Source organism: Bacteroidales bacterium, assembly GCA_022647615.1.
GTDB lineage: Bacteria > Bacteroidota > Bacteroidia > Bacteroidales > UBA932 > Egerieousia.
The window spans coordinates 1268776-1326446 of the sequence record JALCKZ010000001.1 but is presented as its reverse complement, the minus strand read 5'-3'; the positions used below and the strand labels follow the sequence as shown (position 1 = coordinate 1326446).

The window sequence follows — 57671 nt, the reverse complement described above, 5'->3', positions numbered from 1 at the left end:
TGCAGCATCGGTAAGAAACGACCAATACCTAATACCAAATGGTAGAATATGGAAATTCCTTACTTTAGGGTCAGCCAACCAAGCCAACTCAGCCTGATCAAATCCAATAAATTTTTGCTTAAATATCCAACCTGCAGCAAATAAAGAAAGAACAGAAAAGGTGTATACGAATACCCTAAAATTCTTTAAACTAGTCAATTGTATCGGAGTAAGGAATATTAGAATGAAGAAATAAACGGCCATCCAGCGGACAGCAACCATCCACGCATCAACAGATGTAGACTCCATGTTAAATATTTCCAAGACACAATAAATAAGCCATAAAAAGGATAAAAAGGTGGCACCATTTAATCCTCTTTTCCAATTAACTTTCCCAAAAATTGTATTGACAATCATTAAAAAGAACAAAGACCCTAGGGAAATGTCAAATATAATTCCTGGCTTTAATGATGTTAAATATCTCCATGGTGCAACTATTGTGTATCCGAGAATAAAAATTACAAGAGCATAAGACTTTGGAGAGCTAGCAAAAATCAAAAGAAATGCGAATAGAACGGGTACCAATGTTGCAGCAATCACATCATAACCCATCCTATAAAGCACATATGAGATTACAACCGTAAAGAATATAATAGCTGCAATTATAAGAACCCTGAAGGGCATATTATTATGCCCCTTCGTGCTGCTTTGCACTCTATTATAAAAATCTTGTTCTATCGGCATCGCTAGACTTTATGCTGTGCCTCCCAACTGCAAAAATTTATATTTTAATCTACGCCAAAACGTATTTGGAGGTAACATACCAGTGAACATTTCAACAGCCTCCCGTTCAGTATGAGTCAAAACAAGCATTGTCTTTGCCTCTTTTGTCTTCCTTTTGATGTCATTAAATAATACTTGGTCAGAATCACTCCATGTTCTGTCAGCCCTGACAAGGAACATATTAAGATTAGAATGTTTTATGAAAGATTCAGCTATAGAACTCTGCATCAGAACAGGATGAACAATTACGACAATATCAAAATCTGACGAATCGTTTAACAACTTAGCTAAATCCGCAAAATAATATTCTCTGGAATCTGGAACAAAGTCAATGCCTGCGATGTAAGATTTAACTTTAAAACCAATAGTTTCCCAATACGCAGCCAATCTTGAGACCAAAAATCTTTTACCCTCCTTTTCATAATCGCTATAGACATTGATAAACAGTGGGGCAGAGGCATTTGCTCGCTCAGTAACATTATTGAATATATTATTAGCAATATACTGAACCGCAGCATCCTCAGATTGCTTGTTGTAAATTCTGTATCTAACCTTGGACTTCTCAGGCGAATGCCGCTAAGAACAGCTCCACCTAGTAATGCGTTCAGCCTTAAACTTATCCTCGCAAAGACCTATCCATAAGATTTCCAGAATAAGCAGCCACCGCAATGATAAAGAATACAGCCGACACCAAGAAATATGAGCATCAATGACCATCTTGCGCTTAGAAGGTAGCGGTGAAATAGGGAAATCAGGCGGGATTAAGAATCTTTAAAGAAGAGGAACTAACTTGCAGACTCTTCCTGCGCAGCTTTGCATTGTTCAAGCCCACCAGAGTCATGACAGATACACCTGCTCCTCAAACTTAATTTCTCTTTCCTTCCTCTTCAAAGTTGTTCCAATAGGAGAGAAATGTACATAAATTTTGTCAATAAACTTTGACCTATCATCCATCACTTTTAGTTCAGCACCACTACGTGCATGTTGAATTTGCGCCTCAAACCAATCGTTTATAAAATCTGGCGCAGCAACGCCATCTTTTGTATAATTTTTCAGTTGAAGTGTTTTCTTTAACTCCAAAAGATTGTTTTCGGCATTCTTATACTCATCATTTGCTTTTTGCAATTTATTTGCATCTGCCTGACCATTTTGGACATCGGAATACTTCAAATAAGCTATATTCTTCGATTTTTGAATTAAGGTCCTTCATCCTATTAAGGAAACTCTGTATTATGCTTCATGGACTGAGTAAAACTCGCTTCATATTGTTCATCCAATGTTTCCAAGTTCTGCTTTTGAACGCATAATATTGTCCTTAAAACATTCTCATAAGCCATTTGATGTTCCTTATCCAATCGATGTCAAAGCTTTCAGTTTGCTTATCATAATTAACAACTCTATTAGCAACATTATACCTCGTAAGTGCGTCCTCAGAATTAGTTAGATTATTTCTGCGCTATTTCCAAGCTCACTCATGAAAGTATGCAATTACATCGTCATCAACTTCACCAAAACTCAATGACTTGTATTCCTTTAACGAATTCGTCATACAATAAACAGTAGTGTATTATACGCTACACCAGGATCTGAAGAAGAATATTTAAGTCTCCATAATATCACTCGTACCAATTCTATTTAACCTTAACTCTTAGATAGACGCATTATATCCATACAACGAGGATGGTTCCAATTAAACAAGACCATATACATAATTGTCTGGGGATAGCTTTCTCGTAAGCCAAGTAGATCGTTGCATAGAAACCTCTTCAGAAGATCTTATCTATCAGATCTCCTAACCTCTTGAGGAGTTTGAGAATATACATATCTAAAATCTGCGGCAGTTATGTAATTATTGTCCTTATACGGGTTACCATACGTCATATCTTGAATAAACAAGACGCAATGACACTTTCTTTAGGGTGTATCTCGCAGTAAGGATTCCAATTAAATTATCAACAGAATTATTTACCTGCTGATAATCAACAGTGTCGTGTGGTCTCCCCCGATGATACATCACCAATAGAAAACCCTGCTACAAATCCAGTATAGATAGAAGAATTAACCTCATATTCTTTCCTCATGTTTCTTGTTGCAAGCACCCCTATTATAAATGCCAGAAGAGCACCTCCAATTACCCAATACCTTATCTTATAAAGGAATCTTAATATGTTAGGAACCACGTTATTCATATACGTAATGTTTAAATAAAATAGACAAATTTATTTGGTTTTGTTTTTATCCTTGCTAGCCTTTTTTAAAGCGCGTTTCTCTGACTTAGATAAAGGTTTTGAAGACTTTCCCTGAGAAACATTTACAGGATAACTAATGTTTGTAGAATTTGGGGACTGTATGGTTTTATCATCAGCATAAGGAACTTCGTCTGGTACAATCTTAGAATTTGTCGCCAATTCAAGATACTTAACATTGATACTAATTTCCTTTAAGTTTACAGTTAATTCCTGAACAGCTCTATAGTACTGAGACTCAACTTCATATAATGAATATGTTTTCGCCCTTCCGGCAATGAAATCCAATTTTGTATCTTCATAAGACAATTCTGCAAGTTTTGCCCACTGAATCCCATGCGAAACAATTGGCAGAAGGTAAACAAGAGTGTAATAAGATGTACTTATTTTCTCCATTGCATCTGACCAAGCCGCCTGAAAAGAGTATTCTATCTTCTGATACTGGTCTCTTTTTTGCTGAATATTATTGTTATAGTTATAAATGTCAAACAAATTTATTTGCACAGAAGCTCCCAATAAATAGTAACTAGCATTTTGGCTGGAATATGTATCTGCAGTCGGAATATTAGTTTGTTGATAAAATAAATTGGTATTATACTTGCCATAAGAGTATGCAGCGCTTCCACGGACCCACTTCATCCACTCTCTCCTTGCTGCCATAACATCTCGCCACGCAAAATCCATTTCATGTTGACGTAAAACAACAGACGGATTATTTTTCGCCCTTTCAAAAAGCTCATCAAGTGGTGGCAAAATAAAAGGTTTATAATTAGCAATGATAGTCGCAACTGATGAAACTCCCTGATCTTTTATAGCCAATTCCTGCATGACCTGAGAAATTGAGGCACTGTCACTCCCGCTGCTATTAGTCCTAATCGGATTATAGTGCATTATTTCTATGTCCTTTTTAACCCTATCAGTAGTTCTATCCTTTTCTTTCTTTTGATTATTCTGCGCCTGCAGCCCGGCACAAGCAAATGACAGTAATAGCAGTACTGCAAATATCTTTTTTCCCATTTCTTAAGATTTTTCTTTTGATGAATAAATTCAGCTATTTTGTTTCTTTTATTCTTTGACCTTTTATTCTGTAAGCACCTTAAACCGCACTGATGCCCGCAATTATACAATTTTTTCTTTTATAGTAGTTATAATTTGCGCTAAATTGTAACTTAAACATCATCTTTTTGAACAAATGCCGTGAAAGTTTTTAGTATTATCTTCACGTCCATCCAAAATGAGAATGTTTTAGCATATTGTATATCAAGTTGTTTGCGTTCTTCCGGCGACATTTCTCCGCCATTTCCCCTTTTCATCACCTGCCACAGGCCTGTAAGTCCGGCAGGAGCAAAAAATCTATCTACATATTCGTCCGCAGTCAATAGCTCGGCTTCATAAAGAGGAAGAGGACGATTGCCCACAATTGACATGTCTCCTTTCAGAATGTTTATTAATTGAGGAAGTTCATCTATGCTCAGCTTCCTGATGATTTTTCCAACTTTTGTTACACGGGGGTCATTCTCTATTTTAACAAAGGCATGTTCATTCTCCCTGTTTTTCTCTGCGTTGAATTCTTTTTCCGGCACTACGCAGTCATCAGAAACAAGCATATTTGCCATCTTATCGGGATCAAAATCAGAGTCATCTCCAAAAAGCTGATTATCAATAGCTTCTCCCTTTACCTCCTGCTTTGCGCCATATTGATTTGCCTTGTCAAACTCTTTAAGCCTCTTATCAGCATCCATATACATGCTTCTGAATTTATAAAAATCAAAAACATTATAATTGCTTCCAACCCTTTTTGACTTGTATATCACCGCACCATGGTCTTCCAGCCATATTGCAGCAGCTGTTAAAAGCAAAAGCGGAGATAGCACAATAAGAGCTATCAATGAAAATGCAACATCAAAAGTTCTCTTCCAGGTAGGCAATCTAAATGCACGTATATCTTTAACACTTATAGGTTTAACACTTTTAGAAAGCATTACAGCAGCATTTTGAGATATAAGATTTATACTGTCCCTTGCCCTGTCTATATCAACATCAGGAGAAGATGTGTCATTTACTCCTGCCTGCAAATATTCTTGTATCAGTTTGTCTTGTATCTGACTGGTAATAAGAATAATGTAAGCATGGCTAAACTTATCCCTTAAATATTTAATTCTTGGGATATCCAACTTTACAGTTGTCTGCTCATAGAATATGAAGAAAGGCGCATCTGCATGATTTGCGTCTTTTTCATTTTCCGTCCATTCTTTTCTAATATGCTTATCTGCGAGTACATAATTCTCACATACAGCCATTTGCGGGAATGCCTGCTTAAAATGGGCAGAATAATCTCTGCTCTCTCCTATATAAACTATGAAAATCAACCTAGCCAATAATTTTTTTAATTCTAACCTTTATTTCCATTGGATTGAATGGCTTTACGATATAGTCACTTGCGCCATCTTCCAAAAGCTTTATTCTCTCAGCGGTGCTATCCTCAGATGAGAGCATAATAACAGGTATACTCTTAAAAAGATCATTTTTCTTGACGTAGGAAAGAAACTTATCGCCGGTCATCTCCGGCATGCGAATATCACAGATGATAAGGTCTGGTATTGAGCCCTGCTGCAGCCATGCTATAGCCTTTAAAGGGTTATCAAAATATGTAAAATCATAGTCTTTGGATAGGTAGAATGTAATAACCTTTGCAATGGACTCTTTATCATCAATTATCAACACTTTCTTCTTCATCGGAAACTATATTCAAATGTTGCACGCAAATGTACAAAAAATTCTTGAGAATTAACAAATTATAAACAAAAAGGTTTCCCTTTTTGGAAAACCTCAATGTCTTTTGTGGTGCAAATTATAACTAACTGATTATCAGTAAAAATAGTAGCGGGGATAGGACTCGGACCTATGACCTCCGGGTTATGAGCCCGACGAGCTACCAACTGCTCTACCCCGCGGTTTTTTAAAGTGCCGCAAAGGTAATTTTAATTATTTTAAATAGCAAATTAAATCCTCGTAAATTTTGATATGATAAAACAAATTGCTAAATGATAGCCGTTTATCTAAAATCAAAGGATTTTATCAATATCTGAAGCAGGCACAGTTTTTTGTTCTCCCTTTGCAAGGTCCTTTATATTCACAGTGCCATTGACAACTTCTGTCTCGCCAATAATTGCAAAATAAGGGATGCCCTTCTTTGCCGCATAGTCAAATTGTTTCTTTAATTTGCTTTTATCCGGATAGATTTCACAATTTATTCCTTTTGCACGCAGCCTCTTAACAATTGGTATTGAATACTCTACAGAGGTCTCATCCATATTGGAGAATAATATTTTAGTTCCCTCTATTACCTCCTGAGGAAATTTATTAAGGCCTGCAAGCACATCATAAATTCTGTCTGCGCCAAAAGAAATTCCTACGCCTGAAACATCAGGCAATCCAAAAATTCCGGTTAGGTTATCATATCTTCCACCGCCGCAAATGCTTCCTATTTCAAAATCTTTTGCCTTCACTTCAAAGATGGCTCCCGTGTAATAGTTAAGTCCGCGCGCAAGAGACAAGTCCACCTCAACTTGCTGTGTAACACCAGCTTTTGCGATTAAATCAAATAGCTTTTCTAGTTCTGCAACACCCTCCGTACCAATTGCTGAAGGCTCCAAAGTCTTTCTGATTGCAGCAATTTTTTCTACAGTATTGCCTTGCAATGTCAGCACCGGCTCAAGAGCTGCAATACCCTTCTCATCTATGCCGCGCTCTCTCAGCTCATTCTTAACCTCCTCTAGGCCAATCTTATCCATCTTATCTATCGCGACAGTAATATCAACTAATTTGTCTGGAAAACCTATTACTTCCGCAAGGCCGCACAAAATTTTTCTGTTATTTATTTTTATGCAAACATTAATGCCAAACTTATTGAAAACTTCATCTGCAATTTGCACAAGCTCTAATTCATTTAGCAAAGATTTGCTGCCAATCACATCCACATCGCATTGGTAAAACTCTCTGTATCTGCCCTTTTGCGGTCTATCTGCACGCCATACCGGCTGAATTTGATATCTCTTGAATGGGAATGAAATTTCATTTTGATGCTGAACAACATAACGTGCAAAAGGAACAGTCAAATCATATCTCAGTCCCTTCTCGCAAACTTTCAATGAGAGCGCATTGCTGTTTTGCAATTCTGATGACATTACGCCGGCAAATGCCTCTCCGCTGTTTAATACTTTAAACAAAAGCTTGTCTCCCTCATCTCCGTATTTTCCAAGAAGCGTAGAGAGATTTTCCATTGACGGAGTCTCTATTGGTCTGTAACCGAACTTTTTAAAGACACTCTTTACCGTATCAAAAATATAATTTCTTCCCTCCATTTCTGCAGGTGAAAAATCTCTTGTTCCTTTTGGGATGCTGGGTTTTTGTATGTTGTTCATGTCAAAAAAATAAATTCCGTTAAATATAGATTCAGTTAAAAAATAAATTTAAATGAGATAATTATTTGTTTTTAAGATAATTATCAATGGACTTTGCAGCTTTTCTGCCCTCGCCCATAGCAAGGATTACTGTTGCAGCGCCGGTTACAATATCTCCCCCGGCAAAGACACCTTCTCTTTTTGTAGCTCCGGTTTCATCTACAATTATTCTTCCCTTGGAATCTGTTGCAAGTCCAGGTGTTGTAGTGGCAGCGATAGAGTTTGTTCTGGTTCCGAACGCAACAATAACGGCATCTGTATCTATCTTAAACTCAGAGTTCTCTATAGGTATAGGCGAACGTCTTCCGGTTTTATCAGGCTCTCCTAGTTTCATCTGCACGCACATCATTCCTGTCACCCACCCTTTCTCATTGCCAAGCAATTCAACAGGCTCTGAAAGGAATTTAAATTCTATTCCCTCTTCCTTTGCGTGCTGCACCTCCTCTAAACGGGCAGGCAATTCTTTCTCTGATCTCCTGTAAGCTATCGTGACCTTGGCACCAAGACGCAAAGCAGTTCTGGCTGAGTCCATTGCTACATTGCCGCCGCCAACTACGCATACATTCTTTCCTCTGTAAATTGGAGTATCAGATTCCGGGTCAAACGCACGCATTAAATTATTTCTTGTAAGAAATTCATTCGCAGAAAATACTCCGTTAAGGTTTTCTCCGGGCAGTCCCAAAAATCTTGGAAGTCCTGCGCCGGTCCCAACAAATACTGCTTTAAAGTTCTCTTTATCAAATAATTCATCTATGGTAACAGTCCTTCCTACAATTACGTTTGTCTCTATCTTTATGCCTAATTTTCTTACATTCTCCAGTTCTTTTTCAACGACAGATTGTTTTGGAAGTCTGAACTCAGGAATGCCGTAAATCAATACACCTCCAGCCTTATGAAGACTCTCAAAAATTGTAACTGAGTAACCAAGTTTTGCAAGGTCAGTAGCGCATGCAAGTCCGCTTGGTCCGCTTCCAACAATAGCAACCTTTATTCCGTTGGGAGCAGCTTTCTCATTGAATGTCACTCCGTTCTCTCTGCTCCAATCGGCAACAAATCTCTCAAGCTTACCTATCGCAACAGGTTCACCTTTTACTCCAAGAAGGCAAGAGCCTTCGCACTGAGACTCTTGCGGGCATACTCTTCCGCAAATTGCAGGTAAAGAACTGTCCTGAGAAATTATTTTATATGCTTCCGTAATGTTTTTTTGAAGCACCTGATTTATAAATGCGGGAATTTTAATTGACACGGGGCAAGCTGTCATACATCTTGGAACTTTACAGTTCAAACAGCGGGAAGCCTCAAGCACAGCCTCTTGCATATTGTAGCCAAAACAAACTTCTTTAAAATTTGTTGCCCTGATTTTTGGATTTTGTTCCCTCACCGGAACTCTTGGTATCTTATTGCTCATAACTATTCTCCATTTTATTTCTTTGGTCCAATCTCCAGCCCAGCCTCTTTGTTTGCCGCAAGCTCTTGCGGACGATAAATTGTTTGACGCCTCATAGCTTCATCAAAATCAACATCATACGCATTAAATTCAGGTCCGTCCACACAGGCAAATTTTGTCTTTCCGCCAATGCTAACTCTACATGCGCCGCACATACCTGTTCCGTCAACCATCAGAGTATTAAGACTTACCGTAAGAGGCAGCTGATATTTTTTTGCAGAAACAGTTACAAACTTCATCATAATCATAGGGCCAATTGCAACTCCCATGTTGTATTTTTTTCCTCCCGACAGCAATCTCTCCAATATAATGGTAACAACACCCTTCTCACCCTTTGAACCATCATCCGTGCAAACATAAAGATTATCACATACTTGTCTCATCTGCTCCTCCATAATCAGCAAATCTTTATTGCGTGCTCCCAAGATGACATCTACTTTTGCACCTCTCTCATGCAAGTACTTTGCCTGCGGATAAACAGGTGCTGCTCCAACTCCTCCTGCCACAAAAATGTAACTCATTTTCTTAACCTCTTCATCAGATGCATTTACAAATTCGGACGGATTGCCCAGCGGTCCTACGGCATCAGTAAAACACTCTCCCACAGCAAGTTTACAGATTTTATCTGTAGAGACACCTACTATTTGCGTTACTATTGTAACAGTACCTTTTTCTCTATTAAAATCACAAACTGTAAGGGGAATTCTCTCTCCGTTTTCCGACGGTCTGACAATTAAAAATTGTCCCGGCTTAACAGAAGCGGCAATCCTCTCCGCTTTCAATTCCATTAAATAGACGAGCGGCGTAAGTTCCTCTTTTTTAACAATTCTATACATCTCTATTTCAAATCTTTAAATGACTTAAAAGTGTACCCTTTATCCTTTAAGCAGCTGACTATTTCCCTCAGCCTGTTATACAATCTTTGATTTTCCGGACGGGTAGCTTCTATCCCCGGATGAATTAATATTATTGCTCCGTTAAGAGTATTTTTCTTTTCAAATGCATACAACCTATCTATCAGGTATTGAGCTGTTTTATACTCAGGCATAGACGGAATAGTATAATCTGCGGGGGTAGCTGTGCCGGGGGTATAATTAATTGTTTTATAACCCGCTCTTTCCAAAATATTTACAGTCTCATTGTTGTAATACTCATAAGGAGAGAGAAACCATCTGGAATCATTTTGCGCAATTCCAAATTTTGCAAGCTCTGCTGCATTCCTTCTTATGTCTCTGACAATACTATCGCGAGTAACAATAAGAGAATCTCTCTTACCCCAAGGCGCATAAAGCACATGTCCGTCCGAATGGCCGCTCACATAATTTCCAGCCTTAATTATTCTCTGTATAATTTCCTGGTGCTCAGGCATTCTAAGAGAATTGCCAGTAAAGAAAAATGAAGCATGAATTCTCTCTTTCTTCAAAGTCTCCAAAATTTTTTCTCCTCCGTTAAACATGGAGTCAGCAGAAAAAATCAAATAAATATTTCTGGAAGTTGTGTCAATTCTTACAATTGCACCCTCTGAATCTCTAACCAGTTTTGCACCAAGACCTGAACCTTCTCTCTTTTGTTTGTTGCCCTCTTGTTCCAATGATGCAAAGTAATATGTAAGACCTGCAGTACCATCCATTGTAGGCTCATTGGTTGCGTAATCGCCTACGTCATTGTGATATACGGCAGCTCCTTTGTTTAAATCAGGAGTTTGGTCCGGATTTCTCATTCCCATGCCTGCGCGGCTCTTGAAAATTCCGTAATAAACGGGACCATCAACAAGTCCTCCTGGAATTTCTCTATGCTCAACTGTAAAAGCAGAATGAGGCTGAGTAGGATAAACTCCTCCGCGCGGATAACCGATTATCATAGAAGTGCCCCATGGATTACAGCCTAACAGCCAATCTCTTAGAGAGGCTTCCATCTCTACGTAAGTTGTATCTCCTGTTGCTTTCTTATATAGCTCTGCCTGAGTTACGGCAGCAGATACTAAATTATTTGAACACCATAAATATGGGACTCCGTTCATAAAAGGTTCATCTCCCGCACGATTTTTTAAATCCTCCAATCCCTGTCTCATGAACTCTTTGTACTTTGCAGAAACCTCTTTATCTCCCTCAACGGCAAGCAAATAGTGGCCGAGATTTATAAACGGATAATATTGATAATGACGTCCCCTTCCAAGTTCCATCCAAGGTGAAACCGGCTCCAGCTGTCCGTAATAATCGGCCTCTTTTTCTAATGCCGGAATTTTGGAAGATGAAAAAATTGTAGCAGCTGCAAGTTCAACGTCATCTACCCAAGTATCTTCCTCATAAAAATATCTGGAAACATAACATGCTGTCTGAGTATTGCCGGGGAACTCCTTTGCAAAGTTATATGCCTGGTCCGCTTTCTTCTGAATAAGCTTGGAAAATTTAGGGTCAATCTTCTTAAACACCTGTGCTCCAAGCGAGAACGAGGAAGCAAATTTCCCCGCCGTAGAAGCTACTCCGGTAGTTCTATTCTTTCCGTATTTGCCAAGCCCCTGAGGTTTGCCGGTTAAAAAATATACAGGTCTTCCATTTCCGGGTCCCCATCCGTAATCTGCCTTATCATATTGAGGCGGCTTAAAACCGATATGATCTCTATCATCTGCAATTTGATTGAACATAACTTTGTCTTCCGGGTTCATTTTGTTAAGCCAATCAAGCCCCCACTTCGCCTGGTCCAAAATATCCGGAATTCCATTTGCTCCGGGCTTCCCCATTGCATCAAAATTATCCTTGAACACAGACTTATCCTCTATATTATTATAGGCGAACATCATATCATAAGTAGCAGTAGCAGAGGTAGTTTGGTATTGCAGATAATCTGATGCGTCATGCCATCCGCCTCTGACATCAATCTTCTCCCCATTGCGCGTGGGATGGTCAACTATATACGCATCTTTTTGGTGACAAAGAGTATCAACAAAAGGATTGTAACCGCACTGCTGCTGTCTCATGTAGTAAAGAAGAAAATCCGCAAGCCCGTCATAGGCATTTGCATCTATCTTAAAATTAGGAGATTTGACAGCTTTGAAAATTATATAGTATCCTCCCGATAGTTCCAGCTTGGAAAAATCTAATCTATATGCCTCTTTCAGAGCCCATTTAGATGGGTCGCACTTTTTTGCGTGACCAACAAAAACCAATGAGTCTGTAGTTGCGTTAAAAACAAAAAATCTGTTATCCGTGGAATCAGTGCTTTCTGACTTGCAATTTGATAAATCTCCGGCACGCCCAACTTTATTTGCAGAATTATTAATATCGGCAAACTTGACAGCATCAAACTGTGCCTCAGCAAGTCTCACAGAAGCAGGATGTTGCGCTGCATCCGGAACTGCCTTAATGGATGTATCCGCAAGAATATACACAGCAACTTTCTTTGATGCAGGGAGGTAACCTGCGTAGTTAATTCTAATGTATCCTTGCGCAAAAACCTGGCATCCCATGAACAAGGCAAAAATGAATACCAATATTTTCTTCATAATTCTTTTGATTTTTGCAGAATGGCCAAAATCCACACCGCAATCGCAAAAATACTATTCCGCACACTGATTTACAATTTTATTTTCTAATTTTACATTTCATTTCAAAACAAAAAACAACCTTACATGAATAATTTTTGGAAAACTTTTTTAGCCGCGCTTTGCGGAACATTGGCTGCCCTTTTTGTCTGCATGCTTATGTTTTTTGCATTTGTAGGTTCAATTGCCTCACTTGCAGAAAAGACAGAACCTAGTGTCCCATCTTCTGCAATTCTTAAGATAGACTTATCTAAGCCTGTTGGCGAAAGGACTCAGAATGACCCGTTTAAGGGATTCAACCCGGCAGCATTCCAGTTTAATATCTCCAATGAAGGTACACTTGGAGTTTATGATGCCGTACGTGCAATCAAAACGGCAGCAGATGACCCCGCTATAAAACTTATACTAATAACAAACTTGGATACTCCAAATTATGGAGTTGCAAATATGGAAGAAGTTAGGAAAGCGCTGGCAGATTTTCACGACAGCGGAAAGCCCATAATTGCCTACGGCATAAATTGTTCGCAAGGAGGCTATTATCTTGCATCAGTAGCTGATAAAATCTATATAAATAAAGCCGGCACTGCTCAAATTGTAGGTCTTGGAACAAGCATGATGTTTTTCAAAGATTTGCTGGACAAGCTTGGGGTACAGGTAGAGCTTATAAGGCACGGAAAATACAAATCTGCTGCAGAGCAATATGTTAAGAGTGATATAAGTCCGGAAAACAAGGAGCAGAGTCTGGCAATGTTAAACTCTATATGGGGCACGTGGGTAAAGGCTATTTGCAAAAGCAGGAATATTTCACCTGTAACTTTCAATGATGAAGTAAACAATTTAAAGATTTGGGATGCGGAGTCTATGGTTGCCAACAAGCTGGCTGACGGCAGCGTAACAAATACAGAGATGACACAAAAACTTTGTGATTTATTTGGCGTCAAAGAGGATAAAAACTTAAAGTACGTCTCCTTGGCAGATTACGCAGCCGCTAAAGTTAAACCAGATACAAAGTCAAGGAATAAAATTGCAGTTTTATACGCAGAGGGAGAGATTACAATGAGCGGAGCCGATGGAATTACTGCAAAGGATTTATGCCCGGTAATCAAGAAGTTACGCAAAGATTCATCTGTCAAAGCCGTTGTATTCAGGGTCAATTCTCCAGGCGGTGAGGCACAGGCAGCAGAGGTTATCAGAGAGGAGCTGCAGTTGCTAAAGAAAGTTAAGCCGGTTATTTGCAGTTATGGAGAGTACGCTGCAAGCGGCGGCTATTGGATTTCTGCACAGGCAAATAAAATTTTCACTGATGCAACTACTCTTACAGGTTCAATTGGAGTATACTCACTTGTATTCAATTACGGGAAAGGACTTAAGGAGCATTTAAACATTAATACGGTCTCTTTTGGAACGAATGCACACTCAACCATGTCTTCCGGTATTTCTCCTCTAAAACCTGAAGAACAAATATATATGCAGCAGTTTGTGGAGAAAATTTATTCACAGTTTACAAGTATAGCTGCCGATGGCAGAAAACTTCCTGTTGCCTATGTAGATTCAATAGGACAAGGCAGGGTTTGGACAGGAGAGCAGGGAATCCAGAAAAAACTTACAGATTATATCGGAGGCCTGGACGATGCTATTGCTTTTGCAGCAAAATACGCAAAGCTAAGCAGTTACAGAGTTGTTGAATATCCTTCAGTTAAAACAATGGAGGAGAAAATAATGGACAAAATTTCAGGCAGCGAGAGTGATGAGGCTTCTGCAAAAATCCTTACCGATCCTGAGGCTTTGATTAAGAAGGCATATTCCAGCCTTACTAAGTACAAAGGCGTAAAGACCTATGCCAGACTGCCTTACATTTATGAATTCAATTACTAACATTTCTGTGTTAATGTAGTAACCATTGCTGAACAACATTAACATAAATGAAAAAACAGAAAAGCCGGAGAATACTACTCCGGCTTTTTTATTTCATAATTTATTAGAGGTTAAATAATATCAACTATCAGAACTTTTGTTGTTTGAGATGTGACTTTATAATGGTCATCAATCTCAAGGCCTGGCAAACAGATTATTTTGCTGCCTGAAGAAATAATTGGAACTACCCCCTTGAAGAGCGTATCCATCTTCTTGCCGTTGAGATAATCTGCAACATTCTTTGTGCCGTTAAAACCGTAAGGGGAGAATTTATCTCCATCTTTTAGTTTCCTGCAAATTAGCTGATTAGGAATTTTATCCGCATCCAGCAGAAGGCCCTTTTCACTTTGTGAAATGCCAGCATTGTTCTCTGCAATTCTCAAATGGATTGTCTTTCTGCCATATTTGAACTCATAGAAATCTGAGAACTTCTCAAGCTTTCTATCGGGAATATTATCCAGCACGCTCTTATAATAAATCTTTAAATACCCTCTCTCTGCTGCAAGGACATAATCATCTGATTCAAAGATTTTTGTACTGATGCCGTTTTGAGGTTCCTTTACGCTCCCTTCACTTAAAATCAGCCCTGAGTCCAGCTCATCCTTTTTGACAAAACGGCTGTGCTCCTGCTCAATCATAGCCTCCATCAGAACAGAAATATCATCTATCTGCGTAATGTTGAATCCATAATTTTGCAGAATTTCATACATCCAATATTTGTGATATCTCTCTTCTTTCAAGCTCACGATAGGCATTGCCGTTATCATGTACTCCTTTCTAAACCCAAGATAATCAACACCTGACACTCCATCCGCATTTACGCAAAGCTCCTTCATTTTCTTTTGCGCCATCTCGTTCACTATGTCACAAGTCATAGTGAAGTATTTGATATCCCTATTCAAAATCCTTATTACCGCAGGATTTATTTTTTCCAGATGAGGCATCACTTCATTGCGAATTCTATTGCGCGCAAATTCACTCAGCCTGTTTGTTTTATCAGTCCTGTACTTTATTCCATTCTTCTGCGCATATTCCTCTATTTCTGAACGTTGGAAAATCATAAGAGGTCTTATTATGCTATAGCCGAATGTATAATCATGACGGAAAATGTCTCTCTTTTCTCTTATCCCCTGCAATCCTTTAATTCCGGTTCCGCGGACAAGATTTAATAACAAAGTCTCGGCATTATCATTTGCATTATGAGCAACGGCAAGATAATTATACTTATGCTCTGTCATCAGCTTGTAAAACCAATTATAGCGCAAATCCCTGGCTGCCATCTCTATAGAAAGAGAGTGCCTCTTTGCATAATATCTTGTATCAAATTTTTTAACGTAAATTTTAACGCTGTGTTCCTTTGCCCACTTCCTCACAAGTTCCTCATCTGCATCACTATCCTTGCCTCTTAAAGAGAAATTTACGTGAGCAATGGCAAGATTAAAATTTGGATATTCAGGAGAATCTTTAAGGAAAGATAAGTCATAAAGAAGGTTGAGAAGACACATAGAATCTACCCCTCCGCTCACCGCAACAAGTATGCTCTCAGATTCTTGCACGGAAAACGTTTCAAAGTGTTTCCAAAAATCATAGCGGAATTTTTTGTTAAACCGCCACAGACTTTCATCCGCTTTTTTCATAAGGCAGAAGTTTAAGGTTGAGGCAGAAGTTTAAATTCTACACTAGGTGCGTCAAAATCACGCCCTTAGTATGCAAATATACCTATTTTATTTTTTAAATGAGCCAATTGTGTATGAAAAGTTGAGGCTGAAGACCTCTTTGAACTGTACCCTTGGACACTGATATCCATCTTTATTGGCTATTAGAATGTTATCATCATATATCAAGTTTGTCCTCAAAGATGCCTTCAAATACTTGTTAAATGCGTAGTCCAGCTGCACATCCCAGTAAACCTTGATATTCTGCGGTTTGCCCATATAATCAGAGAAAAGGGTAAGCTGCGTTCCAACTTTAAAATCTTTAAGAAGTTCTTTCTGCAAAGTTGCCTTAAGCTGAGCTCCAAGCTCCCACTTTAACATCTTGTCATAATCATTGCCGTACTTTACACGTATCGTGCTGTCTGCGTTGACAATTACAACACTTGCAGTTATTGGAGAGAAGTTCAAAGAAAACACCTTGCCCGCTCCCGGCTTGTAATCCATACCTATACCAAATGTAAGATAAGCCGGCGCAAGAAACTTGGAAACTTTCTTACCAACATTTGAAGAATTATACTCAAAGCCGGGACTGAACTGGGACCTGAAGTTCACATTTGCAGAGAAATATAACTTCTTGTATGCCTGATATCCCCACTTTGTATCTAGAATAATTTTATCATTAGATTTTCTGTAACCAAGATCAAAAGATTTTACAAAGCCATACTCCATTTGCAGTCTGTTCTCCCAATACATCTTGCCTTTCTCATAGTTTGCCATTGCATTGACATAAGCATTCAGGGCAAGCGAACCGGTACCTCCGGCAGCCCAATTGGTAAGAGAAACCTGCGAAAATCCAATCTCATCCAAAACGCCTGTAGTCCAGAATTTTGGAGGAGCAACCGGTTCATAATTTATAACAGGAACAGGATACTTTGCGCCAATAACTCTGCACATTTCCTGCTCCTTGTTAAGGCCGCTTGGAACAAATTTGATTGTGTCTTTCCTCTTGATTGTATCGCCAAAAAAGTCCACCTTAACTCCGCCCGGCTTATCGGTCTTTTTCCCCTTTGTTTTGTTCTGAGCAGATAGGGAGAACGGAATTAGAGCAATGAGCAAAAAAAATAGAAATATGTATCGGCGACCTCTCATTTACTTTTACTTACAGAAACTCCTATTTGTGTTTATCATCTGATGAGTATTTCTCAATATCACTATTAAGCACATCATCAGATTTGTATTCAAATCCAAGACGTTTTCCCGTCTTCATTCTTGCATTGTCTATCTTTTCATTAATCTGCTCAACGCTAGAGACTTTCATAACATCAAACGGAGGGACAAGAAGGTCAAAAGACATTGAATAAAGCATTGCGCTCTCCACAAAATCAGTCAGTTCTTTCCTGTCCAAAGTAACTTTTCCAAAATCTCTGGTTCTTCTGCGCGGTTGTCTTTTTCCCTCTACAAAGAAAGCCTTGTCTTTGTTTACAAATATTCTGGCTATCAGGTATCCAAGATCATCGTCCCTGTCATACTTTATGGAGTCATACAGGAAATTGTAGACATTTATAATTCCGCAATATGAATTAAAAGGAGCCTCCTTTGTATACGGATTATCCCATATTGCATGATTGCGGTCAAACTGGAAAACATCCTGGTGCATGCTGAAAATCAGCACGTCATCTGCAAATCTAAGTTCAGCCTCAAACTTTCCGCGGTCCCTGTAGTTAAGTTTTACCCTCTTGCTTAAAGTTGTCCCCTCTTTCTCCTGTTTCTCATCAAGAACATCATTAAAATCATTGCTAATCTCTCCAAGCAATTCTTTAAGCTGATTGAAAACTTCTAGCACAGAGTCAAATACAGCAGATTTAATATTTGACTTTGTTATTAAATTATTAATTATTTGCTCCCTTGCAGGTAAAGGATTATCCATGTCTATTTCTGTTATTTAATTATAAATATCTAAGTATTAATTCGTTGTAAATTCACTTATCTTTTTGCATGCAGCTCTAATGAGCTCTAATAAGCTCTTGCAAACTCTAGTAAGCTCTTGCAAAAATTACTCTTTGATGGGATGGCTTGCCGCTATAAACGCACTTGCCCTCCTCTTTCATAACATAAGAATCTATCGGGATGCACCTGATAGTTGCCTTAGTTTCCTCCTGAATCTTGGCCTCAGTCTCTTTTGTTCCGTCCCAGTGGCAAAGAAGAAATCCTCCCTTCTCTATCTGAGTCTTAAATTCATCCCAAGTATCCACCTTATAAATTTTACTCTCTCTATAAGCCAGCGCTTTATTGTAAATATTCTGCTGGATTTCATCCATAAGATTTTTAACTCTCTCTACCACACCTTCCGCAGACATGCTCTCCTTTGTAAGAGTGTCTCTGCGCGCGACCTCTACGGTGCCGTTCTCCAAATCCCTAGGACCTATCGCGATCCTTACCGGAACACCCTTTAGCTCCCACTCGGAGAATTTAAAGCCGCTGCGGACATTGTCCCTGTCATCAATTTTTACGCTGATTCCAAGTTTTACAAGTTGCTCTTTTAGTTCATTCATCTTTGCAAGCACCTTCTGCAGCTGCTCCTCATTATTGAAGATTGGAACCATAACTACTTGTATTGGAGCCAATTTAGGAGGCAATACCAATCCGTTGTCATCTCCGTGAGTCATCACAAGCGCACCCATAAGGCGCGTGGAAGAGCCCCAGGATGTGGCCCATACGTACTCCAGCTGCCCCTCTTTATTAGCGTATTTTACGTCAAAAGCCTTTGCAAAATTCTGACCAAGAAAATGGGAAGTACCCGCCTGCAATGCCTTGCCGTCCTGCATCATTGCCTCTATGCACAACGTATCAAGCGCTCCTGCAAATCTCTCGCTCTCAGACTTATGCCCAACGACAACCGGCATAGCCATAATATTTCTTGCAAAATCCGCATATACATGAACCATTTTAGTTGCCTCAGCGATAGCTTCTTCCTTGGTTGCGTGGGCTGTGTGCCCCTCTTGCCACAAGAACTCTGCGGTGCGCAGGAACAGCCTTGTTCTCATCTCCCATCTCACAACATTTGCCCACTGATTAACAAGGATAGGAAGGTCTCTCCATGAGTTTATCCAATTCTTATAAGTGCTCCAAATGATTGTCTCTGAAGTTGGTCTGACAACCAATTCCTCTTCCAGCTTTGCCGTAGGGTCTACAACAACTCCCGGACCGTCAGGATTAGCCATTAGCCTGTGATGAGTTACCACAGCGCACTCTTTTGCAAAGCCGGCCACATGCTCGGCCTCCTTGCTTAAGAAAGATTTTGGAATAAAAAGAGGAAAATACGCGTTCTGGTGCCCTGTATCCTTGAACATCTTGTCCATGTTTGCCTGCATCTTCTCCCAGATGGCGTACCCATACGGTTTTATAACCATACACCCTCTAACTGCTGAATTTTCAGCTAAATCTGCCTTTACAACAAGGTCATTGTACCATTGGGAATAATTCTCGCTTCTAGATGTTATCTGTTTTGCCATGCCTATAATTAAAGTTTGGAATAATTTTTGATATCTTTGTTAATAATAACGGCACAAAAATACAAAATTTATTTAACGCAGGAGGTAATATGAAAAACAATGCTTTACTACTGATGGCAGCCGGAGTTCTTGCCCTGGCTTCGTGCGGAACCGGCAGCTATACTGCAAACAATAACGGCGGCTACAAGAATAGCATATACTATTCTGGTGAGCCTGGTGCTGCAAACCAAACTTACACAACTACTTCTGAGAAATCAGACAATACAAACGTCAGGGATTTGCAGAGCAGAACAAACTATGCTCTGAACAAATCCAAGACTAGAAACATATTTGGCTCCGGAAGCAATGCCAAGACAATTGATACCGTATATGTTGGTGATACCAACGTAGTAAATATCAATTATGATCCTAGCGTTGATTACGCAGTTGTTGACAGCTCGGAGAGTTATGAGGAGCGTCTGAGAAAATTTGACAGCCCTTCATACACAATCAACATTCAATATGATGATCCATGGGATTATAATTACTATAATCCTTTCTGGAGCTACAACTACGGCTGGTACAGGCCTTATGGAATTACTTGGGGCACAGGTTGGTATAACCCTTGGTGGGGAATGTACTATTCATGGACTCCAGGCTGGGGCTGGAACTTTGGCTGGGGCTGGGATCCTTGGTATTATGGATACGGCTGGGGCTGGAATTACGGCTGGGGCTGGGACCCTTGGTACTACGGAGGATACGGCTACGGATATGGCTGGGGCTGGGACAATTGGGGACCAGGACCGGGCAGATGGAATGACCGTTACTATGCTAGAAGAGATGGCACAAATGAATACTACGGCAACAGAAACGGCGGCGGCGGTGGCGTTGGAGCTTACGGAAATAATGCCGGCGGAAACAGGTCAGTTGGAAGCGCTTACAGAAAAGACCCTACGATGGGAGTCATCAGAGGCAATAACGGCGGAGTTATGACAACCGGCAACAGAAACGGTTCTTCTTACAGAGGTGTCGGAACTTACGGCGGCAACAGAAAAGGAAATACTAATGGAAACTTTAACGGTACTAGAAACGGTAACGTAGGAGTTTACGGAGGAAACCGCAGCAACAATGCAAACAACGGTTCATCATACAGAAACGGTACGGTATCAAGCAATGGTGCTGTTTACAATAACAATGCAGTCAATACAGGATACGGCAGGAACGGAGGAAACAGAGGCGTAGGAACTTATGGCGGCAACAGGAGCGGAAACTCTATGTACAGACAACCTCAGCAAAATGCTAATTCCAGGAACGGCGGCTATTCAACTGCTCCTTCTAGAAATATTTTCTCCAGAAGCACTAATGACAATTCCGGCTCTTCATACAGGAGCAATCCGTCAAGCAGCAGGAGCACCTACTCCGGCAGCAGGTCTTCCAGCCCGTCATACTCCAGTCCATCATATTCAGGCGGAGGTTATAGCGGCGGAAGCCACTCTTCAGGTGGTGGCTACAGCGGCGGCGGATATAGCGGCGGCGGTGGCGGAGGCCACTCAGGTGGTTCTTCTACCAGAAGGTAAATCAACAAGTTAACAATTCTTATCCCGACAGGAAACTGTCGGGATTATTATAAAACAAAACTAGAACAAGGTTATATTAATACCATACGCAATGAGAAAAATTTTTAGACTGTTTGTGTGCTCGGCTCTTTGCCTGACAACAGTTAGTGCTTTTGCACAGAATGATTTTACAGCATATACGCTTTCTAAGTGGAATCCGGAGGGAACTGCAAGAAGTGTTTCCATGGGAAATGCATTTACGGCACTTGGCGGAGATCTTGGAGCTATTGGCATAAACCCTGCAGCATCAGGTGTTTACAGATACAATGAGGTTACATTTACCCCTTCATTTACTACAACTTCCATTGAGTCCCATTTTCTTGGAAACCAAACCAAAGAGAGCAAGACAACTTTTGGAATTTCAAATGCGGGCGGTATTGCAAACCTTAATACGGGAAGAAAAAATTATGGTCTTGTAAGCTGGGATTTTGGCTTGGTTTACAATAAGGTTAACAACTTCAACAGCAGCACATCTGCAAGAGGAACAAACAACGGTTCCAGCTATCTTGGAGATGTTGCGGCATATGCAAAGGGAATCAACGGCTACAGCATGGATATAAATGATAGTCAGGACCCTTACAGCAACTACAGTCCTTCTTTATGGCCATCTATTCTTGCATGGAACACGTCGTTGCTGGATACGCTTAGCGGAGCACCTTCCACTTTTGTTCCAACCACAATGAACGGTTCCGCATACGGCGCTACAAATCAATACTATAAAAAGAGGACTTTTGGCAATACATCAGAAACTGATTTAAACTTTGGCTTCAATTTCAGCAACAAGTTCTACATTGGAGTTAACATGGGCATGATGAATGTATGGAACAAGGTGGAAGAGACTTATTCAGAGGATGCTGCAGGCACTTTTACAAGCGGCTTCAACTACTTTGAGCAGTACTACCATCAGACAACATCAGGAAGCGGAATCAATATGAAATTTGGTTTCATATTCACTCCTACCAATTTCTTAAGAATTGGAGCTGCTGTTTCCACTCCTACGTGGTATTACTTGACTGACAAGTACTATTGGAATATGAGTTCCGGATTTACAGGCGGTTACAGCGCAAATCTAGGTTCTCCGCAAGGCTCTTATGACTACAAGGTTACAACTCCTTTCAAATACAACGTCGGAATTGCATTTACGTTCCCTCAGGGAGCATTCTCTTTAGATTATGAAGGAACAGATTATTCCCAGATGAGAATGCATGAGAGAGGCGGCGATAACTCAGGCGCATTCAGAGATATCAATGATAACATGGATAATTACTACAAACATGCAGATGTAATTAGAGCAGGTTTGGAGGTTAACCCTATTGAGAACTTCTCTGTAAGAGCAGGTTTCCAATATGCTAACAGCGGCATAAAAAGCTTGGATATAGACAATTACGTTGGCTCTCTCGGACTAGGTTATAATGACCCGAGCGGATTCTTTGTTGATGTTGCTTATATGCAGAACATGAAGAAGACAACTGCCATTTATGACGCCGGAGACTTGGTTGCCAGCTACATTGGTAATCAGGCATCTGCACCTTTCAAAGCTAATACCTGGAAGCTGCTTATGACATTCGGATATAGATTCTAATTTTTTAACAGATAAGTAATTGCGTTCGGACCCTCGTTAAAGAGCAAGTCCGCAACGGATAAATTTGGGATGAAGCCCTGCTTGGAGGAGAAGACCTGCCAGTAGGGCTTTTCCATTTGCAGCTGTTTAAGAAGAGAGGGCAACTTGCTTTTTGGATGAATAGAGCTGCGGAAATCTGCAATTTTATATGTGACAGATTTTGCAATAACATCTGCAGGACGTTCCTTTTCATAATCAGCAACATAATCTGTCGTGAGCTTAATATTTGCTTTGATACCAGTCATTTGCAGCAAATATTCCAGGAGTTTGCGATTTAAGTCAAAGAGATATTTCTCTTTTCCATCTAAGATTTTGAAAAGGTCATCTTTATAGAATTCAAAGAACGGGGAGTTCATGTACGCAGCTTCTAACGCCTTCTCATGCAGAGGAATCCAGGCTTCATCATAATCTATTTCTATCTCCCTGATTGGAAGTTTGTGCGTAAAATCCGCGCCGCCGCGCCTCACAGGAACATTTAATACCAGCGGACCATTTGCGCTGTAAATATAACAGCGGCTTCTGTATGATTGCTTTTGGAAAATTTCGCAAGCCTCTATAAGAACCTGACTTGCAGATGAATTTGCGATTGCGGCAAAGTATTCCACCGGCGGAAGATACGCCGTGCTGAGAACACAACAGTCATACTCATATAATCCATTGGATTCCATCTAGATGCTAACCAGTAATATAATGCCGGATATTTTATAAAGCCTACTCTTCCGGGGCAAGCTTTGGATCATATTTGATTATGCCTCTCTTGGATGCGGCAATAAAATCTAGAATAGTTCTCTTCTCTTCTGATTCCGGGAAGGTCTCTTCAACTTTTCTGCACGCAGCTGAAACATTCATACCTCCCTGATATATAACCCTGTAGATATCTCTGATTCTCTCTATCTGCTCTATTGTAAAACCTCTTCTCTTAAGACCTACTATGTTAATTCCGCAGAAAGAAAGCGGTCTTTTGCCCGCCATTGCATAAGGAGGAACATCTTTGCCGACCATGGAACCTCCTGATAACATGGAGTGTGCTCCAATCTTGGAGAACTGGTGCGCAGCAGAGGCGCCGCCTATAATAGCCCAATCATCTACATCCGTTTCTCCGGCAAGTCCGACGTAACTAACTAATATAACGTGACTTCCGACCTTGCAATCATGCGCCACATGAACATAAGCCATAAGAAAAGTATTATCCCCTATTGTGGTTTTTAATTTTCCGCTGGCCGCCGTACCGCGGCTTACAGTACAGAACTCCCTTATCATCACATTGTTGCCAATTTCCACATAGGACTCTTCCCCCTGGAATTTCAAATCCTGGGGAAGCGCTCCAATTACCGCCCCGTTGAAAATTTTGCAATTTTTGCCAATCTTAACAAAGTCATTAATAGTAACATACGGGCCTATCCATGTTCCGTCACCAATTTCCACATGTTCTGCTATCATGCAGAAAGGACTGATAACCACATTTTTACCAATTTTGGCATTTGGATGTACAAAAGCGTTCTCCATAAATATTATTTTATTCTCTATAGTTAATTCAGCAAATATGAGCTCTTGCTCAAATCTTTCTATCTGTTCTTAATTACCTGCGCAACCATATCACCCTCGCAGGCAACGCTGTCTCCAACCCATGCCTTTCCGCTCATGCAAACAAGAGAATGTTCAAGCGGCTGAGTAATAATAAGTTTGAAGACTACAACATCTCCCGGAACAACCTTCTTCTTAAACTTAAAGTTGTTAACCTTTGCAAAGTAAGTGGAGTATTTTTGAGGTTCATCTACGTTTTTCAGAACAAGGATTCCGCCTACCTGAGCCATAGCCTCAATCAATAAAACTCCAGGCATTACAGGCTCTCCGGGAAAATGTCCCATAAAGTAAAACTCATTTACTCCTATTGTTTTTATTCCAACAATAGAATCACTTTCTAGTCCGATTATCCTGTCAACCATCAAAAAAGGAGGACGGTGAGGCAAAAGGTTTTTAATTCCGTTAATATCTACAACCGGCTCTGCATTTGGATCATAGTGAGGGACTTCCATTAATCTTTTTTTAACCTCTCTTGCTTTTTCTTTCTCTTTCTGAGCTATTTCTTCTAGTGACATAATAATTTTCTATTAATATCTTTATAATCTAATTATTCCAAACATAAATTGTATTGCCAGCGCGGCCATCAATCACACGCATGGCCGTCAAATTAAAACTGCTTAAGAGCAATGTCTCTCAGTTTCTTAGCCATTTCCGTATTTATAGAATGCCCGCTCTTAAATGCCGTAACTTTTGCTTTAATAGGATAACCCACCAAAGAAAAATCCCCAAGAACATCCAAGAGTTTATGCCTTGCGCATTCATTTGGAAATCTTAGAGATATATGGCTCAGGTAGCCCTCCGGCACACGCTCTATTCCCGGCATATTAAACAACTTTGCCAAGTGGTCAAGTCTCTTTTGCGGAATCTCATCATCTACAATTACAATTGCATTGTCCAAATCCCCGCCCTTAATCAAGTTTAGCCTTAACAGGGGCTCTATTTCATTGAAAAACACGAATGTTCTGCATGGCGCTATCTCACTTGCAAAATCCATCGCCGAGTCAAATCTAGCATCTTGCCTTGCTAAAACCTTGGAATTGAACGCTATAGTCAAATCTACAGAAAATTCATCTGAAGGTTCTACAGTTATTATTGAGCCGCTGCTATTGCGACACTCTATTTTTTCTTTGATTACCAAATACTTGCGTGGCGCAGATTGCTCTGCCAAACCATCTTTGGAAATTGCATCTGCATAAAACTTGGCGCTGCCGTCCAAAATTGGAACCTCTGAAGAATCTAGTGAAATAAGAGCATTATCCACGCCCAGACCATATAAAGCCCCCATCAGATGCTCCAGCGTAAGAATTTTGATTCCCTTTTTCTTAAGAGTCGTACCACGTGATGTAGAACTGACATAATCAACCCACGCCTCAACAAGCGGCGCATCATCCTTCATGTCTGTCCTCTTAAATCTTATTCCAGAGTTCTCAGGAGCCGGTGCAATGGTCATAGAGACCTGCTTGCCGGTATGAAGCCCCTTTCCCTGGAATGTATAAGTACCCTTTAGTGTATGCTGGTTTGTGTACATCTGCGCGGTTTTAGTAACGTGCAAATATACTAAATTTTACCTGCAAATTTTAGAATTTGGCTACTTCTTGTTAGATAAATTCTTGAATATGGCGTAGCACTTCATAAATGTTCTGTAATCAAATGCAGGAGATCCCATGACGCCTTTCTTCCCTTCCTCATCTTTGATTGAGCCCTGAACACCGGCCTGAGCTGCAATTCTTGCACCGTCAGCAACGGTTATATGCCCTGAAATTCCAACCTGCCCGCCAATCATGCACTGCTTGCCAACTTTAGAAGAACCTGCCACTCCAGACTGCGCAGCCATTACCGTATTATCTCCAATCTCGACATTATGAGCTATTTGAATAAGATTATCCAGCTTAACTCCTTTATGAACAACTGTAGCGCCCATAGTAGCTCTGTCAACTACAGTATTTGAGCCTATCTCAACATCATCCTCCAAAATTACAATACCGGTCTGAGGTATTTTCTTATATGACCCGTCGGGAGTAGGAGCAAAGCCAAACCCATCAGAACCAATCACGACGTTCCCGTGTAAAATGCAGTTATTGCCTATTTTACACCCGTCATAAATTTTGACGCCAGGATACAAAATGACATCATCTCCAACTGTAACATCATTCCCAATATAGACCTGAGGATAGACCTGTGTCCCCTTTCCAATCTTGCTGTGCTTGCCCAAATATGAGAACCGTCCAAGATAGGAGCCCTTCCCCCTCTTGGCACTCCATGCCATAAAAGAGAGAAAAGCTCTTCCGCTCTTCTTGCTCTTTTTGAGGGAGTTAAGAAGGTCAAGCAAAGATGCAACCGCCTGATATGCATCATCTACAACAATCAAGGTAGGAGCAACTTTTTCCTGCGGCACCAGCGATTTGTTAACAATGACAATACCCGCCTTGCTGGTCAGCAGATAGTGCTGATACTTAGGGTTTGCAAGGAAGCAGATATTATTGGGCTTCCCGCTCTCTATTTTTGCCACAGATGAAACCTTAACTTTTGGGTCGCCGATAATTTCCCCTTTAAAATGCTGTGCAATCAGCTCTGCAGATACTTCCATAGTCGTCTTTTTAATTGCAGCAAAAATAGTAAAAAAAAGCGGTTTTTTTTGGAGATGAAGAATTGTTTGCATACTTTTGCCGCCGTAATGAGAATGAGTGAGATAAGGGGACCGCAAAGTCCCCTTATTTTGTGCAGATTACTCAAGGTTTTTCAAAAGCGGCGGACTAAAATCTGTCGGGAACTTTAAAAAGAATATTAATAAATTAAAAAAATCATAGACATGGAAGGTTTAGAATTAGCTCCGTTTTTTGCGGAATTTAAAGAGCGCAAAGGCATTGACAGAGCAACACTTATGAGCGTGCTGGAAGATATTTTCAAGACCCAGCTGGCCAAAACTTTCGGGACTGCAGACAACTGCGATATTATTATCAACATTGATAAGGGAGATTTGCAAATCTGGCGCAACAGAAAAATTGTTGAGACCGTTACAGACCCGACGTTGGAAATATCTAAGGCAGAGGTTGATAAGATAGATCCCAAAAATGATTATGAAGTTGGAGAGGATTACACGGAGGAGGTCCGCCTGGATTCTTTTGGAAGAAGGGCAATCCTAAATCTTAAACAAAATTTGTCCGGAAGAATAATGGACATTGACAAAGCAAACTTGTTCAACCTGTATAAAGATAAAGTTGGAGAGATTGTAGTTGGAGAGGTTTACCAGGCCTGGAAGAAAGAGGTGCTTGTGCGCGACGAGAATGACAATGAGCTGCTTCTGCCTAAAACAGAGCAGATTCCGTCTGACTTCTTCCACAAAGGAGATTCCATCCGTGCGGTTGTATCCAAAGTGGAAATGAAGAATAACACGCCAAGCATTATACTTTCCAGAACATCACCTGTATTTTTGGAGAGATTGTTTGAGCAGGAAGTTCCTGAAATTTTTGACGGTCTTATCACAATTAAAAAGATTGTGAGAATACCCGGAGAGAGAGCAAAAGTTGCCGTTGAATCTTATGATGACAGAATAGATCCGGTTGGAGCTTGCGTTGGAGTAAAAGGGTCCAGAATCCATGGAATTGTTAGAGAATTAAGGAATGAGAATATTGATATAATCAGCTGGACCACAAATATTCAGCTGCTTGTACAGAGAGCTTTGAGCCCTGCTAAAATTTCCACAATCAAAATCAATGATGAGGAGAATAAAATCTATATCACGATGGATTCATCTCAGGTATCATTGGCTATTGGAAAGGGCGGCAGCAACATTAAACTTGCAAGTATGCTTGTAGGAAAAGAAATTGAAGTATTCAGAGATGTTGAGGGCGATGAGGATGAAGATGTTTTGTTGAGCTCATTTAGCGACGAGATTGACCAGTGGGTTATTGACGCGCTGCGCGGAATTGGCTGTGATACAGCAAAGAACGTATTAGCACTTTCAGATAAGGACATCATGGAGCGTGCGGATTTGGATGAAGAGACAGTTCTTGATGTTAAGAGAGTTCTTAAGGCGGAGTTTGAAGATGAAGCTGGAGAGTCTCAGCCTCAGGAAAATAACGATACTGCAAAGGAGAGCGAAACAGCGGAAGATAACAAGACTGCGGAGAACAGCGAGCCTGCAGAAAACAACGGCGGCAAAACTGAATAACACGCTATTTATTTAATTTACAAGAATTTATTTTAGGAGGATTATATGATTAAGGACAGCATTAGAATTAACAAAGTACTTAAAGAGTTCAACATTGGCATGAACACGCTTGTGGACTTTCTGGAGAAGAAAGGGGTAAAAGTAGAAGCTAATCCTAATGCCAAGCTGAGTCCTGAGAGCTATGACCTTGTGGAGAAGGAGTTTAGGAAGGAGCAAATGGTCAAGGAGGAGTCCAAAAAGGTTGCGGCAAAAGTTAAAAACATAGAGAAAGAGAATGTCTCTTATGGCATCAACGATGATGAAGAGATGAAGGAGAAATTTATAGAGACAACGGTTGATGCGGTTAAGCCTCCGGTAGTTCTTGGTAAAATAGATTTATCCGCAGGTGCAGGAAAACCTAAGGCAGCAAAAGAAGAACAAGCTAAAGCTGAAGCAGTTAAGAAGGAAGAAGAAGAGAAAGCAAAAGCACAGGAAAAGAAAAGAGAAATAGAGAAAGCGGCAGAAGAAAAGAGGGAAGCTGAGAAAATTGCAGAGGAGAAAAAACAGGCTGAGAAAGCCATTGAGGAGAAGAAAGAGGCAGAGAAGAGAGCAGCAGAAATAGAAGCATCCCGCGCAAAAGCGGAGAATGCGAATAATGCAAAAGAGAATGTTGCAAAACCTGCTACTCCGGCACCAAAGCAACCTTCCTTTGTAAATACACAGAGACCAAAAGAGGTGAAGACAGAGAACAGGCAAGGTGCTCAAAAAGTTGCGGAGCCTGCTAAAGCACCCGTTAAAGAAGAGAGTAAAAAACCTGAGGTTGAGTTTATTGCAACAAGAGTAGAAACACTGTCTGGACCAGAAGTAAAAGGAAGCATAGACCTTTCCAAATTTGAGAAGAAAAAACCTTTTTCAGACAAGAGAGGTAAAAGAGAGAGAATACACAACCACGCAAGAGAGAGAGTAGATGTTTCAAAAGAGGTTGGCACTAATCGTCCTAAAGACCAGGGACAGAGGCAGAACGGACAAAACGGGCAGAACGGAAAAGGAGGAAAGTTCCGCGACAGATTTAAGCCAATTAGAAATGATGTTGATGAAGATGCCGTTCAAAGACAGATAAAGGAGACTTACCAAAGAATGGTTGAGGGAAAGGGAAAGACAAAAGGCTCCAAGTACAGAAAAGAGAAGAGAGAGATGTTTGCGGAGAAGATGGAGGAGGACGTTGAGCAAAAAGAGAAAGTTAGCAAGATTCTTAAAGTAACTGAATTTGTGACAGTTAATGACCTTTCAGTTATGATTGCGCAGCCGGTTACCAAAGTTATTGAGGCATGCATGAACCTTGGACTTATGGTCTCCATTAACCAAAGGCTTGATGCAGACGCTCTTACGCTTGTAGCAGAAGAATTTGGATACAAGGTTGAATTTGTAACCGCTGATATTCAGGAGAAAATCAAAGAGGAGAATGAGGAGGATAAGCCGGAAGATTTACAGCCAAGAGCCCCTATCGTTACTGTCATGGGACACGTTGACCATGGTAAAACTTCTTTGCTGGATTATATAAGACAGTCAAATGTTATTGCAGGAGAGGCGGGAGGAATCACCCAGCATATTGGAGCATACAATGTAAAACTGGAGAGCGGAAGGAGAATAACATTCTTGGATACCCCGGGACATGAGGCCTTTACGGCAATGAGAGCCCGCGGCGCAAAGATGACTGACCTTGCAATTATCATTGTTGCGGCTGATGACGCAGTAATGCCTCAGACAATAGAGGCCATCAACCACGCACAAGCAGCCGGTGTTCCTATGATATTTGCTATCAACAAGATAGATAAACCGGGCGCACAGCCTGATAAAATCAAAGAGCAACTTTCACAGATGGATATCCTTGTAGAAGACTGGGGCGGAAAATATCAGTGCCAGGAGATTTCTGCAAAGAAAGGAACCGGAGTTCATGAGCTGCTGGAGAAAGTTTTGCTGGAAGCAGATTTGCTTGAGCTTAAGGCAAATCCAAATAAAAAAGCTGTCGGGACAGTAATAGAGTCTTCTCTAGATAAAGGAAGAGGATACCTTGCAACTTTGCTTGTACAGGGCGGAACGCTTCACACCGGAGACATTATGTTAAGCGGCTGTTTTACAGGAAAAATTAAAGCCATGTTCAATGAGCGCGGCCAGAAAATTACGGAGGCAGGTCCTTCTGTTCCGGTATCCGTGCTTGGTCTAAACGGCGCACCTCAGGCTGGTGATTTGTTCAACGTTTTTGACAGCGAGAGAGAGGCCAGGGACCTTGCAAACAAGAGAGAGCAGCTGCTTAGAATTCAAGGACTTAGGACACAGAAGCATATTACTTTGGAGGAGATAGGAAGGAGAATCGCGATAGGTAATTTTAAAGAGCTTAATATTATTGTCAAGGGAGATGTTGACGGCTCAATAGAGGCAATGTCTGACTCTTTGATTAAGCTTTCAAATGAAGAGATTCACGTTAATGTAATTCATAAAGCAGTTGGTGAAATTTCAGAGTCAGACGTTTTGCTGGCGGAGGCATCAAATGCAATTATCATTGGTTTCCAGGTTAGACCTTCTGTAAATGCAAGAAGGATGGCTGAGAAAGAGGGAATTGAAATCCGCTTGTACTCAGTTATTTATGACGCCATCAATGAGGTCAAGAGCGGTATAGAGGGTATGCTTGCTCCGGTTGAGAAAGAGGTTGTAACTGCAACTTGCGAGGTAAGACAAACATTCAAAATTTCCAAAGTTGGAACAATCGCCGGATGTATGGTCAAAGATGGCAAGCTTACAAGAACCGCCAAAATCAGACTTATCAGGGACGGTATTGTTGTACATACCGGAATTCTTGCATCACTTAAGAGAGGCAAGGATGATGCAAAAGAGGTTCTTGCAGGATACGATTGCGGTCTGGGAATTGAGAATTTCAATGACATCAAAGAGGGCGATGTTGTTGAGGCATACAAGATAGAAGAAATCAAGAGAACTCTATAAATGGCAGACATTAAACAGTTTGCAATAACCTTCTTTAATTTGAAATTATGGAGGGAGGATAAGTCGCACCACTCAACAAGAACTGACGAATGGCTCGGCGACAGGTTCTCCTTGTTTGAAAAATATTGTCTCCCTTCCATGGCCCGGCAGACGCTCAAGGACTTTACATGGCTCTGTCTTTTTGATAAAAATACTCCGGAAAAATATCTGAAAAAAATTGAAGAGTATAAGAAATATTCTTCCCGGTTTACTCCCGTTTTTTTGTCTGAAGAGCAGGCTAACGATAAAGAGCGCTCAATGCATTCAGTTGTACAGCAATATCTTAGCGGGGACGAGAAATTCATCGTCACAACAAACGTTGATAATGATGATGCCATCCGCAGCAACATGCTGCAAAAGGTAAGAGAAGCTGTGGAGACCCAAATAAAAAACTCTCCCGCTAATGTCAGCGGACTTTACAACTGCCTTTACGGCTATCAATATTTTGTGCGCAACAGAATGGTTATCAAAATGATGTATCCGCACAACCATTTTCAAACGCTATGTGAGAGTCCGGATAACTTTAAGACCATCAAGGGTTTCCCTCATACAAGAGTAAGGAAAATGTTTGCTAATCATGACATGCGGAAGAGCTCAAAGCCCTGCTGGCTGGAGATAGTCCATGAGCATAATGTGAACAACAGCTATAGAGTAGATTTGCGGGTAAGGAATATACCTATATTCAAATCTGTTGATTTAAAGGAATTTGGGATAGATATCAAATTCAGCGCACTTAGGAATTCCTTGAACTCAATTTTTGTAATGCCCTGCCTTTTCATTGCCTCAGCTTGCCGCGGGATACTAAGGCACCTTACAAAGTAATGCTCTTCTGCAAAAAAAATTCTTATTGAAAATATAACGGGAGTTATTGCTCCAAAATATTCAGGCCTGACTTCACGGTCTTATAAAGCGCTTTTGATACAAATCTGAGTATCACAATCATGCAAAGAATTATCACCAAAGAAATCTCCAAAAATAATTGAGAATGTATTTGTGCATTCGCAGCAATCATATCTGCATTTTTCTTCAGCGCAGAAATAACTTTTGTATTTGAAACATCAGAGATGCTCCACTTCTGAACCACCTGTCCCTCCTTAACATAAGTTACTCCTCCGTTGGAACGGTTGAAAGTAATTGCAGTTTTGTAATCTGTGTATAGAATCTTAAAAGGAAAACCTTTATCATTGCCTGAATTTTCAAAAATATTTGATTGGTTTTCCTCAGCGATAGATTCTTTTATTGGCTCCAGTATCTTAAGAGTCTGCGCAGGAGTCAATCCGCTAACAAGATAAAAATCAGCTCTATGCTTGCCATAATTCAAAGAATCTCCCAAATTTTTGAGCTTGCCTAAATCCTGCAAATCAATTATATCTTTGTTATATACAGACATAAAAACAACAGCGCTTCTCGTCTTGAGAACTGAATCTGTGACATACTTCCCCGCCCCGTCTTTTAAGACCAAAGACATTGCGGAAGCATCATCTTCACTCCCTTTAACCAATGTCGTTTTTGATGTGACAAACTTCCAAGTATTATCCGGAAGATGGTTAATATCAAACTTCATCTCCTTGCCGTTCTTGGAATAGACAAAGACAGTATTGTACTTTATATCAGATGCTCCTGAAGATGCAGCCATAATATCGGAACCTGCGCGGAAGTCTGTAAAATCTGCCGGAGGAAGGTGCTTTAAAGCATAGCCGCTAATGAATAATATGAAGAGTGAATATCCGGATATATAGACTATTTCCCAAAAATTATTTGCAATAGGAAGAAACTTTTTACGCTGGCAAACAAGCAAAACACAGCAAGGGACAAGCACTAGATTTTTATACAAAGTTTGCCATGCCGTAAGATGAATTGCATCACCAAAACAACCGCAGTCTTTTACAAGTCCAAATTGTGCGGATAAAAATGTAACTATCAGGAACACAGAAGAAAAACACAACGCAGCCCATGAAAAAAACTTAAATTTTATTCCCTTAAGCACGCTCACCCCTATTAAAAATTCAAGCATGCAAAGGAGAATTCCGGCATACACTGCAAAATGTCCAAAACTTCCAATGTGATAAGAGACTAAATAATCGTTAATTTTAAGCGCAGTACCAATAGGGTCAACAGCCTTCAAAAATCCAGACACTATGAAGACCAGGCCCACAAGAACTCTGCATATTGCTCTTAAAAATTTCATAATTACCGCATATATTTTTATATCCAAAAAGTCAGATTGATTAAAAAGCAGTATTAATTAAAACTTCAAAACTCCTTTTATTTTCTCAAAAATTGCAGCAGCAGGTAACATCTTCCCATCAGAACCAGAACAATCTACTCTGGTAAAATCCTTATCCTCAGCAGTTTCATTAAGATATATTTTTCTAACTCCAACCTGAAAAGAGATGTTTTCCTCATGAATATCATGCTTGCCGTGCAGGTAATCTCTGTCCCCTCCCATCCTATTTGCCTTAAGCTTTGAGTCCACAAAATCTATCGGGACATCCAAAAAAATATTTATGTCCGGACGGGGTATTTTATAGTGCTCATACTCAAGATTAAGAATCCACTCTCTCAAACTTTTTTTCTCCTTCTCATCTTGTAATTTTGAGCATTGATAGGCAATGTTTGAATAGACATATCTGTCCAGCAAAACGCAGCAATCATCTTTCAGCCAATTGCTTATAATATTCCCCGCATCAGCCCTGTCCAAAGCATAAAGCAATGCCACAAGCTGAGGGTGCACTTGATTGATTGTCCCAAAATCGCCCCTTAGAAACTTTGCAATAAGGTCTCCCCAAATGGGAGCTTCATAGCGCGGAAAGTGCAAATACTTGAGATTCATACCATTGCTCAGGATATAATCCTTAAGCATCCTAACCTGGGTGCTCTTTCCTGCGCCGTCTAATCCTTCTAAAACTATTAACATTGCCTGCTTTTAACGCGGCTGATAATATTATGCCGCCTCTTGTTATCTTTGTACTTACAAAGTTAAAAAATATGGAGGAAAAACAGCCCATAGTAATGGGTATTATTAACATAAACAGAGAGTCTTTCTACGCTCCCAGCCGCATGATATCTTCAGAAGACGTTTGCAATCAGTATGAAAACATGCTCAAGGATGGAGCTAAGATGACTGACATTGGGGCATGCTCTACCAGGCCCGGCAGCACGCCGGTAACATTGGAGCAGGAATGGGAGTATCTGCATGAGCCTCTTAAAGAGCTGTATATCAGATATAAAAACAGCACAGGATTTAGGAATGTAATATCCATAGACACATTCCGTTCAGAAATTGTCCGCAGAGTTTATGACACAATCGGAGAATTTACGGTAAATGACATATCAGCCGGAGAAGCTGACAATCAAATGCTTAAAACTGTCGCTGAGCTTAAGCTGCCATATATTGCCATGCACATGCGCGGCACTCCGGATACCATGAATAATTTGACTAATTATCCCGACGGTGTTGTGAATGAGGTGGTTGATTACTTCAAAAATTTTGAGAAAAAAGCTAAAGCCATTGGAATAAATGATTTTGTAGTTGACCCCGGTTTTGGATTTGCCAAGACTGTGGAACAAAACTACCAAATGATGTCCGGGCTCAAAGAATTTAAAAAACTTGGGCACAAAGTTCTAGTTGGAATATCACGCAAGTCCATGATTTGGAAGCTCTTGGGAATAACACCGGCGGACGCCCTTCCGGCAACCTGCGCATTGAATATGGTTGCACTTATCAATGGCGCTGATATTCTCAGAGTGCATGATGTTAAAGAGGCGGCGCAGTGCATTCAACTTTATAAGAATTTAGAAATTAAGTAACTTTGCTCCCGCTGGAAAGGATACAACTCCTTCGGCACCAGGTGCGGCACGTACCGCACAAATTATTCAAAATGAAACTTCGTGTAAATTATTAATATAATGGCAATTAACACAACAGCTCTTACGGCGGTCTCTCCGATAGACGGACGCTACAGAAATAAGGTGGAACTCCTTAGCGAATATTTTTCCGAGTACGCTCTTATAAAATACAGGGTTAGGGTAGAAGTTGAATACTTCATTGCACTTTGCAATATTCCGCTTCCCCAGCTTAAAGATTTCAAGCACGGCAACTATGAGAAACTCAGAGATTTATACAGGAACTTCACTCCGGAAGAGGCATCAAAAGTAAAAGATATTGAGAAGATTACAAACCATGATGTAAAGGCTGTAGAGTACTACATAAAAGAACAGTTCAAAAAATTAAAGATAGAGAAGTACCAGGAGTTTGTACATTTTGGACTTACCTCCCAGGACATAAACAATACCGCAACTCCTTTAAGTTTAAAAGAGGGAATTGCAGCCGCATATATGCCTGCTTATGAGGAAGTTGAAGAGATGCTCAAAAATTACTCCAAGGAGTGGAAAAATGTAGCGATGCTTGCCCATACCCATGGACAGCCAGCCTCGCCTACCCGTCTTGGAAAAGAAATTGCAGTATTTGTAAGCAGACTGGAAGAGCAGAAAAGGTTGCTGAAGAGCGTCCCTTATTGTTCTAAGTTTGGAGGTGCGACAGGTAATTTCAATGCGCACTTTTTGGCTTATCCTAAGATAGACTGGAACAAATTTGCTAAAGATTTCCAGGAGGAAACGTTTGGGCTAAAACGCTCATATCCAACTACTCAGATTGAGCATTATGATGATCTTGCCGCCATTTTTGACGGTCTCAGAAGAATAAATACAATATTAATAGACTTATGCAGAGATATGTGGACATACATATCCATGGAATACTTCAAACAAAAAATCAAGGCGGGAGAAGTTGGTTCATCCGCAATGCCTCACAAAGTAAACCCTATTGACTTTGAAAATGCAGAGGGTAATTTTGGAATGGCAAATGCAATATTCACTCACCTTTCAATGAAGCTCCCTATCTCCAGAATGCAAAGAGATTTGACAGACTCTACGGTATTAAGAAACATAGGAGTACCTGTCGCGCACTCTATAATTGCATTTAAATCACTCAAGAAGGGACTAAGCAAACTTATTCTTAATGAGGAAGTTATAGATAGAGATTTGGATAACAACTGGGCCGTTGTATCAGAAGGTATTCAAACGATTTTGCGCAGGGAGGGATATCCTCATCCGTATGAAGCGCTAAAGGAACTTACAAGGGTAAATACAAAAATATCTAAAGAGAGCATAAGGGAATTTGTTAACAACCTTAAAGTTACAGAAGCGGTAAAAAAAGAGCTTCTGTCCATTACTCCTCACAATTATACCGGCAAGTAGATTTTTTGGCTGTTTCAGCATATTTGAATATGTTTGATGCAGTTTTTATACCTTTGCGGCATTTGAGAAAAGAATATAATTTTTAAAGAAGAAAATAAATGAAGAAAATTTTAACAATCGCGATTGCTGCCCTTGCAATTTTTGCAGGCCAATCAATTAGCGCACAGGATTTCCACTATGGAGTTACTGCCGGTGTAAATGCTTCTACCGTAAAAGTAAATGATATCAATTTACTTGGTACAATAAACATTAAGGGAGATAATTCCAGAAAAGTCGGATTCTATATTGGCATTGTTGGAACATATAATTTCAATGACAAAATGGGTTTGCAGGCCGAGGTTGAATACAGTCAGGAAGGCACTAAAATGAACGCAAAACTTGATAACAGTTCTATAGATGCAATTTTAGGAGCAGCTTCAAGTATGCCTCTATCCGGCATGACATTCCCGGACCAAACTATTAACAATGCAAACGGCACAGTTACAAAGGTTACAAACATTACCGCGACAGGATTCACTGCAACGCATACTTATGATCAGGTTACGGCAAAATCCACATGGACTTTTGGAAAAATTAATGTCCCTATAATGTTTACTTACAAACCAATAGCCGGTTTAAGCTTAATGGCAGGACCATATTTCAGCTATAGGGTAAGCAAGAATTTTAAACTTAATTCAAGCTTTGGCCAGGGTGTAAAAGATGCAATTGATGGTATTAACTTAAATGTTGCCTACTCAGGAACTGCAACAACAACTGCCGGAGGCGTAGTAGTTGATACAAGAACTACAACAGGTACACAGGCTATTTCAGCCGCTAATGCAATAGCAATGCTTGACAATGGTCAGACAATTTTAGGCGTATTAGAGGGAAGCACCGGAAAGTCTATGATTGAAAGCTATGTTAAAGACAATCTGAATGACTATGTTAAGAAGTTTGATTTTGGAGCTTCAGTAGGTGTAAAATATGCGTTCACTCCTCATATTGCAGCAGAATTTAGATGGGACTTCTCAGTAATCAACAACCTTAAAGACATAAAGAGCATTACATTACCTTCTAGCGTACAAACACTTATGGGTCAGAATGCAGCTGCCACTCAATATCTTGCTGCAATCAACAAGGTTTTGGCGTCCAGCCCTATCAAACTAAAGGGACATAATAACTCAATGAAACTTGGCTTGATTTACATGTTCTAATTTGAGAATAAAACATAAAAAAAAGAGGCTGAAAAATCAGCCTCTTTTTTTTATTTATATATCCGCTTTTTACTTGCCGGAATTCTTATCGTCCTCAACAACATAAACTTCCTCTCCTTGTTCATGAAACAAAAACTGCTCTCTTGCAAAACGCTCCAAGCTATCTTTATTGGAGCTAAGCTCTTTTAGTTTTTCGTCTGTTTTAATAATCGCCTCCTTGTAATATTGTTTCTGTCTGTTCTGCTGGGCAAGAGTGCTTAATTCCTTGTACCAGCTTATAAGATTGTTATTATCAAAAAAAACAATCCAAAGCAGGAACAAAACTGTAACTATCAGGTACTTGTTCTTCAATGCGGCAAGCAGCCGTGAATTATTCATCTTATCTTTTAAAGATTTCATTGATTCTGCTTGCATAATTTTTATTAAATTTGAGGATTAATAAATCTGAAAGCAAAAATAATAATTAAATATGAAACCAACATTATTAATTATGGCTGCCGGAATGGGCAGCAGATACGGCGGACTAAAACAACTTGATGCAGTAGGTCCTTGCAATGAAACTATTATGGATTACTCCGTTTATGATGCGATAAGAGCTGGATTTGGAGATGTAGTATTTGTTGTAAGGGAGAGCTTTAAAGAGGAATTCCAGAAAAAAGTTGCTGATAGATACGCACATAAAGTTAATGTAAAGATAGTAACTCAGGAACCAAACAAATTACCGGAAGGATTTTCTTTAAACGTTGATAGACAGAAACCTTGGGGTACGGGCCAAGCTGTTCTTATGGCGGCTGATGTCATTGACAAACCTTTTGCTCTAATTAATGCGGATGATTTCTACGGACGCAATTCGTTTGAAGTTCTTGCAAAGTACCTTTCCGGACTTGACAATAATTCCTCTAAAAAGTATTGCATGGTAGGATTCTATTTAAGCAAAACACTATCTGAATCAGGCGGCGTTGCAAGAGGAATTTGCACAGAAAATGAAGAGGGCTTTTTGACAAATGTAGAAGAGCACACAAACATATATGAACTAGAGGGAGAGATAATGGGAACAGGTATGGACCACGTTGAACACGTTCTAAATCAGGAGGCTTGCACTTCCATGAACATGTGGGGATTCACTCCTGATTTCTTTACTGAAGGAAGGAAGCTGTTTGCAGATTTTCTTGCAGCAAACATTAAAGACAAAGAGAAAGAGTTCTATGTTCCTTCTGTTGTTGACACAATGATTAAACAGAATCTGGCAACTGTAAAAGTACTCTCCACACCTGACAAATGGTTTGGCGTTACATACAAAGAAGATAAGCCAAAAGTCATTGCAAAGATTAAGATGATGACGGATAACGGGACTTATCCTTCCCCATTATTCTAGAAGCAGAGTCTTTGAAAAATTATTGCATCCGCAATTGCAGATAAAGTATGCTTAACAAGCTAAAATATTTCCTGCCATCCTTCAGCCAATGCTGGGTGGCAGTTTTTTACATACTTGTTATAGGAGGAATAGGTATTGGCCTCTCTATGATGGTCATAGGGCAGATGCTGCATGTTGATATAATCAACTTCAACCTCCTTTTAACATACTTGCTCCCAATGCTTCCGGTGTTCTTTTATTTTGCCTTTAAGGGAAAAGAGTCATTTACTCTAAAAACACACAGGGCGGTTCCACTTAACCAGCCTCATTTTGGCAAGATGAATGTAATTGTATGCGGGTTCATAGTGCTTGTTGCAGTCCTATCACTTGGCGTTTTGACAGACCCGCTTTCCAATATTTTTCCAATGTCGGATGCACTCAAAAGAATCTATTCTCAAATGGAGCAAAGGACTGTTTGGTCTTTTATTTCTATTGCCATCTGCGCGCCAATTGTAGAGGAGACAATTCTGAGAGGAATGATGGAGCGCGGAATGCTCTATCATAATTCTCCAAAATTTGCAATTTTATGGAGTGCGTTTTTCTTTGCATTTATACATCTTAATCTAGCTCAGGCAATTCCAGCGTTTACTTTGGGCATTCTGTTTGGATGGATTTATTATAAAACTCATTGTTTGTGGGCCACAATCTTTATGCATGCAATGAATAACGCCAGCACATTTTTGATATTTGCGGCGTATCCTAGTCTTAATCCCGACAGTTCATCCAAGGAGATTTTAATGTCTATTTTCCATATAAGCGCAAGTACTTACTACATAGCATTTGCAGTTTTGGCAGTTGTATTCTGCTTATGCATTTGGCTGCTGTACAAATACTTGCCAAAATACAACAGTTTTAAGCCACAGGCCGACACCGCTGTTTAACAGTTATAAATTATTTTACAATGAAAAAATTATATCCGCTCCAGTTTGCTGATAGCGCGGAAGACTGCGTTATCGATGATGGAAAAAAGAGAGCCGAAAGCATAGCAGCTCTGGAGAAAAAATTAAAATACAGTCCGCTTTGCACGGAGGATTCTTATGTTGCAAAAGGATTTCTTGCAGGAAACACTCTAGATGAAGTAATAGAGACATATCTTGGCAATTTGCTGGGTGACAAGATATTTGAATACTATCGCGGAGTATTCCCCGTACAAATAAAAATACACCGCTTTAACAAGATGTCCCCTATTCTTGTCAGCCCGGATAACACTGTTGCAAGTGAAAGGTTTGGCTGCTGGGGGAAAGAGAGATTTTGGTATATAGCTGATGTCAAGCCTGGTGCACAGATTTTTATGGGCTTCAAAAAGGAGATGGCAGCCGGCAGTTTTTTTGAAGTTGCATCAAAGCATCACCTAAAAGACGTTATGAATGAGATAGAACCTGAGGTTGGAGAGTCTTTCTACATAGCTCCGGGTACTCCGTTCTGCGCAGGAGGCGGAGTCACTGTAATTGAAGTTGCTCAAAATTCACCCGTAGAACTAGACCTGACAGATGACGGGCAAATTGGAGAATCCATGGATTTTCTTAATTATCACTTCTATACGCCTGCATATCAAATGCCGGAAGAGTGCTCTTTCCGCGTAGAAAAAGTTGTGCTAAAATCTGATGAAATAATTTCTCCGGAAGATACTGATAGCTTTATCGTATACGTTGGACTTAACGGCAAAGCCAGAATAATCACTGACAAAGAGTATCCCATTCAGCAGTCAGATATCATTTTAATTCCGCAGGAACTAAATGAATTTCATTTTACTCCCGATAGTGAAAACCCCACATTTTTAAGAATTTACATGCCTCAGCCAAAGGAGGAAAAAGACGCTTACATAAATGAGTACGCGCCTTCAGAGGAAGAAGGGCACAATCACCACCACCATCATTGTGATGATGAGAACTGCGATGACGATGATTGCTGCGGCAAAAATCACGGGGATAAAAATTAGAGATTGCTATTGTCATGGATACTGTTAGAGTGGATAAATTCCTTTGGTCTATAAGGGTTTACAAGACCAGGTCAGAGGCCGCGGAAGCATGCCGCAATGGTCATGTTGCCATAAACGGAACCACTGCAAAATCATCTAGAGATGTCAAACATGGAGATGAAATTGAAGTAAGAAAAGGAGCTGTCCATTATAAATGGCTTGTAGTAGAACCTGTAGATAAACGTCAGGGAGCCAAGGTTGTAGAACAATACGCCACTAATGTGACACCACAATCTGAACTTGATAAGCTGGCCCCTCCAAATGAAACAATATTCCTTCAGCGTGACCGCGGAAGCGGACGTCCTACAAAAAAAGAGAGGAGAGAAATTGACCGTCTTCTAGGTGATATGTAAAAAAATGCCGCAAGTTTGCGGCATTTTTTATGATTATTAGCTCACTTATTCTGCTCCGTCGGGCTTATCAGCCTTCTTTGTATTGAACTGATTCATAGCCCTGTCGGGACCTGCAAAAGTAAAAGCCTTAACAGCCTCGCATGCGTTGTCCAGAACTTCCGGCAGCTGCTTAAGCTCTTCCCCGTCAATTTTTCCAAGGACATAATCTATCTGCCCGCCGCGGGAAAAGTCTGAGCTGATTCCAATTCTAAGCCTGCAAAAGGCATTGGTGTTCAAGCATTCCTCCACGCTCAGAAGACCATTATGGCCTCCGTTGCTCCCCTTCTTGCGCATGCGCAAGTGTCCGAACGGAAGAGCCAAATCATCCGAGACAACAAGGATATTTTCCAAAGGAATTTTCTCCTCCTGCATCCAATAGTTCACAGCCTTGCCGCTTAGATTCATATAAGTGGAAGGTTTCAACAGCAAAAGTTTGTTGCCTTTGTAACTAATTGTAGCTGTGCTGCCTAGACGGCCCGTAATAAAAATGGTGCCGGACCCCTTGACTAAGTTGTCCAGCACCATAAAACCAATATTGTGACGGGTCCCTTCATACTCGGGGCCAATATTTCCAAGTCCTGCGATTAAGAATTTTTTGCCCGCCATCTTATTGTACGCAGCTCAAAAGAGTCTGCTTGTTATTTCTTCTTCTTATCCTCTTTCTTATCATCCTTCTTATCTGCAGCAGGAGCGGCGGCAGCAGCAGGAGCAGCGGCAGCACCCTCAGCAGCAGGAGCAGCAGCACCCTCTGCAGGAGTTGTACCGGCAGCAGCAGCCTCCTCTTCCGGAGTAAGAACGTTACGTGTATATCTAACCTCGCAAACCATCATCTTCTTAGGAGAAGCAATGGTGCATCCGTCAACTTTAAGTTCGCCGGCATAGATTGTCTTGCCAACTGCAAGAGGCGTAACATCAACATCAATAGTATCAGGAAGTTTGTCCATAGGACCACAAACCTTAACTTTTCTGGAACCGATAATCAGACGGCCGCCTTGTTTAACACCCTCTGCATTTCCGTGAATGTTAAGAGGAACTGCTATCTCAATAGGCTTCTTATCAGAAACAGCCAAGAAATCTACGTGAATAGCATTATCTGTAATAGGATGATACTGAACATCATGCAATTTACAAACATAAACCTTTCCGTCAAGGTCAATGTTAACAATGTAAGACTTAGGAGTATCAGTAAGTTTCTTAATGTCGGCTAATGAAATTGCCATGTCAACATGCTCAGTTCCGTTGCCGTAAATGATGCAGGGAACGTCACCGGCCCTGCGGATTTTCTTAAGGTCCTGCTTTGTTCCAATCTTTCTGGCAGAAGCCTTTAATGTAATTGTTTGCATAAAATTTAATTTAAAAATGTGTTACTCGGTCTCGGATTTTCCGGACCCCATCGCACCAAAAAACTGATGCTTTTTTTTGCGCGTGCAAATATAAGATTAAATCGTAAATTTCCATAATTGTATATCTGTCGCGACAGATATTTTTATTAATTTGTGAAAAATTATTTGCAGATAAGATAAAAAGCATTACCTTTGTTTATAATAATTCTAAACAACTCAATGACTATTTAGGATAAAAACAAAAAATATATTATTAACTATTAAAAATCAAAGTATTATGAAAAAGAAATTTAGATGTACAGTTTGCGGTTATGTTTATGAAGGTACAGAGGCTCCTGCAAAATGCCCACAGTGCGGCGCTCCAAGAGAGAAATTTGTAGAAGTTGTTGCAGAAGAGGGTAAAGGCTGGGCTGACGAGCATGTAATTGGCGTTGCTAAAGGTTGTGATGCAGAGGTTATGGAGGGTTTGAAGGCCAATTTTGCAGGTGAATGCTCAGAGGTAGGAATGTATCTTGCTATGTCCAGACAAGCTGACAGAGAAGGATATCCTGAGGTTGCAGAGGCATTTAAGAGATATGCTTTTGAAGAGGCTGAACATGCTTCTAAATTCTGCGAGCTTATTGGCGAGATGGTTTGGGATACAAAGACAAACCTGGAGAAGAGAATAGAGGCAGAGAGAGGAGCTTGCGAGGGTAAAAAGAAAATTGCTACAAAGGCAAAGCAACTTGGTTATGACGCAATTCATGACACAGTTCATGAGATGTGCAAAGATGAAGCTCGCCACGGTTGCGGCTTTGAAGGTCTATACAAGAGATATTTTAAGAAATAATTTAGGTTAGTTAGCAAAAAAGAGCGTCCGCAAAGGCGCTCTTTTTTTATTGTATTTCAGCTCATTTTTATTGTGCAGCTGCTGTCATATTCACAGCTTTTTCCCAGGCAAAGTTTTGATAAAACGCATCTAATGCGCTGTTTGTAGGGTTATTAATATATGTGCTGACGCCGGAAAACCTGGAAGGATCTATCGTTAAATCTAAAATTTTTCCGGTGGTATATTTTGCAACTACGGCATTGTTAAGAGCGGCGGTAAACGCAGACGCAGCACTCTCTCCTACAAGCTTTACCATGAAGTCATCAAGGTCATAGAACCAATGTTTATCGTACCTAAAGTAAGGTTGAATTTTTGACAAATCCAGCGCCTGTATTTTATCTCTGTTTGCATCAAATATCAGCTTTGCCTGAGCCGCAACATCTGCGAGCGCAGAACATTTTATAACTGAGATTGTAGCAGATTGCATATCACCTGATTGTGAAGCATAATAATCATAATATGCCTTAGCCGCGGCAGCATAGTCTCCGTTGAACAGAGGCTTCATAATTGTTCCGTACGGAAAACTTGTTGTTAAAATCTCTGCAGGTGAAGATATTACATAATCCACGCTATCCTTTAGCTGATACGCAACTTCTATTCCGCCCATAAGACAAGCATCAAAAGCAATGAAATCCAGCTTGCAAGGGATTGAAGAGGCAAGATCTGTAATAGACATCTCTGTCTTATTATCCAATCCGAAACTCTTCACCATGTGAGCGTATGGGTCAACTCCGCCCGGAGGAGACGGCCATGTATTTATAAAAGGCGTTACCGTATTTTCTCCCGACAGTTTTCTCAATTTTCTAAGTGCGCTCAGCTCCTCTGCACGTTCATTAAGTTCTGCGGTAATTGTGCTGGAAGGGAACGTTCCGCTGGCATAATAACCGGCAGGAAGCCAACCAGTTGCATGGGACCACATTATCATCCCCATCTCCTTTGCGGGGAACATTGTCTTTGTGACCTGGATAGCGCTGGTAACCGCCGCTTTTGTTGCAGAATTTTGCCCCGGGAATCTATAAACGGTATCTGTTACAACTGCTCCGGCGCTGTTTTTATAGACATTAATCAACAGCGGCATGGTGTCCCTAACCGCCATTGTTGTAGGATTAATGTTATCAGTATAGATTACAACATAGCCATTATCAGGCAGATACCCGTTGATAATTTGATTAATGCTATTTACCGCGTAAGATGCAATATTGTTGTTATCAATGAAGTAAATAAGAATAGTCTTGTCCTTTGTTTCATAAACAGTCTCATGCGCCGTAACAGCTTTCTGGCAAGAAACTGCTGAGAATAAGGCAACTGCGGCAAGCGCCAACAAAGAGGCTCTCCTCAAAGCTCCACTAAAAACATTCATTTTATTCCAGTCCATTTTCTCTCCCTTTTTTTCTCTATTTATCGCCCTTTCTCCACCTTCTTATTCTTCAAATTTTTCTCGCTTTTTCTATTTTTCCACTCTTCCTTAATCACGACAGTTATCCATCAATGCAAAATTACCCTTTTTTCAATAATCAGGCCTATTTTTTAAAAATAAAATATACCGCTCCAATCAACAGGAAAAATGCAATAATATGATTATAGTTGAAATGTTGTGTTTTGAAAAACACAAGAGCAAAAACGGCAAAAACAGCGAGTGATATAACCTCTTGGACTACTTTGAGTTGCACAAGAGAAAAAGGTCCGCCCAGTTCATTGTAGCCTATTCTGTTTGCCGGTACCTGAAAGCAATATTCTGCAAAAGCAATTCCCCAGCTGATAACTATAATTCCAAATAATCCCCAGCCCGGAAGCAGCGTATCCGTCTTAAATTTCAGATGGCCATACCAGGCCAAAGTCATAAAACTGTTTGAAATAATTAAGAATAAAATTGTAAGCAAACCTCTTCCCATAATTCTAAATAAAGTTTTAAATAACAAATCTGTCGCGATAAAATGAGGTGCCAAAATTATAAAAAACAGCGGAAACTCTTATATTTGTGAAAGCGCAAACAAATAATTAACCGGCCTGCGGAAGGCCATAAAATATTTAATTATGAAATCTGATAACATTCTTGCATTTGTAGGTGGAGCAATACTTGGAGCTGTTGCTGCCATCCTCCTTGCTCCTGATTCAGGAGAGAATACCCGCGCTAAAATTAAGGCAAAGGCTGATGAAACTTATAAAGACATAAAAGAGAAAGTGCGTGAAGGAAGAGAGAAATTCCAGAAAAAGTCTGAGGCAGAAGCTGATGCAGCCGCAGAATAGTTGCTAATAGAATAAAAGCCTGTAAAATGGATATTAGAAAGCATTATAAAGACCCTGGTGATGACGGACTGTTTGCATCTCTTAAGGAGTATGTGAACATGAAGCTGGACAGCTTTACGCTGAAGGCGGTTGAAGATATTTCAATTGTCTCCGGCAAGGTAATCCTCATCCTGATTTTCACAATGCTGGGCGTTGTGATATTGCAGCTTTTAGGATTTGCCCTTTCCTATTTTATTGGTGAGCAGCTTGGAAGCAACGCACTTGGCTTTCTGATAGTTGGAGGGATATTTGTAGTTGCTTTTCTGGTCGTTTTTTGCTTGAGGAAAAAGCTCTTTACAAACTCAATTGTTAAACTGTTCATTAATATGTTTTTCAATAACAACGCAGAAAGAGAAACGTTTAAAGATGACGATGAAGATGAGCAGGAATAAAAAAAGCATATACGCAGATATCTCCAATTTGGAGGAATTGCGCCGGGCGGAGAAAAAACTGTCGGGAGCCATAGAGGAGAAGGAGAATGAGCTTTCCCTTGAGTATGAAGAGTTTAAGAGGCTCATAAATCCGCTTACCTACATTGAATCCGTAGTTGAAAGGGTGAAAAGAGCGGGGAATTTCGCCGGCAATGTGATGAAGGTTTTTTACGCAGTTAAAAGTGCTGTTAGCGCATCAAAAAAATCTTCCGGGGAGACCAAAGAAGATTAATCTATATTGATTTAAAAACAAATCCGATTAACAATGAAATACTTAAAGACAATTACATGCCTTTGCGTAGCGATGTTTTGCATCGCGACAGTTTCTAGTTTTAATACGTGCAATGCACAAACAAAAAAGAGCAAAGCAAAAATGACAAGCGTTAAAAATTTAAAAAGCAATCCGTCCGCAACAGAAAAAGTTTTCAAATATTCAGTAGATGAATTTGCAGATTTGCAGGTTCTGAGATACCGCATACCAGACTGGGACTCATTGAGTTTCAATCAAAAGAGCTTCCTATATTACACAAGCGAGGCAGCTAAATGGGGACGCGATATTTATTTTGACCAAAACTGCAAATACAACTTGCCAATAAGGAGAGTGCTGGAAAAAATCATTACAACTTACAAGGGAGATACTAAGGGCAAAGAGTACCAAAACTTCATGGTGTATGCTAAAAGATTTTTCTTCAGCAACGGAATGCATCATCATTACGGAGAGGACAAATTTGTTCCGTCTTGCACTAAAGAGTACTTTAAAATGCTGATGGTCAAGAGCGGACAAGAGAGCAAATGCGCAGAACTCCTGCCTATTATTTATAATCCGTCTATCATGGCCATGAGAAGGACCAATGATACAAAGGGAGATATGGTGGCAAATTCCGCAATAAATTTCTATGAAGGAAATATTACCCAGGATGAGGTTAATAAATTCTATGCAGCCCAGGAAGTTCCCGGAGATAAAGAACCTATCTCCTATGGCCTTAACACCAAATTAGTTAAAGAGAACGGAAAGTTAGTTGAGAAGCCATGGAAAATAGGAGGAATTTACAGCAAGAGCATCTCTAAAATTGTGGAGAATTTGGAGAAAGCCAAAAATTACGCGGAGACTCCTAACCAGAAAGAGACCGTGCAAATGCTTATAGATTTCTATAAGAGCGGAAATCTTAAAGATTGGGATAGATTTAATATTCAATGGGTTAAGGATAGCGCAACCGTTGTAGATTTTATGAACGGCTTTGTAGAGGACTACAATGACCCTCTTGGAAGAAAAGGCGCATGGGAAGCAATAGCGGATTTTAAAGATATTCAGGCCAGCCGCAGGACTGAAACTATAAGCGAAAATGCACAGTGGTTTGAAGACCATTCCCCTGTTGACAGCAGATTTAAGAAGAAGACAGTTAAGGGCGTTACCGCAAAGGTTATAAACGTAACCTGCATAGCAGGAGATTGTTACCCAAGCACACCTATTGGAATAAATCTTCCAAACGCAGACTGGATTAGGAAAGAATATGGTTCAAAATCTGTTACAATTGCCAATATTACAGATGCTTATGAAAAAGCCAGCAATGAATCTCCTAAGAGTACGCTTAAGGAATTTTCATGGGATGACGCAGAAGTTGCTTTCATAAAAAAATATAGCATTCTAACGGATAATCTTCATACAGATTTACATGAGTGCCTTGGACACGCAAGCGGACAAATCATGCCAGGTGTAAGCGCAAACGCTCTTAAAGAGTTTAGCTCCGCTTTGGAAGAGGCTAGAGCCGATTTGTTTGCGCTATATTATCTTGCTGATCCTAAGCTGGTTGAGCTAGGTCTTCTGCCTAACGCAGAGGCTTACAAAGCAGCTTATATCTCTCAAATCAGAAACGGCATCTTTACACAATTTACAAGAATAGAGCTTGGCAAGAAAAATACAGAGGCTCACATGCAGGACAGAAAACTTATTGCCCAATGGTGCTATGAGAAAGGTCTGAAAGATAACGTTATAGAGAAGAGAGTCAAAAACGGCAAAACTTATTTTGTAATTAATGATTACGTAAAGCTGCGCCATTTATTTGGAGAACTTCTTGCAGAGATTCAGAGAATTAAATCTGAAGGAGATTATGAGGCGGGTAAAAATTTAATTGAAACATATGCAATCAACATTGACCCAGCCCTTCACAAAGAGGTGCTGGAGCGCTACAAGTCATTAAATCTTAAGCCTTATAAAGGATTCATAAATCCTGATATAGTACCTGTTGTAAAGAATGGCAAAACAGTTAATTACATCGTTAAATACAATGATAATTTCTTAAAGCAGCAGCTGGATTACGGTAAGAATTATTCAGCAGAAGACTAATGAATAATTCTGTAAAATCTGTGAAAAAGTAGAAAAACTAAGAGTACAGGAAACAAAAAAGAGCGCCTGAAAAGACGCTCTTTTTTCTATGACCGATACCTTTAATTTACAGTAACGGAGAAATCTTTCTTGCCGGATTCTAAACTGCCATCACGTCCAAACAATGAATTATACTTTCCGGCCGGCATATCGGATAACGTATATACATTGCAAATTCTGCCAATATCAATTTTCTTGGTTAAGGCAGTAGAGACAATATCTGCAACAAGGCCAGCCAATCCGCTTCCGTTGCTTGGCGAATAAGTAATATTTCCCGTCCGTTCAAAAATGATTTCATCAGTCTTGGCAGATTTAATAACATAGTTGATAGTTACGGAAATTGACATGCCCACAGTACTTTTTTGCCATTTTTTAATTGTCGTAAATAATACCGCGTCCACACCAAATACTTCACCAATCTTTTTCATAGAAGAATTCACAAATTCTTCTGAATCATAAGCACTTTGCTCTTTAAGAAATTCAAGTGATAAAAGAGGCGACATAACATAATATCCCTTTTCAGATAACGGCATTGTAATGGAGCTGTAGAATAATTCTTTTGCCTCCACTTCATTTGTCTTATTAATTGGAGGCATAATTAAAATTGACAACGGCCTCTCATCATAAATGCCTTTGTAAGTGACAGCTTTAGAGGGCAATTGAGTACACCCGGCAAACAGGATTCCACTTGCAAATAAGATGTATAATATTTTTTTCATCATTCGAATCGCTTTAAAAACCCATCAATAAATGGTTTAGATTCCGGATATAATTCCATCTCTTTTTTAAGATAATACTTGCCCTTGTCAACTTGACCGCTTTGGATTAGCAAGTATCCGTAGTCAGAACACAGCCCCGGCGCGGGAACACCTCTGGCCCCAAGCGGATTGTTAATCAGATTTTCGCATACCGACATCAATTCTTTAAGGCTTGCGTCATCATGTTTTTTTGAATAGGCATACACGGCATCATTATAACCGCTCCATGTATAAAGAGATTTTGCTGAAGTACCACATGAAAATAGAGCAATAGAACATATTGCAACTATAATGATTTTCTTCATCTCAAAATTATTTTTTTAGTCTCACGCAACCCTATTATAACATTTTGTTCTACAAGGGTCTCACCTTTGTAAGTTACCTTAATTTTATGATTGCCAGGGGCTACTACAACAGAATGCGCCTTGCGTTCAGCCTTTGTTTTATACACTTTACCCATAATATAATCCTTGCCATCAACGTTCAAGGTAACACCATTATAATTAGGCCCTTGAGTCAAAACGATTATGAAAGATTCATTCTCTTTTCCGGAAGAATTAGTGCTGTACATGTGAGGGCCACATGATGCAATAATGACCGCAAATAGTAATAAAATTATTTTTTTCATAGCATTGTTATTTATCAGTTATATAATATGAGGCCAAATCATTATTATCTATTGTTCCGCTTGATAATGAGGCTATTGAAACTTCAGATTCAGGAGTATTCCCCAATGTCTGAACAATTTTAATTGTAGCCGCTTCTTTGCCCGGCAATTCTATCATCATGCCCGTCTGAGGATTCTTAATAGACTTGCCCTTTTTGATAACATTAAAAGACAAACCGCTTTTAATACCCTGGGACGCACCTCCGGAAATAATATAATTTCCGTCTTCATAAGAAAGCAAGTATGCCTTCCATGGATTGTCCATACACTTGTTAACAATATTTTCTACCAGTTTAGTAATAGCAGCAGAAATTGCCTTATCAGCCAAAGTTGCATCATAATCGGCCTCTTTTCCAAGACCCATAATGGTTTTATTAACGGCATTCGCATCCCCCTGCGCTTCACCGCTAAATATTACTACGCCTGTAGAAACATCTACCAACCTCATTGATACTGAAGCTTCTACAATTTGCTCCTTTTGGTTGGAAAATAGTTTTTGGGTACCAAGTGTTTTTCTGCCGAATTGTGTAATTGAGCCAAAGATTAAATAATCTGCACCTATCTTTTGAGAAGACCCGCCGCCATTTTTTAATTCGTCGGCAATTTTGTCAAAATCTTGTCTCTCAATTAGCATAAACTTATTAGTTTCAGCAAGTTTAGTAGCAAGGATGTCCGATGCCTGCTTGCCCATTGGGTCATTGTTCTTGTCATAGAACACACTTTTTGCATACTGCGTTTCATTTGAAAAGCGCCCGATGGCAACCTTCCTTTTTAAGCTCAGATCTTTTTGCGCCTGAACATTAGGCAAGACCATGAGAAGCGACATCAACAAAAAAATAATTCTTTTCATAGATTTTAATATTTAAGTGTTTAATTATTCTATTTACGATACTGCGTAGGATCGGCATGCCGGCTCCGGCGATCAGTTATGGTTGGAATATCCTCATCTGATGCCTTATCCAAATTGCCGCTCCACAGGTATTTGCGTGTCTCTGCAACTATCACTCCGGATAGCAGAAGCAAGGCAATTATGTTTGGAACTGCCATCATTGCATTCATAATATCTGCAATATTCCATACGAGTGAAAGATCAAGCACGGCGCCAACATAAACAAGAGCTACCCATATAACTCTATAATAGATTATAAACCTGTGCCCCGCAAGATATTCAATAGCTTTCTCCGCGTAATATGACCATCCCAAAATAGTTGAGAATGTAAATGTTACAAGGCTTATAGTCAAGAAAATAGAACCAACTTTAGGAATTTGTCCAAATGCAAGCTGAGTCAATTTTGCACCGTCAGTATAACTGATGCTTGGGTTATTTATAATGCTGGAAACAAGAACAAGACCTGTCAGCGCACAAACAACAACCGTATCCCAAAAAGTTCCCGTTGATGATACAAGCGCCTGACGGACAGGATTCCTGGTTTTTGCAGCAGCCGCGGCAATTGGCGCGGAACCCATGCCTGATTCATTAGAAAACAAACCTCTTGCAATTCCATACCTGCATGCCGTCATTACGGTTGTTCCGGCAAGACCTCCAAGACCGGCCTTTGCGGAGAAAGCGGAGTGACATATTAGAGTGATTGTCTGACCAAGCACTCCCCAGTTCATAGCTAGAATTGCCACACAGCCAAATATATAGAAGATTGCCATAAAAGGAACAAGCACCTCGCATACTCTTGCAATTCCCTTAATACCAAAGAATATCACAAGCGTTACAAGTGTTACCATAACAAGTCCGCTAACCCATTTGGGAATTCCCATAAAAGCGGGGCCAAACAAACCTGGTTCATCCAACAAAGTTGATATTGCATTTGCCTGAACAGTATCCCCTATTCCAAACGCAGCCAAGGCGGTGAATACGCAAAATATTATCGCAAGCCATTTTGCGTGGAGCCCCCTTTCCAACGCATACATTGGTCCTCCCAACATTGTTCCCTCTGCTGTTTTCACCCTGTATTTAATTGAGAGCAGACCCTCTCCGTATTTTGTAGCAATGCCAAAAATACCTGTCAACCAGCACCATAGCACAGCACCCGGTCCTCCAAGGGAAACAGCTGTCGCGACACCTATAATATTACCTGTACCTATTGTAGCAGCAAGAGAAGTTGCCAAAGCTCCAAATTGGCTAACATCACCGGAAGAACCTTTATCCTTTTTGAATGAAAGGCCTATGGCTTTAAAAATTTTAGATTGCGGAAATCTCAGCCTGATTGTCAGAAACAAATGAGTACCAAGCAACAAGATAATCATCGGCCATCCCCAGATAAAAGAACTGACCGCACTTACGATATCAGCAAAAGAGTGCATAGTTAAGTTTAAGTTAAATTCCGACCCGTAAAAATGATTTGGGCATCTTTTATGCAAAGTTACGATTTTTAGTAAATTTGTTTCCCGACAGGGTAATTTTATAAAAGAACATTAAGAGATGAAAAAAGCATTCCGTTTTAAGGTCTTATTTATTGCGTTGGCAATCAGCATATTGTCCGGAGCATTGATATCGTGTGAAAAATCTTCCACCAAAAGTGATAATTCATCATCTTCAACTACGGACCTGGCAAAAGCCAAAAATTATCTCTATTCCATAATGTCCTCTATCTATTATTGGAGCAGTTCCATACCATCCGTAAATGCAGATAGTTACAGCGATATCTTTGAATATTTTGATGCGCTGTGCGTTAGCAATGACAGGTGGAGCTGGATGATGGATGCTGCGGAATACAACTCCATGGAGACGGGAACATACTCAATATATGGCGGCAAATTTTGCCAGCCTTATGAATATTACGGAGACTACGGAATTTACATGGGGCTTGTATATGATAATTCACCGCTGGCAGCCCAAGGAGTAACAAGAGGATGGCAGCTGACAAAGCTGGACGGAGTTGCGGTTAATACTCTGATAGCTGCGGGAACATTTAACAGCACCTTGGATAAGGCCTCATTAACATTTACTTACAAAGATTTAAATGGAACAGAGCACACCTTTACTACATCAAAGGCAAGCGTACAAACTTCTTCAGTTCCAAAGAGCGCCATTTTTACACAGGCAGATTATCCATCTCTTCCTTCTACTGCAAAAGTTGGATATGTACTCTACACAACTTTTAACAGCAGCATGGAGAGCCAGATAACCAATACTTTAAAGAATTTCAAGAGCTCCGGAATTACAGACTTGATTGTAGATTTGAGATATAACGGCGGCGGAGATTTGAATGTTTGCAAGGATATTGCAGGACTTTTGGTTCCGGCGGCAGGAAACGGAAAGATTTTCCTGCAGCTGAAACACAACTCAAAATACAGCTCTTACGATACTCAAAACACATCACAGTACAAATTTTCTAGAAGCACCAATTCTCTAGACCTCAGCAGAATATACTTTATTACAGGTTCAGGTACAGCATCTGCCAGCGAATCTTTAATGAACGGACTTAAACCATTCTTGACTGTTAAACAAGTTGGAGATACAACTTACGGAAAGCCAAACGGAATGTACGTCTACTCATATCCTGATAATTCAGCCGGAACCTCCTCTTTGGAGTATGTATTCCTTCCAATTTGTTTCTACTGTGTTAATTCAGAAGGAGGCGGATACTTTGATAACGGCATTGTGCCGGATAACTACAGGTATGATGATTTGTATCATGACTTTGGCGTTAAAGAGGATTTGATAGCGGCTTGCTTGTATAATATCGCGACAGGTTCTTACCCCTCAAAGCCTTCTAAGTCAGCAGCTGCAGCAATTACAAAGTCAATGACAGGAGGCAAGAGGATTGCCCGGCCGGAAGACTCCGCAGGGTATGGTCTCGCAATTGCAAGACACTAATTGCCAAACACTAATGGAATAAAGTTACAACGTTTACCGCAAACAATCTTACAGACATTGCAAGGAGAATAATTCCAAAGAATTTTCTCATCACGTAGATTGTGCTTTTTCCAAAGATTTTCTCCATCCAGCCAAGATGCCTTAGTACAAAGTAGCATAACACCATGTTAAGCGCTATTGCCACAATTATGTTCTCCAGATGGTATTCTGACCTGATAGACAGCATGGTGGTAAGAGCGGCGGCCCCCGCTATAAGTGGGAAAATAATTGGCACAACCGTAGCACTGCCGGAAGGACTGTCATTGTATTTAAAAATCTCAATTCCAAGGATCATTTCCAGGGACATTACAAAAAGAATTAGAGAGCCTGCGACCGCAAATGCCTGAATACTAACGCCAAACAAGTTCAACATCCACTGGCCTCCAAACATGAACCCCATAAAGAGAGCAAAAGAACCTAGCGCCGCCGGAAGAGCTTCTATCTTTTTTCCGCGGGCCTTGAGGTCCAAAATTATTGGAGTTGAGCCGGTAATATCAATCACGGCAAACATCACAATAAATGCGCTTAATATCTCTCTAAGGCTGAAATTCATGAAAAATTTTTCTTAATATTTTTTGCAAAGTTAAGATTAATAGTTAATTTTATCATCAGAATATTTAACCTAATAAAATCTAAAGCAATGAAACAACTATTAGCAAAGATTCAAGCTCAGATTGAGGTTTTCAACAAGGATGCTGAAGCTCAATTAGTTAAAGGAAACAAAGCTGCCGGAACACGTGCAAGAAAAGCTGCTTTGACAATTGGAAAACTTATGAAGGAATTCAGAAAGGCTTCCGTTGCAGCTGCTAAAGCACCAGCAAAGAAGAAATAGAGTTTCTTTTAGCTAAAAAAAACCGCCTTCAGCGGTTTTTTTTATGCCTTGAATACAAGGGGTTACGCAATTTTAAAGGATTTGCTTAATCATCGGCCGGAATAATAAGTCCGGTTTTTTTATCTCCGTCCCAGAACCAATACAAACCATCCTGCATCTGCACAAGATATGTTTTAAGAGTGAACTCTTTTGAATATGAGGATGAAGCGTAAGAGACCTTAATGTCTATCTCCTTTTCAAAGCCAAATGCTGCAACGGAAAAAACTGCATTTACAAGTTCGCTCTGGTCATCTTTCTGGAGTCTTATCATTCTTCTGGAGTCATTTCTAACAATCTGACAATTAGTAGAATCATACCTGAATGCAGTACGGTCCAGCGAGTAGAGCCCTATTGTGTTGTTAGCCATAAATGAAGAGAGCTGGCCGTCATAATCGGGCGTCTTGTTGCAAGAGGAAAAAAACATACTTGCAAAAAATGCCGCGGCCAAAAAAGCGAGACAGAATATGTTACTTCTCTTCTTCATTACTTTACTCTAATTTTCTTTGTTATAACATCAGAAGAACCATCGGGATAACCAATAAATACGCGGACCTTATAATTGCCAGATTCCTTGAATGTGTATATCTCATCTTTCCGCAACTGCAAAGAGTTGACAGTCCAATAGATAGATGACACAGGCTCCTGAACGTTCATCAGCGCCAGCTCCAGCTGGTCATTAACTTTATATGAAGAGGCAAATTTTGCATAAGGATATTTTGAAGATATAGAGTCTGTTGCAAACGTTGTTGTGTAGTACTCTCCCATGCGCGCATCATTTACAAAGTCTACCTTCACTTTATATTTGGTATTCTGCTTAAGATTGGAAATCATAAAGCATGTCGTGTCAGACTTGCCTGAATTCTGATATCCTTCTGAATCCTGCAATCCCCAGAAAATTCTCCAATGCCCTTCCGACGGCAAGTAGCTTCTGTCGGGAGTCCAAGAGAACTTTGCATTTATTTGGTACTGAGCAATCTTGCCGTTTTTAGCTTTTGGCAAATCAGCACTGTATGTTAAGGCCGGAGCGGTGCTGAACGTGAGCTTGCCGGAGGAATATTTTATGTTGTAAACGGTTACACCCATCTCCATGCCCTTCCAATCCAGAAGTTGCGGCGAGCTTTCAGAATCAAGTTCCGTAATATTATTCGGACCCGGATAGAATGCGTTGGAAATATCTGAAGTTCCGGTAGCGGAGCGTGTTAATACATAAGCACATGGATGAGAGGCAAATGTGTTCACATTGTTATAAATCCACCTGTTTGAGGAGGCTATGCCGCCATAAACATCAGATGATTTATCTACGTGATAAACAACCATTCCGCTGCCGCCGACATACTTGTCCCAGCCGGAAGCGCCCCTGCACTCAAATAAAAAGTACTCTCCGTCCGTAGAGGATTTCAATTTATACACGGTTGAATTTGAAGAGCTTACAGGCAGCAAAGAATAATCCTTCCCCGATTCCAAGTTTATAACGTCCCCCACCCCAAGCATGTCTCTCTCAATTGCACAATAGTAAGGAGGAGTGTTGCCGTTATTTAAATAACACCCCATGTCCATGATAGAGAGCCACTTCCACAATCCCAAAGAGGCGCCCTCTTCATCTCCGTTTGTATCATATAAATCCATGAGTCCAAGAGAGTGAGAATATTCATGGCAGAATACGCCAATTCCCTCCATCACCGCACCGCTGCTCCCTCTTAATTCAGGAGAACAAGTATATGAGGAGACCTTAACTCCGTTGATTGTAATATTCAGATTATCAGCACTTGCCTGACGCGCCCATAGCGCATCTGAAACCCCGTTTTCAGCCTGGTCATATCCGGCATAAATTACCGCAACGTTATCTGCCTTTCCATCTCCGTTGGAATCATACTGAGAAAAATCTACTCCGGATGAAGAGGCGGAAGAACATACGTCTTTAATGAGCTGTTCCAGATTGGAATCCGTTTTGCCTCCATTATCAGCACCGTAGTAAGCCTCTGTATTTCCTAATGTTATAACTGGAGGCACATCAAATAAAATCTCTTTGCCTCCAAGGTTATCCTTAAAATATTCAGACGCTGAGCCGGTTGCGCCGTTGACTGAATATCCGCTCTGGTTCAGCATGTTATAAAAATTCTGCTGAACATTGGAGGAGGAAAATTTAACATCTGAAAATTGTACCAGCAGTACCAAAGACTTTACGGTTCCGCCCGCCTTTGAAATTATTTTTCTGCTCCCGACAGTTTTGTAATTTAAAACTGCAGTTGAATTTGACAGCGCCCTGTTTCTGTAAGCAGCTGCGTTTCTTATAATTTCAGCATTCTTAAGAGCGGTGGCAACCATCACAGGAATAGTTGAAGCAGCGCCCGATACTCTGTCGGGAGCTACAGAACTCACTCTCTCCTTTAAAATAGAGAGAGTTCCTGAATTGTAATTTGCATAGTGG

Annotated in this window: 55 protein-coding genes and 1 tRNA gene (2 of these 56 only partly in view); 20 read left to right on the top strand and 36 right to left on the bottom strand. The window is 40.2% G+C overall.

Translation table 11 applies throughout. The annotated features are described in order from the left end of the window. The 12 genes from LKM37_05775 to LKM37_05720 all read right to left on the bottom strand — a co-directional run. A protein-coding gene (locus LKM37_05775; protein ID MCI1720508.1) for an O-antigen ligase family protein crosses the window boundary here: on the bottom strand, window positions 1-723 show its start. The gene continues 804 nt to the left of window position 1, outside the view; only the first 723 of its 1527 coding nucleotides appear in the window; the start codon lies at window positions 721-723; its stop codon lies off the left edge, out of view. A 9-nt stretch (window positions 724-732) separates the two neighbouring features. Next, window positions 733-1161, bottom strand: coding sequence for a hypothetical protein (locus tag LKM37_05770; protein MCI1720507.1), 429 nt, complete (start codon window positions 1159-1161; stop codon window positions 733-735). Between the two features lie 438 nt (window positions 1162-1599). After that, complete coding sequence (locus LKM37_05765) at window positions 1600-1932, bottom strand: hypothetical protein (GenBank protein MCI1720506.1); 333 nt, start codon at window positions 1930-1932, stop codon at window positions 1600-1602. A gap of 809 nt (window positions 1933-2741) precedes the next feature. Beyond that, window positions 2742-2951, bottom strand: coding sequence for a hypothetical protein (locus LKM37_05760; GenBank protein ID MCI1720505.1), 210 nt, complete (start codon window positions 2949-2951; stop codon window positions 2742-2744). Between the two features lie 30 nt (window positions 2952-2981). Further along, window positions 2982-4025, bottom strand: coding sequence for a TolC family protein (locus LKM37_05755; protein MCI1720504.1), 1044 nt, complete (start codon window positions 4023-4025; stop codon window positions 2982-2984). Between the two features lie 152 nt (window positions 4026-4177). Then, window positions 4178-4990 carry a sugar transferase gene (locus tag LKM37_05750; protein MCI1720503.1) on the bottom strand — a complete coding sequence of 271 codons (813 nt, stop codon included), beginning with the start codon at window positions 4988-4990 and terminating at the stop codon, window positions 4178-4180. 388 nt (window positions 4991-5378) lie between these two features. Next, window positions 5379-5744 (bottom strand): response regulator, encoded by a 366-nt coding sequence (locus LKM37_05745; GenBank protein ID MCI1720502.1) that lies wholly within the window; start codon window positions 5742-5744, stop codon window positions 5379-5381. Window positions 5745-5889: 145 nt separating this feature from the next. Continuing rightward, window positions 5890-5962 (bottom strand) — tRNA-Met (locus LKM37_05740). Window positions 5963-6073: 111 nt separating this feature from the next. Next, the gene (gene hisS, locus LKM37_05735; GenBank protein MCI1720501.1) at window positions 6074-7432 is read right to left on the bottom strand and encodes a histidine--tRNA ligase; all 1359 of its coding nucleotides are present in this window, start codon (window positions 7430-7432) and stop codon (window positions 6074-6076) included. Window positions 7433-7493: 61 nt separating this feature from the next. Next, window positions 7494-8879: an NADPH-dependent glutamate synthase gene (gltA, locus tag LKM37_05730; GenBank protein ID MCI1720500.1), complete on the bottom strand. Its 1386-nt coding sequence runs from the start codon at window positions 8877-8879 to the stop codon at window positions 7494-7496. Window positions 8880-8893: 14 nt separating this feature from the next. Beyond that, the gene (locus LKM37_05725) at window positions 8894-9754 is read right to left on the bottom strand and encodes a sulfide/dihydroorotate dehydrogenase-like FAD/NAD-binding protein (GenBank protein MCI1720499.1); all 861 of its coding nucleotides are present in this window, start codon (window positions 9752-9754) and stop codon (window positions 8894-8896) included. Between the two features lie 2 nt (window positions 9755-9756). After that, window positions 9757-12420, bottom strand: a complete 2664-nt coding sequence (locus LKM37_05720) for a glycoside hydrolase family 9 protein (protein ID MCI1720498.1) — start codon at window positions 12418-12420, stop codon at window positions 9757-9759. A gap of 126 nt (window positions 12421-12546) precedes the next feature. Here LKM37_05720 and sppA point away from each other — a divergent pair, with 126 nt between their 5' ends. Further along, window positions 12547-14334 carry a signal peptide peptidase SppA gene (gene sppA / locus LKM37_05715; GenBank protein ID MCI1720497.1) on the top strand — a complete coding sequence of 596 codons (1788 nt, stop codon included), beginning with the start codon at window positions 12547-12549 and terminating at the stop codon, window positions 14332-14334. Between the two features lie 110 nt (window positions 14335-14444). Here the strand turns inward: sppA and tilS are convergent, their stop codons facing one another. From tilS to proS, 4 genes are all read right to left on the bottom strand, one after another. After that, the gene (tilS, locus tag LKM37_05710) at window positions 14445-16010 is read right to left on the bottom strand and encodes a tRNA lysidine(34) synthetase TilS (GenBank protein ID MCI1720496.1); all 1566 of its coding nucleotides are present in this window, start codon (window positions 16008-16010) and stop codon (window positions 14445-14447) included. Between the two features lie 87 nt (window positions 16011-16097). After that, window positions 16098-17144 carry a DUF3078 domain-containing protein gene (locus LKM37_05705; protein MCI1720495.1) on the bottom strand — a complete coding sequence of 349 codons (1047 nt, stop codon included), beginning with the start codon at window positions 17142-17144 and terminating at the stop codon, window positions 16098-16100. Between the two features lie 55 nt (window positions 17145-17199). Then, window positions 17200-17955 carry a hypothetical protein gene (locus LKM37_05700; GenBank protein MCI1720494.1) on the bottom strand — a complete coding sequence of 252 codons (756 nt, stop codon included), beginning with the start codon at window positions 17953-17955 and terminating at the stop codon, window positions 17200-17202. A gap of 106 nt (window positions 17956-18061) precedes the next feature. Further along, on the bottom strand, window positions 18062-19540 hold the full coding sequence (proS, locus tag LKM37_05695; protein MCI1720493.1) for a proline--tRNA ligase: 1479 nt from the start codon (window positions 19538-19540) through the stop codon (window positions 18062-18064). Between the two features lie 89 nt (window positions 19541-19629). Here proS and LKM37_05690 point away from each other — a divergent pair, with 89 nt between their 5' ends. Both LKM37_05690 and LKM37_05685 read left to right on the top strand, forming a co-directional pair. Further along, complete coding sequence (locus LKM37_05690) at window positions 19630-21096, top strand: hypothetical protein (GenBank protein MCI1720492.1); 1467 nt, start codon at window positions 19630-19632, stop codon at window positions 21094-21096. 91 nt (window positions 21097-21187) lie between these two features. Beyond that, entirely contained in the window at window positions 21188-22717 is a 1530-nt protein-coding gene (locus LKM37_05685) for a hypothetical protein (protein ID MCI1720491.1), read from the top strand. On the opposite strand, the gene LKM37_05680 is transcribed toward LKM37_05685, so the two are convergent. From LKM37_05680 to lpxD, 5 genes are all read right to left on the bottom strand, one after another. Further along, a complete protein-coding gene (locus LKM37_05680; protein MCI1720490.1) occupies window positions 22714-23424 on the bottom strand; it encodes a WbqC family protein in 711 nt (236 codons plus the stop codon). The genes LKM37_05685 and LKM37_05680 overlap by 4 nt on opposite strands. A gap of 43 nt (window positions 23425-23467) precedes the next feature. Continuing rightward, window positions 23468-24262, bottom strand: a complete 795-nt coding sequence (gene lpxA, locus LKM37_05675; GenBank protein ID MCI1720489.1) for an acyl-ACP--UDP-N-acetylglucosamine O-acyltransferase — start codon at window positions 24260-24262, stop codon at window positions 23468-23470. A 59-nt stretch (window positions 24263-24321) separates the two neighbouring features. Then, window positions 24322-24855 (bottom strand): 3-hydroxyacyl-ACP dehydratase FabZ, encoded by a 534-nt coding sequence (fabZ, locus tag LKM37_05670; GenBank protein MCI1720488.1) that lies wholly within the window; start codon window positions 24853-24855, stop codon window positions 24322-24324. A 92-nt stretch (window positions 24856-24947) separates the two neighbouring features. Next, entirely contained in the window at window positions 24948-25868 is a 921-nt protein-coding gene (locus tag LKM37_05665) for a UDP-3-O-acyl-N-acetylglucosamine deacetylase (protein MCI1720487.1), read from the bottom strand. Between the two features lie 60 nt (window positions 25869-25928). Next, entirely contained in the window at window positions 25929-26927 is a 999-nt protein-coding gene (gene lpxD, locus LKM37_05660; protein ID MCI1720486.1) for a UDP-3-O-(3-hydroxymyristoyl)glucosamine N-acyltransferase, read from the bottom strand. A 222-nt stretch (window positions 26928-27149) separates the two neighbouring features. Here lpxD and nusA point away from each other — a divergent pair, with 222 nt between their 5' ends. The 3 genes from nusA to LKM37_05645 are packed head-to-tail and all read left to right on the top strand — an operon-like array spanning window position 27150 to window position 32351. Further along, window positions 27150-28511: a transcription termination factor NusA gene (gene nusA / locus LKM37_05655; protein MCI1720485.1), complete on the top strand. Its 1362-nt coding sequence runs from the start codon at window positions 27150-27152 to the stop codon at window positions 28509-28511. 45 nt (window positions 28512-28556) lie between these two features. Further along, window positions 28557-31490, top strand: coding sequence for a translation initiation factor IF-2 (infB, locus tag LKM37_05650; GenBank protein MCI1720484.1), 2934 nt, complete (start codon window positions 28557-28559; stop codon window positions 31488-31490). Beyond that, entirely contained in the window at window positions 31491-32351 is an 861-nt protein-coding gene (locus LKM37_05645) for a putative rhamnosyl transferase (GenBank protein ID MCI1720483.1), read from the top strand. Between the two features lie 43 nt (window positions 32352-32394). On the opposite strand, the gene LKM37_05640 is transcribed toward LKM37_05645, so the two are convergent. Together LKM37_05640 and tmk are read right to left on the bottom strand one after the other, a co-directional pair. Next, window positions 32395-33717 carry a DoxX family protein gene (locus LKM37_05640; protein ID MCI1720482.1) on the bottom strand — a complete coding sequence of 441 codons (1323 nt, stop codon included), beginning with the start codon at window positions 33715-33717 and terminating at the stop codon, window positions 32395-32397. A gap of 57 nt (window positions 33718-33774) precedes the next feature. Beyond that, complete coding sequence (gene tmk / locus LKM37_05635) at window positions 33775-34446, bottom strand: dTMP kinase (GenBank protein MCI1720481.1); 672 nt, start codon at window positions 34444-34446, stop codon at window positions 33775-33777. 71 nt (window positions 34447-34517) lie between these two features. Here tmk and folP point away from each other — a divergent pair, with 71 nt between their 5' ends. From folP to LKM37_05620, 3 genes are all read left to right on the top strand, one after another. Beyond that, on the top strand, window positions 34518-35339 hold the full coding sequence (gene folP / locus LKM37_05630; GenBank protein MCI1720480.1) for a dihydropteroate synthase: 822 nt from the start codon (window positions 34518-34520) through the stop codon (window positions 35337-35339). Between the two features lie 99 nt (window positions 35340-35438). Further along, complete coding sequence (gene purB / locus LKM37_05625; protein MCI1720479.1) at window positions 35439-36788, top strand: adenylosuccinate lyase; 1350 nt, start codon at window positions 35439-35441, stop codon at window positions 36786-36788. 98 nt (window positions 36789-36886) lie between these two features. Then, window positions 36887-37981 (top strand): PorT family protein, encoded by a 1095-nt coding sequence (locus LKM37_05620; protein MCI1720478.1) that lies wholly within the window; start codon window positions 36887-36889, stop codon window positions 37979-37981. Window positions 37982-38050: 69 nt separating this feature from the next. Here LKM37_05620 and LKM37_05615 read toward each other — a convergent pair whose 3' ends face one another. Then, window positions 38051-38395, bottom strand: coding sequence for a septum formation inhibitor (locus LKM37_05615; protein ID MCI1720477.1), 345 nt, complete (start codon window positions 38393-38395; stop codon window positions 38051-38053). Between the two features lie 55 nt (window positions 38396-38450). On the opposite strand from LKM37_05615, the gene LKM37_05610 reads away from it, so the two are divergent. The 4 genes from LKM37_05610 to LKM37_05595 are packed head-to-tail and all read left to right on the top strand — an operon-like array spanning window position 38451 to window position 41726. Beyond that, entirely contained in the window at window positions 38451-39356 is a 906-nt protein-coding gene (locus tag LKM37_05610) for a nucleotidyltransferase (GenBank protein ID MCI1720476.1), read from the top strand. A 47-nt stretch (window positions 39357-39403) separates the two neighbouring features. Further along, window positions 39404-40276: a CPBP family intramembrane metalloprotease gene (locus tag LKM37_05605; protein ID MCI1720475.1), complete on the top strand. Its 873-nt coding sequence runs from the start codon at window positions 39404-39406 to the stop codon at window positions 40274-40276. Window positions 40277-40296: 20 nt separating this feature from the next. Continuing rightward, entirely contained in the window at window positions 40297-41334 is a 1038-nt protein-coding gene (locus LKM37_05600; GenBank protein ID MCI1720474.1) for a hypothetical protein, read from the top strand. Window positions 41335-41348: 14 nt separating this feature from the next. Then, window positions 41349-41726, top strand: a complete 378-nt coding sequence (locus LKM37_05595; GenBank protein MCI1720473.1) for an RNA-binding S4 domain-containing protein — start codon at window positions 41349-41351, stop codon at window positions 41724-41726. Between the two features lie 45 nt (window positions 41727-41771). On the opposite strand, the gene pth is transcribed toward LKM37_05595, so the two are convergent. Continuing rightward, on the bottom strand, window positions 41772-42371 hold the full coding sequence (gene pth, locus LKM37_05590; protein ID MCI1720472.1) for an aminoacyl-tRNA hydrolase: 600 nt from the start codon (window positions 42369-42371) through the stop codon (window positions 41772-41774). Between the two features lie 32 nt (window positions 42372-42403). After that, a complete protein-coding gene (locus LKM37_05585) occupies window positions 42404-43108 on the bottom strand; it encodes a 50S ribosomal protein L25 (protein ID MCI1720471.1) in 705 nt (234 codons plus the stop codon). A gap of 277 nt (window positions 43109-43385) precedes the next feature. Here LKM37_05585 and LKM37_05580 point away from each other — a divergent pair, with 277 nt between their 5' ends. Then, complete coding sequence (locus LKM37_05580; protein MCI1720470.1) at window positions 43386-43937, top strand: NADH peroxidase; 552 nt, start codon at window positions 43386-43388, stop codon at window positions 43935-43937. Between the two features lie 67 nt (window positions 43938-44004). Here LKM37_05580 and LKM37_05575 read toward each other — a convergent pair whose 3' ends face one another. Then, entirely contained in the window at window positions 44005-45351 is a 1347-nt protein-coding gene (locus LKM37_05575; protein ID MCI1720469.1) for a clostripain-related cysteine peptidase, read from the bottom strand. Between the two features lie 145 nt (window positions 45352-45496). Continuing rightward, window positions 45497-45868 carry a DMT family protein gene (locus tag LKM37_05570; GenBank protein MCI1720468.1) on the bottom strand — a complete coding sequence of 124 codons (372 nt, stop codon included), beginning with the start codon at window positions 45866-45868 and terminating at the stop codon, window positions 45497-45499. 142 nt (window positions 45869-46010) lie between these two features. Here LKM37_05570 and LKM37_05565 point away from each other — a divergent pair, with 142 nt between their 5' ends. The 4 genes from LKM37_05565 to LKM37_05550 are packed head-to-tail and all read left to right on the top strand — an operon-like array spanning window position 46011 to window position 49037. Beyond that, window positions 46011-46223 carry a YtxH domain-containing protein gene (locus tag LKM37_05565; GenBank protein ID MCI1720467.1) on the top strand — a complete coding sequence of 71 codons (213 nt, stop codon included), beginning with the start codon at window positions 46011-46013 and terminating at the stop codon, window positions 46221-46223. Window positions 46224-46249: 26 nt separating this feature from the next. After that, window positions 46250-46654 (top strand): hypothetical protein, encoded by a 405-nt coding sequence (locus LKM37_05560; GenBank protein MCI1720466.1) that lies wholly within the window; start codon window positions 46250-46252, stop codon window positions 46652-46654. After that, on the top strand, window positions 46641-46925 hold the full coding sequence (locus tag LKM37_05555; GenBank protein MCI1720465.1) for a hypothetical protein: 285 nt from the start codon (window positions 46641-46643) through the stop codon (window positions 46923-46925). The genes LKM37_05560 and LKM37_05555 overlap by 14 nt, the downstream gene beginning before the upstream one ends. A 33-nt stretch (window positions 46926-46958) precedes the next feature. Beyond that, window positions 46959-49037: a dipeptidyl peptidase 3 gene (locus tag LKM37_05550; protein MCI1720464.1), complete on the top strand. Its 2079-nt coding sequence runs from the start codon at window positions 46959-46961 to the stop codon at window positions 49035-49037. A 101-nt stretch (window positions 49038-49138) separates the two neighbouring features. Here LKM37_05550 and LKM37_05545 read toward each other — a convergent pair whose 3' ends face one another. The 5 genes from LKM37_05545 to LKM37_05525 are packed head-to-tail and all read right to left on the bottom strand — an operon-like array spanning window position 49139 to window position 52817. Then, entirely contained in the window at window positions 49139-49798 is a 660-nt protein-coding gene (locus tag LKM37_05545) for a DUF799 domain-containing protein (GenBank protein ID MCI1720463.1), read from the bottom strand. Next, window positions 49795-50139, bottom strand: coding sequence for a DUF4810 domain-containing protein (locus LKM37_05540; protein ID MCI1720462.1), 345 nt, complete (start codon window positions 50137-50139; stop codon window positions 49795-49797). The genes LKM37_05545 and LKM37_05540 overlap by 4 nt, the downstream gene beginning before the upstream one ends. Next, window positions 50136-50462, bottom strand: a complete 327-nt coding sequence (locus LKM37_05535; protein MCI1720461.1) for a hypothetical protein — start codon at window positions 50460-50462, stop codon at window positions 50136-50138. Before LKM37_05535 ends, LKM37_05540 begins: the two co-directional genes overlap by 4 nt. A 7-nt stretch (window positions 50463-50469) precedes the next feature. Next, window positions 50470-51351, bottom strand: coding sequence for a CsgG/HfaB family protein (locus tag LKM37_05530; GenBank protein ID MCI1720460.1), 882 nt, complete (start codon window positions 51349-51351; stop codon window positions 50470-50472). Between the two features lie 29 nt (window positions 51352-51380). Then, on the bottom strand, window positions 51381-52817 hold the full coding sequence (locus LKM37_05525) for a sodium:alanine symporter family protein (GenBank protein ID MCI1720459.1): 1437 nt from the start codon (window positions 52815-52817) through the stop codon (window positions 51381-51383). 118 nt (window positions 52818-52935) lie between these two features. Between LKM37_05525 and LKM37_05520 the strand changes: the two genes are divergently transcribed. Beyond that, entirely contained in the window at window positions 52936-54333 is a 1398-nt protein-coding gene (locus LKM37_05520; GenBank protein ID MCI1720458.1) for a S41 family peptidase, read from the top strand. Between the two features lie 10 nt (window positions 54334-54343). On the opposite strand, the gene LKM37_05515 is transcribed toward LKM37_05520, so the two are convergent. After that, complete coding sequence (locus LKM37_05515; GenBank protein ID MCI1720457.1) at window positions 54344-54925, bottom strand: MarC family protein; 582 nt, start codon at window positions 54923-54925, stop codon at window positions 54344-54346. 87 nt (window positions 54926-55012) lie between these two features. On the opposite strand from LKM37_05515, the gene LKM37_05510 reads away from it, so the two are divergent. Continuing rightward, window positions 55013-55204 carry a histone H1 gene (locus LKM37_05510; protein ID MCI1720456.1) on the top strand — a complete coding sequence of 64 codons (192 nt, stop codon included), beginning with the start codon at window positions 55013-55015 and terminating at the stop codon, window positions 55202-55204. A gap of 85 nt (window positions 55205-55289) precedes the next feature. Here the strand turns inward: LKM37_05510 and LKM37_05505 are convergent, their stop codons facing one another. Together LKM37_05505 and LKM37_05500 are read right to left on the bottom strand one after the other, a co-directional pair. Next, window positions 55290-55727 (bottom strand): hypothetical protein, encoded by a 438-nt coding sequence (locus LKM37_05505; GenBank protein MCI1720455.1) that lies wholly within the window; start codon window positions 55725-55727, stop codon window positions 55290-55292. Continuing rightward, window positions 55727-57671: the 3' portion of a M6 family metalloprotease domain-containing protein gene (locus tag LKM37_05500; GenBank protein MCI1720454.1), read on the bottom strand. Its footprint extends 212 nt past the window's final position; the window shows 1945 of its 2157 coding nt (coding positions 213-2157); its start codon lies off the right edge, out of view; its stop codon occupies window positions 55727-55729. The genes LKM37_05505 and LKM37_05500 overlap by 1 nt, the downstream gene beginning before the upstream one ends.

What these genes read in the sequence shown, in the direction of transcription:
- LKM37_05600 (MCI1720474.1), top strand. Translation starts at nt 40,297, where the DNA reads ATGAAAAAATTATATCCGCTCCAGTTTGCTGATAGCGCGGAAGACTGC.
- LKM37_05680 (MCI1720490.1), bottom strand. Translation starts at nt 23,424, where the DNA reads ATGGAATCCAATGGATTATATGAGTATGACTGTTGTGTTCTCAGCACG.
- LKM37_05580 (MCI1720470.1), top strand. Translation starts at nt 43,386, where the DNA reads ATGAAAAAGAAATTTAGATGTACAGTTTGCGGTTATGTTTATGAAGGT.
- lpxD (MCI1720486.1), bottom strand. Translation starts at nt 26,927, where the DNA reads ATGGAAGTATCTGCAGAGCTGATTGCACAGCATTTTAAAGGGGAAATT.
- LKM37_05685 (MCI1720491.1), top strand. Translation starts at nt 21,188, where the DNA reads ATGAGAAAAATTTTTAGACTGTTTGTGTGCTCGGCTCTTTGCCTGACA.
- lpxA (MCI1720489.1), bottom strand. Translation starts at nt 24,262, where the DNA reads ATGGAGAACGCTTTTGTACATCCAAATGCCAAAATTGGTAAAAATGTG.
- LKM37_05755 (MCI1720504.1), bottom strand. Translation starts at nt 4,025, where the DNA reads ATGGGAAAAAAGATATTTGCAGTACTGCTATTACTGTCATTTGCTTGT.
- LKM37_05550 (MCI1720464.1), top strand. Translation starts at nt 46,959, where the DNA reads ATGAAATACTTAAAGACAATTACATGCCTTTGCGTAGCGATGTTTTGC.
- LKM37_05620 (MCI1720478.1), top strand. Translation starts at nt 36,887, where the DNA reads ATGAAGAAAATTTTAACAATCGCGATTGCTGCCCTTGCAATTTTTGCA.
- nusA (MCI1720485.1), top strand. Translation starts at nt 27,150, where the DNA reads ATGGAAGGTTTAGAATTAGCTCCGTTTTTTGCGGAATTTAAAGAGCGC.
- LKM37_05745 (MCI1720502.1), bottom strand. Translation starts at nt 5,744, where the DNA reads ATGAAGAAGAAAGTGTTGATAATTGATGATAAAGAGTCCATTGCAAAG.
- folP (MCI1720480.1), top strand. Translation starts at nt 34,518, where the DNA reads ATGGAGGAAAAACAGCCCATAGTAATGGGTATTATTAACATAAACAGA.
- LKM37_05645 (MCI1720483.1), top strand. Translation starts at nt 31,491, where the DNA reads ATGGCAGACATTAAACAGTTTGCAATAACCTTCTTTAATTTGAAATTA.
- LKM37_05640 (MCI1720482.1), bottom strand. Translation starts at nt 33,717, where the DNA reads ATGAAATTTTTAAGAGCAATATGCAGAGTTCTTGTGGGCCTGGTCTTC.
- LKM37_05525 (MCI1720459.1), bottom strand. Translation starts at nt 52,817, where the DNA reads ATGCACTCTTTTGCTGATATCGTAAGTGCGGTCAGTTCTTTTATCTGG.
- LKM37_05555 (MCI1720465.1), top strand. Translation starts at nt 46,641, where the DNA reads ATGAGCAGGAATAAAAAAAGCATATACGCAGATATCTCCAATTTGGAG.
- pth (MCI1720472.1), bottom strand. Translation starts at nt 42,371, where the DNA reads ATGGCGGGCAAAAAATTCTTAATCGCAGGACTTGGAAATATTGGCCCC.
- tilS (MCI1720496.1), bottom strand. Translation starts at nt 16,010, where the DNA reads ATGAAAAAAGCGGATGAAAGTCTGTGGCGGTTTAACAAAAAATTCCGC.
- LKM37_05505 (MCI1720455.1), bottom strand. Translation starts at nt 55,727, where the DNA reads ATGAAGAAGAGAAGTAACATATTCTGTCTCGCTTTTTTGGCCGCGGCA.
- LKM37_05665 (MCI1720487.1), bottom strand. Translation starts at nt 25,868, where the DNA reads ATGTACACAAACCAGCATACACTAAAGGGTACTTATACATTCCAGGGA.
- proS (MCI1720493.1), bottom strand. Translation starts at nt 19,540, where the DNA reads ATGGCAAAACAGATAACATCTAGAAGCGAGAATTATTCCCAATGGTAC.
- LKM37_05750 (MCI1720503.1), bottom strand. Translation starts at nt 4,990, where the DNA reads ATGCTTTCTAAAAGTGTTAAACCTATAAGTGTTAAAGATATACGTGCA.
- LKM37_05510 (MCI1720456.1), top strand. Translation starts at nt 55,013, where the DNA reads ATGAAACAACTATTAGCAAAGATTCAAGCTCAGATTGAGGTTTTCAAC.
- tmk (MCI1720481.1), bottom strand. Translation starts at nt 34,446, where the DNA reads ATGTTAATAGTTTTAGAAGGATTAGACGGCGCAGGAAAGAGCACCCAG.
- infB (MCI1720484.1), top strand. Translation starts at nt 28,557, where the DNA reads ATGATTAAGGACAGCATTAGAATTAACAAAGTACTTAAAGAGTTCAAC.
- LKM37_05540 (MCI1720462.1), bottom strand. Translation starts at nt 50,139, where the DNA reads ATGAAGAAAATCATTATAGTTGCAATATGTTCTATTGCTCTATTTTCA.
- LKM37_05690 (MCI1720492.1), top strand. Translation starts at nt 19,630, where the DNA reads ATGAAAAACAATGCTTTACTACTGATGGCAGCCGGAGTTCTTGCCCTG.
- gltA (MCI1720500.1), bottom strand. Translation starts at nt 8,879, where the DNA reads ATGAGCAATAAGATACCAAGAGTTCCGGTGAGGGAACAAAATCCAAAA.
- LKM37_05615 (MCI1720477.1), bottom strand. Translation starts at nt 38,395, where the DNA reads ATGCAAGCAGAATCAATGAAATCTTTAAAAGATAAGATGAATAATTCA.
- LKM37_05535 (MCI1720461.1), bottom strand. Translation starts at nt 50,462, where the DNA reads ATGAAAAAAATAATTTTATTACTATTTGCGGTCATTATTGCATCATGT.
- LKM37_05530 (MCI1720460.1), bottom strand. Translation starts at nt 51,351, where the DNA reads ATGAAAAGAATTATTTTTTTGTTGATGTCGCTTCTCATGGTCTTGCCT.
- LKM37_05565 (MCI1720467.1), top strand. Translation starts at nt 46,011, where the DNA reads ATGAAATCTGATAACATTCTTGCATTTGTAGGTGGAGCAATACTTGGA.
- LKM37_05515 (MCI1720457.1), bottom strand. Translation starts at nt 54,925, where the DNA reads ATGAATTTCAGCCTTAGAGAGATATTAAGCGCATTTATTGTGATGTTT.
- purB (MCI1720479.1), top strand. Translation starts at nt 35,439, where the DNA reads ATGGCAATTAACACAACAGCTCTTACGGCGGTCTCTCCGATAGACGGA.
- hisS (MCI1720501.1), bottom strand. Translation starts at nt 7,432, where the DNA reads ATGAACAACATACAAAAACCCAGCATCCCAAAAGGAACAAGAGATTTT.
- LKM37_05595 (MCI1720473.1), top strand. Translation starts at nt 41,349, where the DNA reads ATGGATACTGTTAGAGTGGATAAATTCCTTTGGTCTATAAGGGTTTAC.
- LKM37_05760 (MCI1720505.1), bottom strand. Translation starts at nt 2,951, where the DNA reads ATGAATAACGTGGTTCCTAACATATTAAGATTCCTTTATAAGATAAGG.
- LKM37_05570 (MCI1720468.1), bottom strand. Translation starts at nt 45,868, where the DNA reads ATGGGAAGAGGTTTGCTTACAATTTTATTCTTAATTATTTCAAACAGT.
- LKM37_05575 (MCI1720469.1), bottom strand. Translation starts at nt 45,351, where the DNA reads ATGGACTGGAATAAAATGAATGTTTTTAGTGGAGCTTTGAGGAGAGCC.
- LKM37_05545 (MCI1720463.1), bottom strand. Translation starts at nt 49,798, where the DNA reads ATGATGAAAAAAATATTATACATCTTATTTGCAAGTGGAATCCTGTTT.
- LKM37_05700 (MCI1720494.1), bottom strand. Translation starts at nt 17,955, where the DNA reads ATGGATAATCCTTTACCTGCAAGGGAGCAAATAATTAATAATTTAATA.
- LKM37_05520 (MCI1720458.1), top strand. Translation starts at nt 52,936, where the DNA reads ATGAAAAAAGCATTCCGTTTTAAGGTCTTATTTATTGCGTTGGCAATC.
- LKM37_05610 (MCI1720476.1), top strand. Translation starts at nt 38,451, where the DNA reads ATGAAACCAACATTATTAATTATGGCTGCCGGAATGGGCAGCAGATAC.
- fabZ (MCI1720488.1), bottom strand. Translation starts at nt 24,855, where the DNA reads ATGTCACTAGAAGAAATAGCTCAGAAAGAGAAAGAAAAAGCAAGAGAG.
- LKM37_05605 (MCI1720475.1), top strand. Translation starts at nt 39,404, where the DNA reads ATGCTTAACAAGCTAAAATATTTCCTGCCATCCTTCAGCCAATGCTGG.
- sppA (MCI1720497.1), top strand. Translation starts at nt 12,547, where the DNA reads ATGAATAATTTTTGGAAAACTTTTTTAGCCGCGCTTTGCGGAACATTG.
- LKM37_05720 (MCI1720498.1), bottom strand. Translation starts at nt 12,420, where the DNA reads ATGAAGAAAATATTGGTATTCATTTTTGCCTTGTTCATGGGATGCCAG.
- LKM37_05560 (MCI1720466.1), top strand. Translation starts at nt 46,250, where the DNA reads ATGGATATTAGAAAGCATTATAAAGACCCTGGTGATGACGGACTGTTT.
- LKM37_05725 (MCI1720499.1), bottom strand. Translation starts at nt 9,754, where the DNA reads ATGTATAGAATTGTTAAAAAAGAGGAACTTACGCCGCTCGTCTATTTA.
- LKM37_05585 (MCI1720471.1), bottom strand. Translation starts at nt 43,108, where the DNA reads ATGCAAACAATTACATTAAAGGCTTCTGCCAGAAAGATTGGAACAAAG.